Raw genomic sequence first — 56,449 nt, forward strand, 5'->3', positions numbered from 1 at the left:
TGGTGCTGGGTATGATGATCGGTATTCCCGCGGCTTACATTACCGGCAGGGTCAAAGACGGTGAACCCATGCTGGCCGAAGCCCTGGGGCTGGTGTTTATATGCGGGGGACTGGCCATCTGGTTCGAGGTCTCCCATCTTATTGCCGCCATGACCATGGGAGCGGTTATCGTCAATCTGGCCCGCCATCATGATTATCCATTTCACGCCATCGAAGGCATCGAGTCTCTGTTTATTATGCTGTTCTTTGTGCTGGCCGGCGCTTCGCTGGAATTCGACGCCCTCATGAGTATCGGCTGGCTGGGGACTTTGTACGTGCTGGGGCGTTCTGCGGGAAAGCTGCTGGGCGCGACCATGGGAGCGCGGTTGGCCGGTATGGACAGCCTCAGCCGCCGTTGGACGGGGCCGGCATTGTTACCCCAGGCCGGGGTGGCCATCGGCATGGCGCTGGTGGCGGCCAATCAGTTCCCCCAGTATCGCCAGACCATCCTGACGCTGGTCATCAGCTCCACCATATTGTTTGAAATTATCGGCCCGGTCTTTACCCGGCTGGCCATCCGTCGGGTGGAAAAGAACGAGGGCGATAACGCACCATGATAAGTGATGCCGCCGTGGTTATTCCAGGCCCAGCGCCGCCAATGTATGGCCAATGACAGGGGACAGCACGCTCAAGTCTTTGCCTGTGCGGGCCATGGCCGCCGTGCCGCTGAGCATGGTGCAAATAAACAGGGCATGCTCAGAGGCCTGCTTATCAAGGCCGTATGCATGGGCTTCCTCGTCCTGTTGAAAGAGCTGGGTGATGGTGTCCCGCATTTGTTGATGGGCGTTGTACAACCCCTCGATGGCGGACTCGGGAATATCGTCATTGGCAGACTCAGACAGACAGGCTGAAATAAAGCAGCCCCGTGGTGAGTCCTTGTCGCATTGGGCACTGAGCATCGCGGTCATGAACCGTTGCAGGCGCTCCTTGAGGGGCAAGCCGGATTCATGCAGTAAACCCAGATAAGATCCCGAGACCCGTTGGGCATATTTTTCCACTGCCTGGGAAAAAAGAGCCTCCTTGTTGCCAAAGGTGCCGTACAGGCTGGGTTTATTGATGCCCATGGCCTCTGTCAGTTCAGACAATGACGCGCCCACGTAGCCTTTGTGCCAGAACACCTCCATCGCTGCCTCCAGGGCGGCGTCCTTGTCAAAGGCCAGTTTGCGACCGACGGTCATAAGTTAGCTCCCAATCCTCTAAGAAGTTATCACAAATCACTTTGCTTTATTTTACCGATCGGTATAAATTTATCAACGCTGTACCGATCGGTACAAAACAAAATCTGAGAAAATAAGGAATCCATCATGAGTCAAGCCATAGCAAACAAAGTGGTCCTGGTGACAGGGGCCAACCGTGGAATTGGTAAACAAATAGTCGACAGCTTCCTGGCCGAAGGGGCGCGCAAGGTTTATCTGGCGGTGCGGGATCCCGCCTCAGCCGCTCCCCTTGAACAGGCTTACGGCGAACGGGTGCAAACCCTGGCAGTGGATATCAGCGACCCGGCCTCCGTAACCCGGGCTGCCCAGGTTGCCAGGGATGTGGACATTGTGATCAACAATGCCGGCGTGCTGGTGCCGAGCAATCCTTTGGATGACAACGGCGAACTGGCCCTGGATAAGGAGCTGGACGTCAACCTATATGGTTTGCTTCGGGTGGCCCGCGCCTTTGCGCCGGCGCTGGAAGCAAATGGCGGTACCCTGGTGCAGATCAATTCTGTGGTGTCCATACGTAACTTTTCAGGGTTTGGCACCTATTCCATCTCCAAGGCGGCATCCTATTCCCTGACCCAGGCCCTGCGTGAAACCCTGCAACCCAAAGGCGTAAAGGTGATCAGTGTGCACCCCGGTCCCATCGCTACCGATATGGGCGCCCAGGCCGGCTTTGACAATGCGGCCTCAACCACAGTGGTGGCTGACAGCATAGTGCAGGCCCTGGAAGGACAGGAATTCCATGTGTTTCCTGATGATATGGCCAAACAATTCTGGGCTGGTTATCAGTCTTATGCGAAGGCCTTTGTCGAGGCGGATATCCTCAAAGAAGGGTGAGCAAAGGGGAGGGGTTCGCCCCTCCTGTTGACCTCGCCTGTGGGAATCCATCCCCGGTGAAACAGACTCTTGCGGATTGATAGGGCTATTTTAGCCGGTGAGACAGCTTGTTAAACCTGAGAGTCTCAACTTGGCTGACGGAGTTCTTCTACAATCTCACCAGGCTGAAATTGCTCTCAAACTGGTTCAACAACTACGACCCCTTGATCCCCGCGACCCCTTGATCCCTCCGCAAACGCTCATATGCAGCTTCTACAATTCGCCTTCCCGGCGTCCATTGCCGAAGTGGCGACCGGAGCCTCCCCCTCCGCGGTAACTTTTATTCGCTAAGCTGTTGAATATTCAGTAAAAAATGTCGGGGTTTTTTACAATTCACTCAGACCTTAACAAGGCAATGCTCGTATGTCACTGAAATGTAAATGTTTACGTTTTAAGGCACAATTCCTGCTTTGCGCCTTTTACGCAGTATTGCGGAACACATTAAGGTGAATAAGATGTTGATGAAAAAAGTTTTTGGGGTTGTCGCAACGATTTGTTGTTTAACCACCTTCAGCGCAAATGCAAACATTATTGTGACCTGGGAAAACAGCGGTGGCGACCTGGTGATTCGATGGGACGGTTTTATCGATAACTGGACCCGAACCAACAACTTTGATGAAAACCTCGTGATCATGCAAAGCGGCAACGGAATGCATGCTTTAGGTGGCAACGTTGACCTGATTTGGACCGGTAGCAGCCATAACTGGTTCAGTGCTGGCGGTACGAGTCTGTCTGGCGGCATCCTGGCGGGCGACTCCTTCGGTACTTCGGGCAACTACAACTGGGTTTATATGCCCGGTAACTATGCCGGTGAAGTGATTTCAGGCTCTGCAACCTTCTTGGGTGCCGGCAACTATGTGGATTTAGGTTATTTCTTCGCAGGCTCTCGAGACCTGGGCTTCGGCGAGAACGACAACATTATTTTCCAGGCTTACCAACCCACATCGGTGCCTGAACCTGCAATGCTGGGATTGTTCAGTCTTGCGTTGCTCGTGTTGGGCCGCTTCAAACGACGTCAGTAAAGCACTCAAATTCATACTGCCGCTACGCTGCACAACACCGTTTCAACAAGGCCTGCTGACCAGCAGGCCTTTTGGTATTCACGGCACAACCCCTGACGATTTGCGGCGTAAGCAGCAAAACATCGGGCAAACTTGTCGCCAATCAACGACGAAAGTCACGCAACCATCTCTTTTTCGGTAATAAAAAGGGTCGCATCCAAATTAACCTTTCGGATTGCCTATATCGTCTACAATTCGCCCAAACAAAACTGTGAATCTCCCCGGTTCTGAAGATCAAGAGCCAAGTTTCAGCAGCTACCGGCCTTAGCTGGTGGCCTGCCTGCAAACCCATTACTTACAGATAGAGAAAAGGTTGAGAGGCAGTGTCGGGTTGGTCTTGGCAGACCTTCGGAGAAAGGGACTTCGACGAAGAGCGTACAGGGGTAAAAGGCGTCTCGAAACGAGCGCGAGCGCACAGCTCGTTTAGCCTTTTACGGAAGGACAGAGGAAGCCCGACCTGGACTTTTATGAAGGCAGGAAGCCTGCAATAAAAGGGTTCACAGCGTGTCTGCGAAGGCCAACCCGGCGCTGCCTTTTGGTCTCTTTATTTGGTTGAACAGGTCTCTATTGACCACGAAAAACACCAAAGGCACCAAATATCTCAAAAGCGGTTGGCTGCTCAGCAACTCTTACAAACATAGTCTCAAGCGATGGATATAAACTGTCTACTCTCGACTATGGCAATAATAATAAACCCATGTTTAATCTGCCGGCCTGATAATGCAGCCATACCAACTCTCTGCCACGCAATTGCTGGAAATGATGCGGCAGCGCGAGCTGTCTCCGGTTGAGCTGATGCAGAGCTATCAGCAGCGCATTAATCAGGTCAATGACAAGGTTAATGCCTTTGCCTTCGAGTTTCCCCAGCAGGCTTTGGCGGCAGCCAGACAAGCAGAGCAGGACTACATCAGCGGCCACGCCAGGCGTCTCAGCGGGCTGGCGGTGGCTATCAAGGATGAGACCTATATTGCCGGACAGATTACCACCAACGGCAGCTTGTGCCTGAAAGACGCAGTGGCCCAGAGCACCGATCCGGCGCCGGCCGCGCTGATGGCCGAAGGGGCCATTGTGCATGGTCGCACCACCACCCCTGAATGCTCCACCGCAGCGGTGACCTGGTCGAGAATCTGGGGCGTTAGCCGCAATCCCTGGAATCTGGCCCTGACCTGCGGGGGCTCTTCCGGCGGTTCGGCCATTGCGGTGGCCAGCGGCATGGCCAGCTTTGCCAACGGCACGGATATCGGCGGTTCCCTGCGCATTCCGGCGGCATTTTGTGGATTGTATGGTTACAAGCCCCCCCACGGGCGGGTGGCGGAGATACCGCCATTTAATATCGACCCTTACTGTCATCATGGACTGCTGACCCGCAGCCTGGACGATTTGCAGCGCATCTATCCGCTGATGACCGGACCCAACTGGATTGACTCCCATTCTTTTGTGCCAAGGGATAAAAGTCCGGCCCGATCCCTGTCCTCCTTGCGGGTGGCGGTAAGCTCCAATCTGGGGTTTTATCAGGTGGATCAGGATATCCGCGCCAATCTTGAGCAAAGTGCCCTGCATCTTCAGCAGGCCGGCGTGGCGGTGGAATTTGTGGATCTGGACTGGGATGATCAGGTCATTGAAACCGCCAAGATCCATCAACGGGCGCTGATGGGCATGCTGCTCAGGCGTAATCTGGACAAGCCAGAAAACCGGCCGCTATTTACCCCTTACCTGGCCTGGTACCTGGACAGGGTGGCTGAGCTGAGCGCCGACGATATCTTCGAGGCCAATCTGCATGTGTGCCGGATGTGGGAGGCCCTTGCCAAGGTCTTCAAGCGGTTCGATGCGCTGATTTGCCCCACCCTGGCCACCACCCGTATCGCCGCGGACTTTGACTACAGTCAGCACCAGGTCGAAATCAACGATCAGGTGGTGGATGCCAATAAGGGCTGGTTTATGACTTACCCCTTTAACACCCTGGGCCAGTGTCCCGCCCTGTCCATGCCCAACGGTTTCTGTCAGACCGGGGTGCCCAGTTCGCTGCAGATCGTGGGTCGTCCTTATCAGGAGCAGACCCTGTTTACCCTGGCCGAAGCTCTCTCCCACTATCATGACTGGGCAAGATGGCCCCCATTTAACTGATTTCCCGGAAGCTTGTTGTGAGGACCAGGAGGGTCCATTGTCCGGCGCTCAGGCGCCGGTTTTTTTACCGGCACCGCCCTGTGGTTTCTCATTGACGCGGCGGTACGAAGGCCCAAACCACTTACCCATCGGCAAAACCTATGTTTGCCAATTTCTGATCCTCTGTGCCAGCCCATAGGCTGGTCCCCGAACCAGAGGCAGACGGCTATGGTCTGCGCAGTCCTGTTCCATCAACCTATTAATCACAGGAACAGTCATATGAAAAATATTGTAAGCACCGGCCTGCTGGCCGCCTGTCTGCTCAGCGCCAAGGCTCTGGCCTTGTGCCCGGACGGCAGCAGTTTCGACAACCAACTGGGTTTTTGTGCAGACGGAACCAATGCCTACGGCCCTTTTACTCAGGCCATGACCAATCAATGCAATCAGGCCGGCGGGGGCAGTGCCTGTACCAGCACATTTGCCGTGCAGGTGCAGGGCCAGTCTGTCAGTCTGGCCCGCTGGTCGGAAGGCTTTACCGCCAGTTTACGTGGCAGTGCGGATTGCCCAAATGGTACGGTGCGTTCGCCCACTTATGGGGGCCACTGTTTCGAGCAGGCCAGCAGTGGCCCGAACAATGTGTATGGCAATTTCACCTCTGAGGAAGTGACCGCCTGTCAGCAACTCTCCGGCGGAAATGCCTGCCTGACTACCCGCTGGAGCGCCAATTTTTATCTGAGCGTGAAGGCACAATTGGAGCAGGGCAGTGAGCCGGTTAATCGTTTCGGCGCCTGGCTCTGGTATATCGATGAACCGGGCGTCAACAAGACCCATACCCAACTGGCCGATGAGCTGGCGGCCATGGGTGTGAAGCGGGTATTTATCAAGATTGCCGACGGCACCAACAACTGTGGATTGTTCAGCGACGTTTGCTCAACCCAGACCGCCAACACCTACCGCTCCCGTGGCATCGAGCCCTGGGCCTGGTCCTACAACTATCCGGGGAATGAGACAGCCCAGGCCGATGCCTTGTTTTACGCCGCCCAGTACGGTTATGTCGGCTTTGTGCTGGATGTGGAAGTGGAGTTCAACAATACCAGCACCGCCCTGCACAGTCTGTTTCAGGCCTTTCAGGTAGCGCGCAACGATGCCATTGCCGCAGGCTATGCCGATGCCGGCTTCAAGATCGGCGCCACCACCTGGAGCAATCCCATCGATCAGGGCATGAATGTGGGGATCATCGACCAGTATGTGGATTTTCATATGCCGCAGACCTACCTGGAGGTGTGGGGCGCCCCTTATATGGCCGCCGCCAAGACCTGGATCGAAGCGGGCAGTTGTGAATACCGCCAGCTTGGCGCCAACAAGCCCATCTGGCACATTGTCTCCACCGAATACGATGACATCACCTCCGCCCAACTGACTGCCTTTATGGATGCGGCCGGGCCCAATGCCAGCATCTGGCGGGTACCGGGAGGCTCGGTGCCGCAGGCCGTCTGGCAGGACTGGCAGGCATTAAACTGGCAAAAACAAAGCTTTGACCAACAAGTGGCCTGCCACGGCAGCAGCAATGACATGCTCGCCTTTATGGCCAACACGCCCACAGAGCCAGAGCCGCCAGCCCAGAGCGTCCCTTACTACAGCCAGTTGGAAAACAGCTATCAACCCCATGCCACCTGCAGTGTCACTTCACTGGCGATGATCACCGACTTTTTCGGCATTACAGACCCTTCTGTGCTGGGTAAGCGCACACCGGACTATCTGTATGAACGCTTCGGTCTGTTGCAGGACGTGCCCTCCCTGGCCGGTGGCTTTAACCAGCTTGCGCAGGAAGCCGGGTCGACGGTGCGCGATACCGGCTGGACGAATGGCACCCTGGCACAGTTGCGGGATTTAGCCGCCCAGGGCAAGCCCACCATAGTGCATGGCTGGTTCACCAATCCCGGCCATATCCTGGTGGTGACGGGGTTTGACGGCGACTATTACACCGTCCAGGACCCTTATGGAAAATGGAATCTGCAGAAGTGGGGCAGTTATGACACCTCAGTGTCAGGCAAGAACCAGAAATACCCCAAAGCGGCCTTTGAATATGCCATCAATGACAACGGCACAGGAGATGATCTGTGGCTGCATGTGTTTGAATAGCAATTGAAAAGCTAAATGGCCGGGCGCTGCTCCAGCGCTGCGGCTTTTTGTGTGATGCGTTGCAGCAGCCATTGCAGACAGCGGCCCATGGCGCCTTCGGTGGGCCATATCAGATCCACGCAATGGGGGTAGCTCACCGCCTGATGGCTGGTGGGCAATTTGACGATACTGCCGTTGATCATATGGGACTGCACCGCATGCAGGGGCATCTCGGCCCAGCCCAGACCCTGGCGAATCATCTCCAGGATGCTGGCCGGAGCATTGGTATACCAGATATTGGTGGACAGATCCGAGTCGAAGCGGCGAAATCCGGTCTGGGTATCGGTGATACGCAGGTGCCGGTACTGGGCAAGATCCTGGGGTGTTACGCTTTCCAGCCGGGCCAGCGGATGCTTGGCCCCGGCCACCGTGCAGTAATGCACATGGCAGATCCCGCGAAAGGCGAACTGTTCCGGGTAGTCGTCCTGACTGATGGCCACGGCCAGGTTGACCTTACCCTGTTCAATTAACTGATAGGCCCTTTTATGGCTGGCCTCCAGCAACATCAATGAGGTCATGGGAAAAGCCTGCTCAAACTCGGCGGCAATACCCATCATCAGCCCCTCGGGAATGGCCAGGTTGTCATAAGCTAGGCTGATCTCACTTTCCACTTTGTCCAGCAGGTTATCGATACGGGACTTGAGATTACGGTGGCTTTTCATCACCGCTTTCACATCGTTGAGCAGGGCCAGGCCTTCCGGGGTCAGGGTGGGGATCTTGGTGGAGCGATCAAACAGATCAAAGCCCGTGTCGATCTCCAGGTTGTTAATCAGTCCGCTGATGGAAGATTGGGCCTTTCCGAGTTTTCTGGCCGCCGCAGAGAAACTGCCGCATTCCACTACGGAGGTAAATGCCTGTAGTTGTTCCAGTGACAGTTCCATCCCAAATATCGCCTCAACCTATGGTAGATAACTTTTCCCTTTCATCTTAATCAATGATTCTGGGGCATAACAAGTTATTAACGAATAATTTGCCACTAAATAAATGGTTTTTGGCGAATTAAATATTATACCCACAGACTCGAGGTACTCAGGATGCAAGCACATCATAAATCCCGCCTGGCGCTGCTGATCTCAGCCGCACTGCTGTCGGCTCCGGCGTTGGCCCAGCAAGCCGCTCAGGATGAGGCCAAGGACAATAAACTCAAGGAAGAGAGTCTGGAAGTCATTGAAGTGACAGGCAGCGGCCGCCTGGCTACCGCCGCCGAGATCCCCATGAACATCAGCGCCGTGGGCGCCGCCGAATTGCGCCGCAAGAACATTACCGATATCAAGGATCTGATTGCCGATTCGGTGGAAATCAGCGCACCGGGCAACAGCAGCCGCTTTGCCGAATCCGTTACCGTACGTGGCCTGAATGTGTCACCGGTGAATGCCAACAACCTGGAACAGTTTGCCCGTACCACGGTGGCCTATTACCTGGACGATACACCGCTGCCCAATATCGGCTATCGCATTAAAGACATTAACCGGGTGGAAAAGCTGCTCGGTCCACAGGGTACCCTGTACGGTGGCGGCAGCCTGGGCGGCACCATCCGCTATATCACCAACCAGCCGGTGCTGGATGAATTCAGCTTCGATGCCAATGCCAGCCTGTTCCAGGTGAAAAACGGCGGCCTGAGTCATGACACCGACTTTGTCATTAACCTGCCCATCAGCGACACCTTGGCCGTCCGTGCCTCCGTGGCGAATCTGGATGATGCCGGTTTTACCGATCGTATCGCCAATCCGGTGTACTTCCCCGACGCGCTCAAGCGTATTCCCGATCCCAATCCCAATCAGGAGCTGTATGAAGACGATGACTGGGAAGAAACCACTGGCGGCAAGATTGCCCTGTTGTGGCAGCCCAGCGATGACTTCACGCTGACCTTGTCGCATATTCAGCAGGACCAACTGGCCCACGGCACCACGGGGGCCAGCCGCCTGACCGTGGATTACGCCTGTGAGCAGGAAGGATTGGAAGGGGAGGCCTGTGACGCCAAGTACAGCCGCTACACCACGCCCTTTCAGGTCAATGACCATACCATTGTAGCCACCTACGAAGAGTACTCGGATCGTGAACTGAGTCTGGATTCCATCGACTTTGACTGGCAATTGGATTTTGCCCGTTTGCATTCCAGTACCTCTTACTTTGAGGACAGTCGCAAAGGCCAGGCCGATTACCTGGGTTATGGGCTGGTGTATTACGGCTGGATCCCGGATCTGGCCCTGGATGCCACTAACGAGTCGGCCTACATCACCTTTGACAATACCTATAAGGGCTTTAACCATGAGACCCGCCTGACTTCCAACGACGACGGGCCGCTCACCTGGATTGCCGGCATTTTCCATACCGATACCGAAAAGCGCCTGATCTTCTCCGAGTTTTATCCGGGCTTTGATGAGGCCACCAATAACTTCTACGGCTTTGACCGCCAGGCCTGGTACGGCGATACCCGTCCGGGCAGCGTGGATGAGGGCTACCATGAGAATTTCCATAATCAGTATCAGGAAACCGCCCTGTTTGGTGAGCTGACCTGGGCGGCCACCGACAAGCTGGATCTGACCCTGGGAGCGCGGATCTTCCGTTATGAAGACGAGAATGAGCCGTTGATCGTGGATTACACCGGGGTCACCAACAGCCGCTCCAGCTCTGAAACCAGCGGTACTGAGTCCTTCTTTAAATTCAACGCCGCCTACCAGATGACCGATACCCTGTTGGCCTATGCCACCTTCTCACAGGGCTTCCGCCGTGGCGGCACCAACGGTTTTAAAGATGACACCACCACGGATCAGGACGGCAATACCGTGCCCCTGACAGTGTCCGAGGGGGCGCAGAACTATGATCCTGACTCCACCAATAATTACGAGTTGGGCATCAAGGGCTTTATGCTGGACCGGGATCTGTATATGCAGGCCAACGTCTATCGCATTGAGTGGGATGACGTGCAGACCTATTTCTCACAGACCCTGGACGGCATATTTCCGTTAAACGGCACAACCAACGGACCTTCGGCAAAAACTGAGGGTTTCGAGTTCAGCTCCCGCTACCAGCTCTCCGATGAAATCACCCTGCGTTATGCCGCAGCCCGCACCGAAGGCGAGTGGACAGAAACGGCCGAGCGCTGCGTGTTTGATCCGGTGCCCAATGCCCCGGAAGCGGATCTGCAGTGCCGTACCTGGGAAAAAGGCGGTAATCTGGGCGGCACGCCAAAATGGCGGCATAACTTCGGCGTCAGTTACGACACCAATTTCGAAGTGGGCTATCTGTCGGTCAATCTGGACGGTCGTTACGTGGGGGAAACCCCCAGTGACAGAAAGGACAGCATCGACAGCGAAGTCTACACCCGCGACAGTTATACCCTGTATAACGCCAGCGTCAGTTACGGCCGGGATGACTGGAAAGTCTCCCTGTGGGTGGATAACCTCACCGACGAGCTGGCGGAAACCTCGGGTCAGACTGACCTGGGCCAGGGCTGGCGGACCATCTTTGTGCGTCCCCGGACTGTGGGTGTGAACCTTTCCTACACCTACTACTAGGCCGTATCGGCTAGACAGCCCGTGACGGCGGCGATGGCCGCCGTCGTTACAGGAGCAGGGCAATGACAGAAATGGCTGAGCAACACAAGATTACCTGGCAGGGCACTGTCGGCTACTCGGCAGTATTGCTGGTGGCCATGATGGGGGCGGCGGTGACCACCCTGATGCCGCTGATTGTCGGTGCTTTTTCCGATACCGGACTGTACAGCGATCAGCAGGTGGGATTTCTGGCCGCCGCCGATGTGGCCGGCATACTGGTGGCCAGCGCTTCGGCCTTTTTCTGGGTCAGGCATTGCCCCTGGCGGGGAACCACCCTGGTGAGCCTGCTGCTGTTTATTCTTGCCAACGGTTTGACCGCCTATGTGACCGACACCGCCGTATTGTTATTGGTGCGCTTTCTGGCCGGGGTCGCCTGCGGTGTTGGCTATGCCATTGCCCTGGCCGCCCTGGGGGACCGGCCTCTGCCGGACAAGGCTTTCGGTGTGATGGTAACCCTGCAGGTAATATTCGGCACTTTAGGCTTTGCCTTACTGCCCCAGGTGATTGCTGACTATGGGGTCAGCGGTATCTTCCTGTTTTTCAATTTGTCTCTGTTGCTGGCCTTGTTGCTGGCCATGGTCCAGTTCCCGGCCAACCAGAAAAATGACCTTCCCGCCTTACTGAGGGTGTCCGGCTCCAACTCAGCCGCCTGGCTGGTGTTTGCCGGCGTGGTGGCGTATTACTTTGCCCAGGGTACCGTCTGGGCCTACCTGGAGCGGATCGGCCAGGACGCCGGCTTGAGTATGGCCGATATCGGCTGGATCCTGGGAGTCGGCTTTGCCGTCAGCGCCGCCGGATCCGCCCTGTCCGGCTGGTACGTCAAACATCGGGGGCGGCTCAGTGCCATCTGGCTGACCTGGCTGGTGCAGATCCCCTGCCTGGCGGCCTTGTATTGGATGGGTGGTGAACATCTTTGGTGGATCTATGCCCTGACCACAGTGATCTACCAGATCTTCTGGAGCTTTGTAGTACCGGTGATGATGGGCATCTTTAATGATGCGGATCGAAGCGGACGGCTGATCGTCTTTTGTGTGACCGCCTTCAAGGTGGGTCTGGTGCTGGGACCGCCGGTGGCCGGTTTTATTCTGACCTGGCTGGGGGTGCGGGACGTGTTGTGGGCCGGGGCCCTGGCCATCAGCCTTAGCTGTCTGTGCCTGCACCTGGCACAAAAGCGCGTGGCACCCAGGTTAAGTAAACAAGAGGGAAATCGATGAAGGGGAGAGTCTTTGCATTCCTTGGCGCTGTCTGTCTGCTGGGTTGCGCCACCAACAGCCCACCGGTTTTTACCCTGGACAAGGCGGGCCGGGACTATCAGTTCCGTGCCGGAGAGGGGGACTACCGGGTCGCCTTTAATTACACGGGTAAAAACTGGACTCATGCCGATGTGGCCGCCATTTCTATTGATATCGACAAGCCCATTGCCATCCTGCCGCAGCAGTATACCCAACCGGGTAAGATGATGCCCGGTGCCGCCGTCAACGGCGAAAATATCGGCAAACAGTGGAACCGGATCACCCAGCAGGAACTGGCCCGGCGACTAACGGAAAAGGGCTTTTTCGTGCTGACTCCCAGCATTCAGATGTATGGGGAGGATCTGAACGGCTACCAGGGTTTTGAACACTTTATTGCCGGTGTGCATAAAGGCAATGCCCATGTGCAGACGGTGCTGCTGACCGCCGACGCCCACATTGCCAACCAGCAGAACCCCCTGCCCGGGGCGCAGATGCTGGTCACCGGCACACAGCCCCGTAACCCCGATTGGGAAGCCCTGATGCAAGCGCAGATCGCGCCCTTTTATAAGTCCGTGGGGCTGGGAAACCGGGGCGCCAGGGTTCGGGGCGGACATTCGGATGTGGAAGGCAGTTCGGCCGCCTGGCATCCGCTGATTGAACGGGCCGCCGAATACGGTAATACGGTGACCATAATGGAAGTCGGCCGGGCCATCGACATAGTGGAACAGGCCGGTTCCATCGAGGCGGGCCGGCAGTGGGCCGCCCCGTTGTTTGATGCGGTGGCGGCGGCCATGACCCTGTGGGCGTGCCAAAAGGGTTATGTACTTGAAGATTGTCAGTAAGTTATTCCTCCTTTCGTTAGTCTTTTCAAGCGGATTTTCTTTTGCCGATCCTTTCGCCCCGTTATCGCTGCCAGCTACGCAAGGCACAGAACAAGGGTTGCCCAGGGCAGATTACTGGCAACAGCAGGTTGACTATGTCATAGAAGTTACCCTCAGTACCCGGGACAACGCTCTGACGGCCAGCGCGACACTCACCTACCAGAACCGTTCACCTGATACCCTCAAGGTACTGTGGTTTGAACTGCCACAGCAACGTTTTGCCAAAGGCAGTCTGGCCCGTCAGACGCTGGCGCAACAGGCCTCGGAAAACGGCGGTACCAGCAAGCTAAAGATTGTGGATGCGCAGGGCCAGCCGCTTAAAATTGACTGGCAGGACACCCTGATCAGTGTCCTGTTGTCAAAGCCCCTTGAGCCAGGCGGGAGTATTCAACTGACCCTCAACTGGGATCTGCAACTGGTCTCCCGGGCGCATCCTTTATCCCCCCGGGGCGGCTATGAAGCCAGTCATGGCATAACCCGGGTACTGGCAGTGACCCAGTGGTATCCGCGCCTGCTTTATTACGGCGTAGATGGCTGGCAGTTGGCCCCCTATATCAAAAATGCCGAATTCAGCCTGGAGCGGGCAGATTTTAAGGTGACCATCCATGCACCGGCCGATTATCTGGTGGTGGCGGGGGCCCGGTGGCTCTCCGCAAGGCAAAACCTGCCAGACGCTGTGTTTCATAAATGGCAGACTGCCGGTCATCAACCCCTGACCCTGTTTGGACCAGACCAGCCCTGGCAGTTCAGCAGCCCTGCCCCCTGGCATTTTCGATCAGATAACCAGCGGGACTTTGCCTTTGTGCTGGCCAGGGATATGGTCTGGCAGGTACAGCGACTGGACACTCAACCGGACGGTCTGCGCCTCAGTGTGCTCTACCCGGATTCGGGGCGCTGGCTGTGGCACCAATACGCCCTGGCCGCTGCTGGTCATGGTTTTAAGACGCTGTCTGCGTGGCTGGGACCGCCTGATCTTTCCACTCAGCATATAGTGAATATCGCCGGTCTGGGCATGGAATATCCGGGCCTGAAACTGGTGGGCTTTCGCGGCCCGGATGCGCCGGTACCGGGGCCGTCCCCGGAGTACAGCCGCACCCAAAAATACGACGTGATTGGCGGTATACTCCATGAAGTGGCCCATGAATGGCTGCCCATGCAGGTCAATCTGGATGAGCGTCGTGAAGGTTTCTTCGACGAGGGGATGGCCAGCTATCTGGCATTCAGGCTGGAGCAGCAGTGGAGTGCCAACTTTCAGAGTTTCTACGGCCAGCCCTATAAAGCAGGCTCTCTGATGCGCTCTGCAACCCATCAGGCGCCTGTCACTGATGCTGAACAGCTGACCAGCAAACTGGACAGCCATTACCATATCCCGGCGGTGGCCCTGGTGGTGCTCAGGCAGTTAGTGGTGGGGGCTGAAGATTTTGATGCCATGCTGGCCGACTTTGTCCGCGTCTGGCGTGGCAAAACCGCCACCTTTACCGATTTTATCCGCTTTATCGGCCATCGCAGCGACCTGCAACTGGACTGGTTCTGGCGGGGGTGGTTCTTCGAGCCCGCCTTTGTGGATTTGACCCTGCTTGACGCCAGCGTGCAGCTTTCGGATCAGCAGGCAACCGATCCCGCTTGGCTGATGGAGTATGACTGGCCGCAGGTGTCGTTAAGCTCGGGAAGGGCTTTGGAAGACAGGCAACCGGAACTGCAGGATCCCCACAGCCGCTTCAGTGACCGCCAGCAGGACCGGCTGGATAAAGCCCAAGCCGGGGGATCCCAACTTAGCCTGACCCTGGCCAATCTGGGCAGTTTGCCGTCACCGGTGCCGGTAAGACTGATGTTTACTGATGGCAGTTGGCAGGACAGCGTGTTGCGGGCGGATATCTGGCGGTCTGATCCTAAACGGGCTGAGGTATCGATAAGCCTGCCAGCGGATAAAATTCTGCAACAGGTATGGCTGGATCCCCTGTCCCTGACCGGCGATGCCAACCCCCATAATCAGCTTACCCGACTGTTTTAATTGCCCGGGCAGAGTTCGGCTTTTAACCGGATGGCGCCGTTAAAGGATTGCCCGGGGATAGGTTGAATCTTCACCAGCCCCTGATTGGAGGTCATACGATGGATATACTGACCCTCTCCTACCGCAATGCCCACATGGGTGATCACCCCTTCGGCCCAGTTGCCGTAAGTATTGTGCAGAAATACCAGATCGCCGGGCTGCAGGTCTTCGATGCGGGACAACCGGATACCAAATTCCTCACTGGCCAGTGAGTCGGCGTGCTCGGGCAGCAACTGGTCATCCTCCCCCAGCAGATGTTTGTCCCAGGGGGTTTGCGTTTCCAGGCTTGCAAACTGCTCACCGCAGGCGGCTTTCAGCACTTTCCGGGTCCAGTTCATGCACTGCTCGGCTTCTCCCACCCGGTAAGGCTTGTTCAGCCACTGAAGACTTTGCTGATGGATCGGCTCGTTTGCTTGGGCGATGCACCATGGGGTGCAAAACAGGGCTGCGGATAACAGGGGAAGAGTTAAGGGTTTCAAGGTCTGGCTCCCGGGCATATGCAAGGCTTCACAGTATGGAAGCCAGCGCCCGGCAGGCCAGTTGGTTTTAATCGGCTCAGGCGATGGGCTTGCTGACCGAGGAAACGGTTTGTCTCAGATTTTGATGGCTGGCCAGAACCGCGTTGACATCGTTGATCAGTGCCATGCCGGCTTCGGTAAGCCTCGGGGAGCGCTTGCTGCGGTCAAACAATGGGATACCCATGCTGTTTTCCATGCTGATAATCAGCCCACTGACTGAGGACTGCGCCTTGCCCAGTTTGCGGGCGGCACCGGAAAAACTGCCCGCTTCCACAGCTGCAGCAAAGGCTCTGAGTTGTTCCAGTGACAATGACATGCTGAATACTCCTGACCGTTATTGGGAACCACATAGTACAGAATAAATCTGTACATTAATGTTACAGTTTTGAATATTTTATTTGTCTATTGATTGGCGGGAAAGTTCAATTCGACCAATGAACAAAAATGCGCCCCGAAAGGCTTTGGAAATAAAAAAGGCGGGGAACCCGCCCGGCAGGTTAACCTTGGATGGCTGGGGATGTGAAGGAGGGCTTTGCCGGAGGATTGGCAGCGGCACGGCTGCCCTTCCAGCGCCATAAAACCAGCAGCATTAGGCTATCCACCAGCAGTGCAAACACGCTGGCTTCGGGACCAAACTGTCCACCGGTCAGCCATTCGGCCTTATCGGCAAACTCGGGCGTAAACCAACCCTGCTGACCGTAGCCGCTGACACCGAAGCCCAGCACATGACCCTGGGCCCAGTTCCAGCCCAGATGGATACCCACCGGCAGAGCCAGACTACCGGTACGGACGTAGGCCAGACCCAGCAGCATGGCGCCGATGGCCAGATCCAGTGAGGCAATCATCAGAGTCGTGCCCTGCATATCCGGATTGTCCCAGTGTCCGGCGGCAAACAGCATGGCCAGGGCAAGTTGTGCCGGCCAGAGGCCGATACCCTCAATCAGACGCTGAAACACAAAGCCGCGAAACAGGGTTTCTTCGAACAGGGCCACGCACAAGAACATAAACAGGCCATAGCACAAAGCATCCAGACTGCGCTGGGGATCCAGAGCCAGGCTGACCCCGCCGGTGGCCCAGATGATTGCGACTATCAGCGCCATCAGCGTCGCGCCGAGCAGGGTGCCTGCCCCAAACTCCCTTATCCAGCGACGGTCCAGGACAAAGCCGACGCTTTTAAGCGGCTCCCCCCGCAACCGGGTGCAGGCCCAGGTCACCAGCAGGATCAGTATGAAGGGCAGGGGCTCCAGCCATTTGTCCGCCAGACCGGTTTCCAGCAGACCGCTTTTAACCGGGCCATAGGCGAAGCGACTGGCTGCCAGTATGGCCACGAAAATAGCAATCCACCAGCCGCTGCGCAGTTGGTCGTGTTGATTGCGAAACAGAGTCTTTAGCATAGGGTTTCCTTATTGTTATCAGTGCTGTTTGGCCAATCGGTGATTCCGATGGTTTATCTGCATGGCAATCCTCGGGCCAGGAATTAAATTTAGAAAAAACAACGATTTAGAGTTTTGATGCGTTGCGGGAGTGGTCAACCAGATAACTATCTGGCGGATTTAGCGCATTGAGTGGCGAAACTTGTCAGAGTCTGACAGTCAGGGTTGAACATTGACCCCATTGCTGATGGCGCGGATCTGCTCAAGCAGGGCCTGGCCGGCGCTGAAGCACAGGCTGTCTTCCGTCAGGGTGTTTTCCCGGGTCACTCCATCCACGCTGCCCAGAGCCGACAGGTACTCCAGGATGGCCAGGGGCTGTATGTCAGCCAGCAGATCCTCACCACGCAACTTGCCGAGCATGGCCAGGATGCCGTAAGCCGCCCAGTTGGACACATCGGCCACCACCAACTCGTCGCAGGCGGTGCGTGAAGGGATGATCGACAACGCCTGCAGGGCATTAAACACCTTGCCCATGCCGATTTCATTGCCGCCATCGCCTATGCCGATGCTGGGCAGGTCCGAGTCGGTGACAAAATAATCAAAACAGGCGCAGCGCTCGGTAATGTCCTCGCCACGCATATTGAAATAGCGGCCCTGGGCCGACAGGCCAGGCCGCTCGATGGATATAATCAGGCTGGGCCGGTATTCGTCCAGCAACTCGCGGGTTTGCCGTGGAGCCTGCTCCAGTTCATTATCACGGATACGCAAACAGTCATACTGCCCTACCAGCGCGCTGTATAAGGGCTCTCCGCACACCAGCACGGGTTTGCAACCGATAGCGGACAGGCCCTGATACAGGGCAATGGCCCCTACCGGGCCGTCAGTTTCAAACGTATGGGTCACCGGAAAGCCGGTGCCGATGAGCACAGTGCCAGGATTATCCTGAATCAGGCGTGCGCTGCGCAGCAGATAGCCGGGCTTCAGGGCAAGTTGCAGCTGCCGCATGCCGCGCAGGTTACGGGCCACCAGCAGATCTTCCAGCTCGCGGCTGAGCTTTTGCAGGGACTCAGGCATCTACCGGCTCCAGTTGTTCCAACAGGCGCTGTTTAAACGCCCGGTGCAGGTGCAGCAGGTTGTGGGCCTGCTCCATGCTGATGGCCTCAAAACTGACTTTGGTTCCGGGTCGGCATTGGGCCAGACTGGTGCAATCCAGGGACAGCACATTGCCGAGCTTGGGGTAGCCGCCGATGGTCTGACGGTCATTGAGCAAAACTATAGGCTGGCCGTCGGCCGGTACCTGCACCGCTCCCAGGCTGATGCCCTCAGAGAGCATGCCCTGAATATCCGCCGCCACTCCCTGACCCTTCAGACGATAGCCCATGCGATCGGCCTGGCCGGTGATCTCGTATTCACTGGCAAAAAACAGCGCGCGGTTAACGGCTGAGAACTGCTTAAACTGGTAGCCTGGGATCAGTCGCAGCACCGGATTGGCGGAGTAAGCAGGAATATCCGGCTCCGCTAATGCCAGGCTGTGCAAGCGCTGTGGCTTACCCAAAGGGAGCAAGTCCCCCGTCTGCAGCTTATTGCCATTCAGTCCGCCAATGCCTTCACGCATAACCGTACTGGTGCTGCCGAATTGCGGTGTGACGGCAAAACCGCCCTGTACCGCCACGTAAGACCGCAGGGCCGACTCCGGCTGGCCCAGTTCCAGGCTTTCACCGGCTCTGACGACAAAGGCGCGCCACATGGGGCTGTCCCGGCCATTGAGTTTGACCGGCAACCCGGCGCCGGTGACGGAAACCACGCAGTCTGTCTGGGCCTGCAGGCTCAGCCCCCCCAGTGTCACTTCGATGGCCGTGGTATTGGACTCATTGCCCACAAGATGGTTGGCCAGCTCGAAGGCAAAGGGATCCACCGGCCCACCCTGAGTCAGGCCCAGGGAAGCCTTACCGAAGCGACCTGCATCCATCAGCAGACTCATTAGTCCCGCAGCGGTGACCTTCAGGCTCATTCGAACGTCTCCAGTTTGCCGCCGAGTTCAATAAAGCTTTGCTCGTCAATGGCCCTGAACCTGACCCTGTCGCCCACCTGGACCGGCATTGGGGGGCTGGCGTTGGGGTCGAACATAGGGGTCGGGCAAAGGCCAATCAGGTTCCAGCCGCCGGGGGAGGGGGCTGGATAGACTGCGGTCTGCCGGTCGGCAATGGCCACCGCCCCCTTGGGCACTTTTTTACGTGGCGTGGCCAGGCGCGGGGCGGCAATGCGCTTATCCACTTCGCCCAGGTAGGCAAAACCGGGTGCAAAACCTATGGCAAAGACCCGGTACTCCCCCTGCTGGTGCAGGGTGATAACCTCTTCAATGGCAAGGCCGGCTTGCCTGGCCAGTCGTGATAAATCCGGGCCGCTCTGTTCGCTGTAATAGACGGGTAACTCCACAAGCTTGCCCTGTTTATTGTCTTCCTTCGCCGGTGTATCCAGCGCCTCCTGCAGCCAGGCACTTACCTGGAAGTGATCGCTTACCAATGGTTGATACTGGACCAGAACAGAGTTGTAGGAGGGGACAAGATCCACCAGGGCCGATCCCAGTTTCCGGCCGATGATGGGTAACAGGGCGGCAATCCGGTTAGCCACCTGCTCGTTGGCCTGCTCGCCCAGATACAGGATCAGGGCCCCTTCACCGGCAGGTTCAATATGGGGATAACGGCTCATCTTGGCAACAGATCGCGAATCTGTCTGACCATGGCCACGGCATGGGGATTGTCACCGTGCACGCACAGGGTATCGGGATTCAGGGCCAGACGCTTACCGCTGCGGGTGATCACCACCCCTTCCCTGGCCAGCAGTTTGACCTGGGCCAGCACCTGCTCTGAGTCCAATACCGCATCCGGTTCGCTGCGCGGGGTCAGGTGGCCGTTGTCCAGATAGCGGCGATCGGCAAAGGCTTCGAATAGCAATTCGACGCCGGCTTCTTTGGCTGTGGCCCGGTAACTGTCGGCATCGCCACTGGCCAGCAGCATCAGTTTAAGTGTTTCCGGGAAACTGGCCAGGGCATCCAGCACCGCCTGAAAGATTTTGTCGCTGGCCATCATATCGTTGTACAGGGCCCCATGGGGTTTGACATAGGTCAGTTGCATCCCCTGAGCCCTGGCCATGGCGGACAGGGCGCCCATTTGATAATGCAGCATATTCACCAGTTCCTGGTGAGTATGGGGCATGCTGCGCCGGCCGAACCCCTGCAGATCAGGGTAGGCAGGATGGGCGCCAATTTGCACCCCATGTTGTTTGGCCAGCTTCAGTGTTCTGGCCATCACCTGGGGGTCCCCCGCATGAAAGCCACAGGCGATATTGGCCTGATCGATAAAGGGCATGACCTGGTCATCCAGGCCCATGGTCCAGTTGCCGTAGCTTTCGCCCAAATCGCAATTCAGTAACATAGTGCAGATCCTAAAATACCGACAATTTGCTGTTCAGCAGGTCAGTTACCAGCATACAGCCTGGGCTGTGAGTGATGCAAAAAGGTGGTTTGGCCTCGCGGATGGCCAGTTGCGGGGTAACCCCGCAGGCCCAGAATACCGGTACCTCGCCCTCGTGAATGCTGACCGCATCGCCAAAATCCGGTTGGTTGATATCACTGATGCCAATCTGCGCCGGATCACCAAAGTGCACCGGGGCCCCATGCACCGCCGGGAAACGGCTGCAAATCTGAATGGCGCGGATGGCGTCGGCGGGTTTCATGGGACGCATGCTGACCACCATATTGCCGGAAAAGCGCCCGGCCTGCTTACAGGGCAGGCTGGTGCGGTACATGGGTACATTGACCTTTTCGCTGATATTGCGAATTTCCAGGCCGTCGGCCAGCAGGGCTTCTTCGAAGGAGAAGGAACAGCCCAGCATAAAGGTCACCAGATCGTCGCGCCAATGACTGCTCAAATCCTGTACCTGCCTGGTGGGCTCGCCCTTCTCAAACAGCTGATAGGCCGGTACATCGGTACGGATATCCACATCCTCGCCCACCTCGGGCAGCATAAACTCCCCGGGTTTGGACGACACCGCAATCAGCGGACAGGGCCGGGGATTGAGCTGGCAGAAGCGCAGGAACTCATCGGCATAATCGACCGGCAGGATAGCCAGGTTGCACTGCACAAAACCGGCGGCCAGGCCCGATGTATTGCCCTGGTGCTGTCCCCGGCGAATGCGTTGTCTGAGCTGGTAGGGAGATTCGGCTGGTGCTGACATCATGGCTCCTGTACGGGCGTTCAATTGGAATAAATTATCTTACGGCAATGGCGTCAATAGCAACAGGCTAAGGATCAGTTTTGTCCTTTTTCCCGGCTGGCAAGCCGTTTAATGAAACGGACCTGGGTTCACTATCCCGCTTCAATCTCGTCTGACTGCCAAAGAAAGAGGAATAAAATATTCCTTCCCTGTACTTGCCGACCCCATCCCCATCTGGGTTATGGCTTAAAATGCAACTTTTGTCCCCATATATAGTCCATCTACTGGCTTATCAGCGAGTCAGTCACGCCTTCGGGAGAGAACATGAACAGATCCATCAGTATTCTGGCCGCCATGATGCTGGCCACCACCGCTCAGGCCTGGGCAGGTGAAGATAAAAATTCCAATATCGAAGAGATCCAGCGTGAGTCACGGGAATTGCTGGAGCAAATCAAGGATTACTCCGCCGAACAGAAAGACAAGGCCGTGAAGGAAACCGCCGAAGCGCTGGCCAAACTGGACGAGCGCATCGACAAGCTCGAAGACCAGCTTGAAGATCAGTGGGATGAGCTGGATGAGGAAACCCGGGATGAGCGCAGCGCAATGCTCGACAAACTGCGTGAACAAAGGGTCAAGCTGGCAGAATGGTATGGCAGCATGAAAACCAGCTCAGAACCGGCCTGGGATGAAATCAAGGAAGGCTTTTCTGACGCTTACGAGCGACTGGCCGATGCCTGGGAAAAGGCCAAGGAAAAGTTCTAGAACACCGCTGTTATCCCAAGGTCAGAGGATATCTGTGGAAAAGAAAAAGGGTGCGCAAGGCACCCTTTTTGGTTTTACCTGGTACCAGGCATGGAAGAGTTCAAAGGATTATGATGGTTGTGGCGAACGTTACCCAGCATTACTGCATCAGGACTGACGTCCCGACCGTAAAAGGCATTGTTCTCCTCCTCGTCCCAACTAATTCCTTCAATGCTGACCGACAGGCCTGCATAAGCTCCTTCAGTGTCGGACCAGATGACGATGTCGCCTTTACCTGCGGTGGCCTGGGCACGTTCTGAATAATCAATAATGGTCAGTCCGGCATCTGCATTCAAAGAGAAATTGTTCTCCTGGGTAAAGGTCTCCAGAGCTTCATCGGTCATCAACAGCATGGCAATCTGGCCGGCTTCCACACCGATTTCCGCGCCTGCGTTAATGGCGCCCATATCGTAGAACATGGGTTGGCTCCAGCCGTTCATATCGGCTTTGCCCTGGCTTTTGGCGTTCCGGTCCGCGTACAAGGTTTCCTTGTCAGTGGAGCGATTGGCGTATTGGGAGTTGTTCCCGGTTTGCCTGTCGCTGTAAGTAGCCTGACTGTCCGGATTCTGGTCGGAATAGCCGGAAGACTTCTTGTCATCCTGTTTGACCAGCAGTACGCCTTCACCTCCGGCGCCGCCAACAAGCAGGGCGGCCCGACCATAGTTGGGTACCAGAAATACCGCCTTGGCACTTTGCATGGCTTGCTGAACGTCTGAGTCAGCCTTCATTGCCTGCACCATGGTTTTGGCCTCTCTGAGCGTATCTTTGGCTTCCTGGAGTTCTTCCTTGCTGTCTTCATTGGCCATGGCCTGGGGCGCAAAGCCTGCGGTAATCAGTGCGATACCGCCAGCTACCGAGAGTAACTTCAAGTTTTGATTGTTCATTGTTCAGTCTCCTTTCTACTGATTGAATTGAACCAAGCCAGCCCGGAATAACACTGCCCCTGTGGGGCGTCGTTCATCAACCTCTTCAGTGCAGCTTCAAGTTCAAACCTACTCCGGCTGGCTGTTTGCGGGCGTTTTCACGCTTCTCCTTGAGTTAACTGAGGCAAATGGCATGCCAGTGTCGGTTCAAATGAAGACAGCGGCCCCACAGGCTGTTGTCCCCATATACACAGGGGCCACACAGACCAACGACAGCAAAAATTACCCGATTATGTAAAAACTTCAGTGATTAGCCCCGATTCTCAGGGGCCGGTGCAAAGCTGTACCAGGGAGGTGATCTGCCGACAGGACGCCGGTAGCTTCGCCTGTTGCCCATCAGGGTTAAACCAGATGGCCTGCAGGCCGGCTTCAAGGGCGGGCAGAATATCCTTTTCCAGGGAATCACCCACCATAGTGACCTGTTGGGGGGGCACCTGCAGCCGGTGCACAATTTCCAGGTAAAAATCGGCGCTGCCCTTGCCAATGCCCAGGTTGGCCTGGCAAAAGTACCCCGACAGGCAGGCGTCCAGTCCCACCCGGAACAACGCACGGCGGATCTGCGCCTCGGTCGAATCCCTGGCGCCGGTGGCCAGATACAGCCGGGCGCGGGCGGCAAGGCACTGCAACGCCTCTCTTGCGCCCGGTACCGTCTCAACCCTTGGCCAGTCACACATTGGGCCTGCCAGACCGGGTATATCCATCATCAGGGTATCGCCCCAGTCAAACAGGTATACAGCGTTCACTCCATCTCCAATACAGGGCTTCAGCTTGCCTGTATCACATCACAAACAGGGTGCGCCAGGCTCTGGCGGGACGAACTTCCTCTACCACTTCCCGGCTCTGTTGCTGGCTGGTACCGGCATACTCGTAGTGCAGTCGCCACCATTGGTACGGCGCGCTTTGCGGGGTGCCCGGTGGCGACGCTTCCCAGTATTCCTGGCGCCCCAATGGGGTCAGGTCCAGCAAAGCCCAGGGGGTACCCAGCATTTCCACTCCTCTGCCTGAGGTATAGTAGGTGCGATAGACCTGTTTCCCCGCCCGGTAGAACACATTCAGGCCAAAGCCGTTGGTGACATCCATATCGGCATTGAAGCTGTCATCCGTGCTGAACCAGGGAAACTGCCAGCCCATCTTCTGCCTGAATGCGCCTATCTCGTCGATTGGCGCCCTGGAAACGAAGACCAGGGAAGTGTCCCGGGCATGCAGATGCGCCAGGTGGGGCATCTGATCGCCCACCATGCTGCATCCGCTACAAGGAGAGGGATCGCCGGGTCTGAGCATATGGTGATAGACGATAAGTTGCCGGCGGCCGGCAAATAAGTCGCTCAGCACCATGGGGCCGTTTTCGCCCTCAAACCGGTAGTGGGGGCTGACTTCCAGCCAGGGCAACCGTCGCCGCTCGGCGGCCAGTATGTCGCCTGCCCTGGTATGGGCTTTCTCCATGGCCAGTTGCCTGCTGTGGGCCTGCCGCCAGTCGTCAAGGGAGCTTATCTGGCGCTCAATGCCCTGCACCTGGCGTTTTTCCATACTCATGATGCATACCTCCGGTTCAGTTAGGCTCCGGCAGCGGAAACAGGGGTCTTATCTCCACCGTGCCCTTTTTGGCCGGTGGCAGGCGGCTGGCAATGGCCAGCGCCTCATCCAGATCGGCCACATCGATCAGGTAGTAACCGCCCAGTTGTTCGGTAGTTTCGGCAAAGGGGCCATCGGTAATCTGCCGCTTACCGTCCCTGACCCGCAAGCTGGTGGCCATGCTGACCGGGTGCAGCGGCGACGCGGCAATGTACTTGCCCTGGGCCGCCAGCTCGTCGGTGATCTTCATCGACTCCAGCATGCACTCCTCGCGCTCCTGCTCGGTCCAGCTATTTTCATCGCCATAAATCAACAACATATATTGCATTGCTTGTCTCCTTGTTGGTCTTTTTCAACTGGCCTGTGAATAGTCCGGCATATCATTGAGATTATCCGGATCTTTAATCTGCCACACCTGGTTGTTCATGGGATTAAAAGGCATGGACACATGCTCGTGCGCCACCATCCACTGCCCGTTCACCCGCCGGTAACCCAGAGTGACCCGCATCCATGACTGTCCGGCGGGGTGATCTGCAGGTTCGGTCACAAAGCGGTGCAGGCAACTGGCAAAGGCGGTGTCGCCCCCCACCTGAATGTCGACGTCCCGGTGCTCGGAGCGAAATTGCTCGGGAAAACAGGGCAAACAATGCTCCCAGGCCTGCCGAATCGCCTCCACTCCCTGTGTCTTATAGGGCGGAATGGCGTCAAACAGCAGGGCGTCGGGCAGATAGTTCCGGGTCAGGCCCTGCACATCTTTGGCTTCCAGGGCGTTGGACCAGTCCTGCATCAGCTGGCGGATGATCTGTTTATCATCAGTGGGCTTTGCTGTGCTGTTCATCCTATTGCTCCTCTGCAGGGGGAACCATGATCATCCAGCCCAGGTTGAACTTGTCGGTGACCATGCCGAAACAAGGCGACCAGAAGGTGGGTCCCAGGGGCATATCCACTTTGCCGCCTTCGGCCAGGGCGGTAAACAGGCGATCCGCGTCGGCCTGGTTGTTCAGGGTCAGATTCAAACGAAAGCCGCTCATCTGTTCGTCCGGACCACAACCATCGGAGACATAAATCAGGTTATCGCCAATCCTGAACTCTCCATGCATGATCTTATTCTCGTAGCCGGGCGGCAGCATTCCCTCCGGCATGGGATCGGGACTGTCGCTGAACCTCAGCATTTCCTTTACTTCTGCCCCCACGGTCTGCTGGTAAAAACTGAGCGCTTCTTCACTCTGGCCGTTAAAGAACAAATAAGGGGTGATGCTGGCGCCCTTGCCGGCCAGTTTGTTGCGCATGACTTCCTCGCGCTGGGCGACTTGCCCATCCGGATCGGCCTCGGCAAAATCGGCCATCTCATAATGGGGACGGATTTCAATCTCCGAGTCCTCAGGCATGGGATTAGGGCAACGTTTGACCCATTCCAGCGCCTGCTCCATGGACTTGACGTTCCATATCCAGTAACCGGCAATCAGCTCCTTGGTCTCGGCAAAGGGGCCGTCAATGACCTCCCTGCTGCTGCCGGAAAAACGCACTCTCTTGCCTATTGAACTGGGTTTGAGACCGTCTCCTGATTCCATGATCCCCGCCTTGACCAGCTCCTCGTTGAAGCGGGTCATGGCGTCCATCAGTTCCTGGGAAGGCATTTGCCCGGCTTCTGAGCTGGGGGTGGCTTTGACGATAACCATAACTTTCATATTGATTCTCCTGTCCTTTTTAATTTGGGTAACGTGCGGCCCGGTGAGGACCGGTCAGATTCAGGCCTGGGCCGTATTCAGCCTGGCGCCACGCTCGGCAATCAGGCGGTTTATCTGTTCATCCGCCGGGCGGATCTCAAACGGGCCGACCTTCACCCCCGGATGAGCCGACATCAGGCTGATGGCATGGTTGATATCGCGCGCCTCCAGCAGCAGGATGCCGCCGAGGATCTCTTTGGTCTCGGCGTAGGGACCGTCGGTGACTTCCACCTGACCGTTTTTCGTTCTCAGGGTTACCGCTTTACGTGACCAGTCCAGGGCCTCGCCGCCCAGAAAATGGCCCTTACGGCGCAGCTCGTCATCGTAGTCGAAGCAGGCGTTCATCATCTTCTGGCCTTCTTCTTCGCTGAGGTTGGCAAACTTGTTTTCGTCCAGGTAACCCAGGCAGACAAATTTCATTTTCATTCTCCTGTTTGTTCGATTTGGTTGATTTCACAGACTAGTCGAACGGTGCATCGACAAATCGACAACCCGGAGAAGAAATTTTTAACTTTCTGTTCGGCCGAAGGGCAAAGCGGGTCGCTAAGCGTCCAGTTCAGCCAGCCTGGCCTGCAAAAAGCGCCTCTCCGGTGCCTGTTTTGCCAGGCTTAGGGCCTGGGCATAAGCCTGCCTGGCCAGTTGCGGTTGTCCCGAACGCCTTAGCAATTCACCTCTGGCAGAATAAGCCAGGTGGTATTGGGCCAGTTCCTTATGCCTGAGCAACTGGTCGATAATTTCCAGTCCTGCCCCGGGTCCGTCGCGCATGGCCACGGCCACTGCCCGGTTCAGGGCAATAATGGGGGAGTCCTCTACCTGCAGCAGCAGGGAATAAAGGGCCACGATCTGATGCCAGTCCGTCTCTTGGGGGCTGGCCGCATCCGCATGCACAGCGGAAATGGCGGCCTGCAGGGTATAGAAGCCGAAGCGACGGGTCGCCAGGGCCCGCCGGACCAGTTGCTTGCCTTCCTCGATCATTTGCCTGTCCCATACGCTGCGATCCTGATCCTCCAGCAGCACCAGATCGCCGTTTTCGTCCGTGCGGGCGGCCCGGCGACTCTCATGCAAGAGCATCAGCGCCAACAGACCCATGACTTCCGGGTCGGGCAACAACTCCAGCACCAGGCGGGTCAGACGAATTGCCTCATCTGACAAGTCCCGGCGAATGGCGGCATCGCCGGCTGAGGCTGAGTAACCTTCGTTGAAAATCAGGTAGATGACCGACAACACGGCGTCCAGCCGGGCCGGCAGTTCGGCAAGCTCCGGGATTTTAAAGGGAATACGGGCGTCGCGGATCTTGGCCTTGCCGCGCACAATGCGCTGGGCCAGTGTGGCGGGCTGGGTCAAAAAGGCGCTGGCGATCTCTTCGGTAGTCAGGCCGCACACCTCCCGCAGGGTCAGGGGCACCTGGATCCTGGCGTCGATAGCCGGGTGGCAGCAGGTAAAGATCAGTCGCAGCCGTTCGTCTTCTATTTCCTGTTCGGCCATGTACTCCTGGTGCTCGCCAAGTTCCTCGGCCAGGCGTTGCAAATCCGGCTGCAACTGGCCGAACTTCTGCTTGCGGCGAATACCGTCCAGGGCCTTGAACTTGCCAGCGGACACCAGCCAGGCCAGCGGGTTGTGAGGCAACCCCTGCTCAGGCCACTGCTGCAGGGCCGCGGCAAAGGCTTCGTGCATGGCTTCCTCGGCCAGTTCAAAATCGCCGAGCAGCCGCACCAGGGTGGCAAATACCTTCCGTGAGTCGCGCTGGTAAAGGTCTTCAACTTTGGCGATGCAGGCTGACTTATCCATGAGGCGGTTTCTGCTGTTTGATCCTGCCGGTTACTCTAGCCGTTGGACGGTAAGGCAGACAAGGGCAAAATAGCCGGGACGCAGACTCAATTTGCAGTATGGAAGATCAGAGCAGATTCCAGCGGCACACCCCCTTGGGTTCCACTTCTGCCCCCAGGCGACGGTAAAATTTAATCGCCTGATGATTATCCTGCTGCACTTCCCACTTGATGCGCTGGATATCCCTGGTCCGGCAGATATTGCTCAGTTCCTGCATCAGGGCTTCACCTATTTTCCGGCCCCGGAATCGATCCCAGACAAACAGATCGTCCAGTGTCATCAATTCACTGCCCAGCCAGATGGAATAGTTCCAGGTAAAGGAAGCGTAGCCGGCAATTTCGCCGTCGATTTCTGCTAACAGGGCGCCGAATCTGGGATGGGGCCCAAAGCCGGCCCTCTGCAGTTGGGCTTTGCTGGTGACTACAAATTGTTCCTGCCCATGATGCCGGGCAATGGCCAGGATGAGTTCATAAAGGATATCGATATCTGCTTGGGTGGCTTGTCTTATTGAGATCACTTGTTTCTCCGGCTGGGACCCGGTTATTTAACCCCAGATCTTCCCTGGATAGGAAAAGTTGACTGTAACAAATTGATCACCGGGTTTTCCGGTTCGGGAAGCCTGTCTGGCGCAGGCGGCTTCTGCTTGACTATGCTAGCCTCAATGGCAAGTGGATGGGCAGCAGGACAGGGATATTGAACAGCACTACGTCAGCCGGCGACAGTCTCAGCACCAGGGCCCGGCCCCAGCGTCATTTGTTCGGCACCTTTGCCGGGGTATTTACTCCCAGTATCCTGACCATACTCGGCATTATCCTGTTTTTGCGCACCGGTTTTGTGGTGGGGCAGGTAGGGCTGGCCGATACCCTGCTTATTGTGGCGGCGGCGTTTGCCATCTGTCAGTTGACCGGCCTGTCACTGGCCGTTATCTCTACCGACATGCGGGTCAAGGAAGGGGGCTTTTACTACGTGATCTCCCGCACTATTGGTCCGGCGTTTGGTGGCGCACTGGGACTGACGCTGTTTTTGTCCATTTCCATCTCTGTGGCCTTTTATGTGATGGGGCTGGCGGAAGTAGTGGCCCATCTGGTTGCGCTACCTGACTGGCTGAGCCTGCGACTGCTCGCTTCGCTGGTGATCATCCTGTTATTCGGCTTCGCCTGGCTGGGCGCCGACTGGACGACAAAACTGCAGTTTCTGGTGATGGCCGTGGTGGCAGCGGGCTTGTTGTCGTTTTTTGTCGGTGGAATAGCCTCCTTCAGCCAGCAAACACTGGCAGGCAACTGGAACATGGCAGAGTCAGACAACCAGTTCTGGATGGCTTTTGCGCTGTTTTTCCCGGCCATTACCGGCTTTACCCAGGGACTGAATATGTCCGGGGATCTCAAAGACCCCAACCACGCAATCCCCAGGGGCACTTTTGCTGCAATTGGAACATCGGCCCTTATCTACCTGTTGGTGGCGCTGATACTGGCCGGCAGCGCCTCGTCTGATCAGCTGAGGCAGGATTACTACATCATGGCGGAGGTGGCGCTTTGGCCCTATCTTGTTGCAGCAGCGGTTATCGCTGCTACTTTGTCTTCTGCCATGGCTTCCATGCTGGGCGCGCCACGTGTCTTGCAGGCGATGAGCGACGACAGGCTGATCCCTTTTCTGGCTCCTTTTGCTGAAGGACAGGGTCAGGACAATAATCCCCGCCGTGCGGTCATTGCCTCGGCGGTCATCGCGCTGCTTTGCGTGCTCATCGGCGAGCTTAATCTGCTGGCGCCCATCATCAGTATGTTTTTTCTCGCCTCTTACGCCCTGCTCAACTATGCCACCTTCTTTGCTTTGCACTCGGACAGCCCCTTTTTCCGGCCACGTTTTAAATGGTCACATAAAAGCATCAGCCTGGCTGGGGGAATAGGCTGTGTGGCCGCCATGCTGGCGATTGACTGGGTGGCGTCCCTGATTGCCGTAGCCGTGCTGTTTGGCCTGCATCAGTATCTGGCGCGCAGCCATCAGCAGCGCAGCTTTACCGATCATCAGCGCGGCGCCCTGTTCAAGCGAATTCGCGAGCTCCTGTTTGAGATGAACCAGATGCAGCCCTATCCGGGCGACTGGCGGCCCCATATCCTGGTGTTTGCCAAGGATCCTCAACACCATGGGCAGCTACTGGCATTCTCTGCGGTATTGGAGGGACAAAGCGGCCTGACTACCCTCACCCGGATTCTCAATCCCGACAACAAGCAGGAGCCGGACCGGCAGGAAGTGTTGGCGCAATTCGATAATGCCATTGAGGAGGCCGGGGTGCGGGCTTTTACGCTGGTGACCCAGGCTACAAACTTTCGCAGCGGACTGCGCCATATACTCCATGCCTACGGTATCGGCCCGATCCGGGCCAATACGGTGGTGATTCACTGGACGTCTGTCTCAGCCGATCCTCATTATGACAATCGGCCCCCTGATTATGCCGCCAATTGTCACGAGGTAATAAAGGCCAATATGAACCTGGTGGCCCTGGCTTCTGAACAGTCTCACTTGTTTGCACCAGATGCCCCCTCCAAAGCCAGGCAGATTGATATCTGGTGGCGGGGCGGCCCGACCGCCAGATTGATGTTGATGTTCGCCTTCCTTTGCACCCGCTCCAGGGGCTGGCAGCATGCCGAGCTTCGTATTCTGACCGAGGCGGAAAAACATACGCCGGATCAGGTGCTGAAGATCTTCAGCACCTATCTCGACAAAGTGCGCATCGAGGCGAAGGTGGAAGCTCTGGATCGGGTCGATCTGCAGACGGTGGAAGACTGTTCGGCCCAGTCCGATCTGGTATTTTTTCCTGTCAGGGCCAGCGAAGACAATGTGACCGATGAGTTCAGCCTGGGCCTGGAATCACTGGTCAGCAAAGTGACAAACCTGGTGCTGGTGCAGGCCTGTGAGTCAATGCAACTGGACCCTGATCCCGACAGTGGCAATGGCACCCGGGAGCAGTAGGCCGAAATGCGGTTGACCTCCTCCCCAGATTTAACACCATGAGTTTGATGAGATTTCCAATAAATTGACCAGCCCCAGATCACGCCGGGTAACGACCTCGACTATCTCCTGCCGTGGAGTTTCACGAAAGGCTGGACGGTGGTCGCCGGGTGGTTACATATCAAAGGTCTATACTGGTGAACAAAAATCACTGTTGTAATTCAAGGATGTGCAGCAATGGGTTCCTCAAAATCATCAGAACAAATTGGTCCTGTCAAGGTATGGACATTAGCAGCAGGAGGTATGGTCGGTGGGGGCATCTATATCGCCTTGGGTGTGGTGGTATCCCTGTCTGGAAAATGGGCATCGCTATCTTTTCTGATTGCAGGAATTGCCGCCGCCATCACTGCCTATAGCTACGCCAAGTTATCCAACAAATATCAAAGCTCGGGTGGGGCATTTAAGTTCCTGGAGGAAATGCAGCATGAGTCTCTGGCAGGTTCCCTGTCATGGCTGCTGATTATTGGATATACCCTGACCATCGCCCTATACATATTTGCATTCGGACACTATGTGGCGTTTGCTTTTGATGGTGGTGACATGCTGACCCGGATACTGGCCATTGGCGTGGGTATCGGCCTCACCGGTCTCAACCTGCTCGGCTTAGGCAAGATGACCGCGGTCGAAGTCGTCATCGTTAGTGCTAATCTGACCATCTTGCTTATTCTGGGAGTATTTGGTCTTACCCGGTGGGATAGCTTGGAATTATCCACAGGACTGGAACCTAAGACACCGGCTTATGCCCTTATCGGTGCCGCTGTGATTTTTGTTTCCTATGAGGGCTTTCAGTTACTCACTTACGAGTACGAAAAAATAAAAAATGCCAGTAAAAGCTTTGTCCCTATACTGGTATCTGCAGCTATTTTCGTTGTTACGACCTATATCGTTGTGGCTTTGGGGGCAACCATGTTGGCCGGTGCCTTGAAAGCAGTCGAACAGAAACAGGTCGCACTGACTATCGCCGCCCAAAATGCCTGGGGGATCACCGGACTGGTGATATTAACTATAGCCGCAGGGTTTGCTACTGCGGCGGCTATCAACTCCACGTTGTTCTCCACCGGTGAATTGACCTTCAAGATTGCCAGGGACAAGGAGTTACCCGGTTGGTTTGAACATCGAAACGCCAAAGATGTTCCGTCACGTGGCATCGTCTTAATCGGTCTTCTTGCCACTCTGTTGGCCGTGACAGGCGGCCTGAGTTCAATCGTCGAAGCAGCAAGCCTGATATTTCTGATTACCTTTGGCGTAGTGAACTGGCTCGCATTAAAAAATACCCACACGATAAAATGGCTTCAGTGGGTGGCATTGGTCATTATCGGTATTATCGGCATCGTATTAGTGGTGCGCCTGGCCTTAGTTAACCCTATACCTCTGCTGGTTTTGCTGATTATGTCCATCCTGGTTTTATTAGCCAGACCCTTCTTGCTTGATAGGTACCGTTAAATTGAGAGTCTTAACACTGTTATTATTCCTTTTTGCCTTGCCTGCATGGTGTCAGGCTGACAGCCAATTGCATTGGGTCAATGTGACTGAGAATCCAAACCCCCTTAAGGTGACTTACTGCAAGAAACAACAATGTGACCATGTGCAGATGCAGCCACAGACGGTGCATAAACCTGTTTTACTGGATGCGGGTCGGTACAAATTCACTGTGGAAAGCCAGGGGCAAGAACTGGATTCTTTCGAATATATCGTCGGCAGAGACAAATATTACGCATTGTTGTTTTTTGGCTTGGCCGCGCAATCGGTGAAAAAGTCATTTCTGTCCCAAGTGATGGATGCGTTGGGGGGTAATGAAATGATCAGTAAAGCGCGATTCCAGATGAGACATAGGATGATTGACCTGGAGCCTCACAGCCCGGACCAACCCGCTTCCATACGATTCGCGAACCTGGCTGCAGGGAGCTCTGCTATTCAGATGGATATTGATAACGGTATGAAGTATAAAAAATTTTCAGCGCTGCCCTATATGAAAATAAGTGATAGCAAAAAAATGCAACCCTTCACCGGCAGCTACAAAATCCGTTTTGATAATGCGGTCACCGAGTGCGCGGCTGGCAAGATACAGGTGAAGGGTGGAGAAAACATTCTATTTATCGCCAGTTCAATTTCTATAAATACCTGTGGTGTTCTAACTGTCCGAAACTCCAGGTGAGCCCATTCCAGGCTTCTGGATGAGATGCTGCTCGTTCAAAATCTTCCATTTGCCCTGGGTTCGCCAGGTCCTTCGGGCCTGTCAACTTCACAGTTTCGCTATTGACTGTAGTAAGAATGGACACTGAATCAGCAAATTCCTATCAGCCTCAAGCTGTTGGAGGGAAGCTATGGTTACCATAACTGATGATTATGATCACCATAGGTTCCAATTTTCTAACAATGTTCCAGATAATGCCCGCCCGTTGCGCTCACCGCCAGAGACAGGTAACGGACCGGCGACTGCAAAAAAACAACCCGCCCCATGATGCGGACCTTGCCGTTGGATAATATACTGGCCCGCCTTTCCAATTGATCTGTAAGGAATCTGCATGTCACTGATTGCCCAAACCCCCAGAGCCCCCTATTACGCCGTCATCTTCACCTCCCTTCGTACTGAAGGAGACAAGGGGTACGGTGAGATGGCAGACAAGATGGTCGAGCTGGCCGCGCAGCAACCCGGTTTTCTGGGCATAGAGTCTGCCAGGGAGGAGGTGGGCATTACTGTTTCCTACTGGGCGGATCTGGATTCTATCAGGAACTGGAAAGCCAATCTTGAGCACCAGGAAGCGCAAAAGCTGGGTCGGGAAAAATGGTATGCATCCTTTAAGACCCGCATCTGCAAGGTGGAGCGGGACTACGGGATCTGACCGCCACGTCAGACGTTTGCTGAAAAGTAACGGGCCTGCCCTGGCCTGGCTTCGTCTCTGCACATCCAAACTGCTACCCCGATGCATCTAAGTGTTAAATCACAAGATGGGAATAGCAGATGAAGTATTTGGTTATGGTATTGGGTGTAATGGTCGGCACCACGGTGCTTGCAGAGGTGACAGAGGAGGCCTTGAGCGACCAGTTGGCCGAGCTGGACAAGACTTTCTTCCAGCGTGGCTTTAATCAATGCGATCTGGATTATCTCAAATCCCATGTCAGTGAAGAGCTGAGGTTTTACCACGATCAGAGCGGTGTGCAGGATACCGCTAAGTTTCTGCATAACACCAAAAAGTACATCTGCCGCGAGGGCGATACCAAGCCGGTCAGATTTCTGGTGCCTGGCTCATTACAAACCTTCCCCCTTTATAACGATGGCCGGTTATATGGCGCGATTCAGCAGGGAAAGCATGTGTTTTACCTCAGGCAGGCGGGCCAGCCGGACAAGCAGACCAGCAGCGCCGATTTTGCCAGCACCTGGACTCGTAATGGGGACGACTGGCAACTGGAGAATGTCCTTAGTTATAACCACACCAGCCCAGGCGCAGAAGAAGAAGCGCTTCTGGAGACGTTAAATAGCGCAGGCGTGCCAGCGTTGGCGATAGGTATTCTCATGGAAGGGAGAATCCAGTCCACCCGGGTTTACGGTAAATTGGATGACAATAGGCCTGCCCCTCAAAACGCCTTGTTCAAGGTCGCGTCGCTGACCAAACCCATAGTCACGCTGCTCACCCTTAAGCTGGCCCATGCCGGGCGGCTTGATTTGGATGAGCCCTTGTCAAAGTACTGGGTTGATCCGGATCTGGTCTCTGATAACAGAGTCCATCTTCTTACTCCTCGCATCGTTCTGACACATCAAACCGGCTTCCCCAACTGGCGCTGGATGTCTGACGATAAAAAACTGTCTTTTAACTTTGCTCCTGGTCAGGGCCATGGTTACTCTGGTGAAGGTTTTGAGTACCTCAGACAGGCGCTGGAGAACAAGTTTGATATTCCCCTGGAAAAGCTGGCCGAGGAGTATGTTTTTATTCCCGCCGGTATGGAGGACACACACTTCTGGTGGGATGAGGCAGTGGACGAGGGACGTTATGCACAGCACTATGATGCGCAAGGGAAACAGTTGCCCCTGCATAAGTACTATAAGGCCAATGGGGCGGCCAACCTTATCACCACCATTGGCGATTATTCATCCTTTATGCAGTATGTCATCAACCAGCGCCATCTGATGCCGGTGTTGTACGGGGAAATGACCGGTAAGCAACTGCAACTGGGAGAACACCATTACTTTGGTCTGGGATGGGAAATTTTTGACAACTTCTCAACCCAGGACAGGGCTGTTATGCATACCGGCCGGGATCCGGGGGTGAATACGCTGGCGGTGTTTTTTCCTGAATCGGAAAATGCCTATGTGATCTTTATGAACGGTGATAACTCCATCCCGGTTCTGGAGCATATTCTGCCCCGGCTTTATTTGGGTTCGCAGCTATGGAGTAGAAGGTAACAGTCAATGATCAATGCAAATGAGGGGATCCTGGTCCCGCTGATTGTGTTTAGTTCTTTTGTCATCGCTCTGGGCATGCTGCTGTTTTACCAGTATGCCAAAAAGCGCGCCTTTTTAGGGCTGATTGAAAAAGCGATAAAAACGCGGGAGGACCTGACCCCTGATGTCATCAAAGCCATTGCCGGGCAGCTGTATGCCTCAAACCGGGATCTGAGAAGAGGGCTGTTCGCGCTTTTGCTGGGGCTGGCTATCTGTGGATTCTCAGTGGCAGTGGATTTTCCGCACCGGGGCAATATCGACCTGAATGATGCCCTGTATGGTATCGCCTTGTTTCCACTGCTCAGCGGTATAGGTTACCTGCTGCTTCATCTGTTCGAGAAGCAATGACAACAGCCGGATGAAACACTTTTCCGATGAGCAACTGGTCGCCATCGCACAGGGTGCACAGGAACTGGGAGCATTTGATGAGCTGTTTAAACGCTCGGATGGCAGACTCCGGGCGTTTCTGCGTAGCAGGGTGAATGAGAACCTGGTTGATGATGTGGTTCAGGAGACTTATATCAGTGCCTTTACCAGGATCGGCAACTTCCAGGGCGGGGCCTCTTTTTCCACCTGGCTGTTCTCCATTGCCATCAATGAGTACAAGCAGTTGCTCAGAAAGGCCAGCAGCTTTGAACGCCTCAGGGGATTGCTGTTCAGGCAGCCGCCCCGGTTGGCGGCGCCCCATCTAAACGATGTGTTTATCGACTTCAGCCGGCTGGCCGCAGCGCTGAGTGATAAACAATACGATGTCTATGTTCTTCATACGGTATATGGATATTCTCATGCGGAGGTGGCGGCCAGACTCGACTTTCCGCTTGGCAGCGTTAAAACCTGCCTTTCCCAGGCTGAAAAACTGATGAGGAGACAAGCCAATGACTGAATTTCTGACCTTAAGACGAAAAATCAGACTCTTTATCTGGAAATGCCGCAGGGCCATCCTGCTAACGGGGATGGTTTGTCTGGCCACCACGGTCAGCCTGCTGCTACTGGCCGACGAAGTGACAGCCCCGGGGCTGTCCGACAGCGACTTTTGGCTGGTGATGCTGTCCGTTATTTCGGCAGGACTGATGCTGCTCCTGTTGATTAGCGTACTTAACGAATAGCCGGGGTTCACGCCGGCATTTTTGTGTTATTTTCGGGCCCTTTTTGCAGGCATTTAGCTGCTGAACCGGCAGTATTTTATGCCCCCGACCTTCGAGCAGGAAATCCTTAATGAATCTGATCGCCCTGTGCCTGCTGGCACTTGCCATGTCCACCGACGCCTTTGCCGCCGCTATTGGCAAAGGGGCCGGCCTGCGCAACCCGCCCTTGACTGAGGCCCTGAAAATCGGCCTGATCTTCGGCACCATTGAGGCCATTACCCCGCTGATTGGCTGGTCAGTGGGCCATCTGGCCGCCGGTTATGTACAGGCCTGGGATCATTGGATTGCCTTTGTGCTACTGGCGGGACTGGGCCTGCATATGATTCACCAGAGCCTGGGCGGGGAAGAACACGAGCCGGACCGCCCGCCCCGCCGGGGCATTTTACGGGTCGCCGTGACGGCGGTGGGCACCAGTATCGACGCCATGGCGGTGGGGGTGGGTCTGGCCTTTGTCGAGGTGAATATCCTGTTAGCTGCGGGCCTGATCGGCCTGGCCACTTTTATCATGGTGACCCTGGGCATTATGCTGGGCCGGGTGTTGGGTGGGTTGATCGGCAAACGGGCCGAAACGGCTGGCGGGGCAGTGCTTATCCTGGTGGGCTGCTGGATCCTGGCCAGTCATTTACAGGGATAAATTGACCAGAGCGACCGGACTTTAGTCAAGCCGGATAACTTCCGGATGGGCGGCAGAGGCCTGTTCGTGGTACATATCATCGAGAAAGGATCTCAGCTCCTGCGGTGACAGCTCTGCGGGTATGGCGATATCCCCGACCCGGGAAAGCAGCCCCTTGCCAGAGACCGTAAAAAGAACCCAATTACCCTCGAGCCTCTTTATCAACATCTCGCGGCCGAATACCTCAAATCTGTAATTCACCTGCAGTTCCCCATGTCAGAACAGCTTGCATGATATCAGTCATCACACCTTCCAGAACCAGCCCTTTTTATACATCCAGTGCATCAAAAGGTAAGAAAAAGCGAGGAAGCACAGGGCGAAAGCCAAAGAGCCGTTGAGGCTGCCAAAAACAGGCTGGAACAGTTCGGCGAACAGCCAACCTTTGAGGGTGGTCTGTCCCACCGGGATCATAATCAGAATCCGCCCCGCAATGCCGGCGAACATAAAAAAGGCAATGGCGTTGGCACCGAATACCACCAGGGGCGCACACCAGCGCTTAATGCCTTTCAGATCAATCAGCCACAGGAACAGCCCCAGCACCAGGGCGGCATAGCCGCTGGACAACAGCACATAGCTGGAGGTCCACAGGGCCTTGTTGAGGGGCAGCCAGTACTGCCAGATCTCCGCGGCCAGTATCCCCGCCAGGCCCGCCATCAACAACAATCTGGTGCGCTCAGCCAGACTGAGCGCCTGACGGCAAAGCAGCTGGCCGGCCAGTACGCCGCTCAGGCAACTGGCGATGGCCGGCAGGGTGCTGAGCAGGCCTTCAGGATCCTGGGCAAAGGGCTGGGTCTGCTGGTAAAGATGCGCCGGGCCAAACAACTGATGATCCAGCCAGGCAACCAGATTGTTGCCGGGCAGCAGCAGGCCGGTAAAGCTGTTGCCGGCTTCATCCGTGTACGGCATAAAAATCAGCAGGGCCCAGTAACCCAGCAACAGCAGCAGGGCCAAGATAATCCGGCCCAGCGTCTGCCAGTACAGGACAAGCAGCAGGGTAGCGAAATACACCAGCCCCAGGCGTTGCAGCACGCCGGGGATCCGCATGCTTAAAAGCCGGTCCTCAACCCAGGAAAAGTTAGGGTCACGGAAATTCACATAAAACAGCGCCAGCAGCCAGCCCAGCAGAATCAGCTTGGTGGCCCGGATCAGGCCCTGTCGAATCAATTCTCCATGGGATTTGCCGGCCTGCAGTTGGCGGGGCACGGCGATACTGATGGACAGGCCGACGATAAATACAAAAAACGGAAAGATCAGGTCGGTGGGCGTCCAGCCGTGCCACTTTGCATGCAGCAGCGGCGGATACACGTGGGACCAGCTACCCGGATTATTGACCAGTATCATGGCCACAATGGCCAGGCCGCGGAAGGCATCCACCGCCAGCAGCCGGTTGGCCGGCAGAGCCTGCAGTATGCTGTCGGCGTAGCGTCTGAACATGGTTCCCGGCTCCTGCTGTCGGCTTAGTCCCAGGCGACGCTGACCGGCAACTGGCCGCTGGCGTCAATCTTACCGGCCAGGAAGCGGGCCAGGGACTCAAAAGCCGGCCCATAAATGGGTGGGGCCGGGCTGTCTTCTTCACTCAGCAGATGGGTGTTGTAGGCGTAGGTCGCCAGCACCATGTCTGCCCGGGTAGCCAGTTCGCTGATTTCATAGGGGGCGCGCAGACTGACAAATACCACGGGTTTGCCCAGGGCTTTTGCCCCTTCTATCAGTTCCGGCAACAGGGCCTGTTGGGCCTGCTGGTCCAGCGCTTCGGCACTGACCAGGCTCATATCCTCCATGCCGCCGCGCTCCACCGCGCTTTGTGCCGGTGTGATGCTGGCCACCAGTAAGACGTCGGCGGCCTGCAGTTGCACCATATTCAGGTCCGCATCGAAGCCCTGCAGGCTGCTGCAGGTGGTGATCAGCGGCTTGAGATTGCGGGCCAGAGCCTGCTGCATGGCCAGGCATTTGCCCCTGTCCGGCATTACCAGGTGCAGTTGCTTGACGTTCTGGGGCAGGGGGGCAAGACCTTCAGCGCCCCTGACCAGGGTCAGGGACGCATCGGAAAGCTGCTGCTCCAGTTCACGGTGGCGGACGTTGCCCACTATGGCTTGTGCCCGGGAGACGGCGTCGGCTTCGCTGATCTGTTCCGGTGCGATATATTTGGCTTTCATGGCGCGGATCCGGCCGGCAGATGCCTGTACTTCCTCCAGGCTCAACTGCCCGTTTTTAACCGCAGCCACCAGATCCTCGAGCAGCCCGGGTAGGGATTTCAGCTCATCCGGGGTATGCAGGCGCACCGGCATCAGCACCATATCGGTGCCGGCTTTGAAGGTTTCTATGACCGCCTGGGTGGGGGCGAAGAAATGGGCGATGCCGGCCATATCCATGGCATCGGTAATAATCAGGCCCTTAAAACCCATTTCCTTGCGCAGCAAGTCGGTCAGAATGGCCCGTGACAGAGTGGCCGGACGCAGCATCTGTTCGCCGCTGCTGCTGGTGACAAGACTGTCGTCCAGAGCCGGATACTGGATATGGGCGGTCATAATGGTTTCCACCTGGCCGGTTTCGATGGCCCGGCGAAACGGCAGCAGATCCACCTGTTCTATGGTTTGCCGGTCGTGGTCCACCCTGGGCAGGCCGGTATGGCTGTCCACGGCGGTGTCTCCGTGGCCGGGGAAATGCTTCAGGGTGGCCAGTACCCCTTCGGACTGCAGGGCCTGCATCTGGGCGATGCCCAGCTCGGCGACTTTTTCCGCGTCTTCGCCAAAAGAACGTACATTGATCACCGGGTTGTCGGGGTTGACGTTCACATCCACTGTTGGGGCATGGTTGACGTTAAAACCCAGCGCTTTAAGCTCTTTGCCCAGGACGGTGCCGGTGAGCCTGGCAAAGGCAGTGCCGCGCTCGGCGTAGGTGGCGCCAATGGCCATGTTGCCGGAAAACGCGGTGCCCAGGTGCCGGGGAATGCGCGCTACCCGGCCGCCTTCCTGATCCAGGCTGATAAACAAGGGCTCCCCTGTTTTCGAACTGGTGGCGGCCTGTTGCAACTCGCGGGTCAGCCTCACCATCTGGGGGACATCCACCAGATTGTCGGCAAACAGAATCACCCCGCCCACCCCGTTGTCCCTGATCAGCGCCGCAAGTTCAGGGGGCAGCTTGGTCATGGGGGTCTTGCAGGGGCCCTCTGCCGGGGGCTCGTTACAATAATAGCGCAGGTCGATAAACAGCTTTTGGGCGAGATCTGCCCGTAACTGCTGTTCGTCCAGATCCTCTTTGCTGGCCTGGTTGCAGGCGGTCAGGCTCATACATAACCCCAGCAGGGCCAGTGGGCGGATGAAATAAGGATAAAACATGAAAACTCCTGCATGGAAACGTCTGTGCCCCAATAAAAAAACCGGCAGTTAAAGCAATATCTCCGGGTAAGGGAATATTTTTCTGGCAATTGGAATTAATTATTCATTAGAATGGATAATAATCAATATAAATAATTACAGCAACCCGGTTCCGGGCTCAGTCAGGAACCGACTCAGGGGTGAGGATGGAAAGTCAATTCGCCTGGCAGGACTGGTTGGTATTCACGGCGTACTTTGCCGTGATGGCAGTTACCGGCTGGCTGTTCAGCCGCCAGAAGGCGGCCACCACCCAGGATTATTTTCTCGGTGGCAACAAGATGCCAATCTGGATGGTGGCCATTTCCGTGCTGGCCACTTCCCAGTCGGCGGCGACCTTTCTGGGAGGCCCGGACCAGGGTTACCGCAATGACTTCAGTTACCTGGCCACCAATATCGGCGCTTTCATTGCCGCCTTCGGGGTGGCCATCTTTCTGATGCCGAAATTTTACCAGCAGCGGGTCACCACGGTTTATGAACTGCTGGAGCAGCGGTTTGGTGCGGCGGCCAAGCGCCAGGCCGGCATCATGTATCTGTTTGGCCGGGTGTTTGCCAGCGGCGCCAGGTTGTATATGGCGGCCCTGGCCGTGTCCATGATCCTGTTTGCCGATATTCAGGCGGCCAGTGTCATCAGCTCGGTGTTGATTCTGACCCTGGTCGGGCTGGCCTATTCCTTCGTGGGCGGCATTCGTTCGGTTATTATCAGCGACGTGATCCAGTGTACCGTGTATGTGGGCGCCGCCCTGTTCGTCATCTATTTCCTCTACATCAGTATTCCTGCCGATTTCGGCCAGATTGTCGAGGCGCTGCGCCACCCCGTTGATAGGGAATTATCCAAACTGACCCTGCTGGATTTTCGTCCCGACTTCGGACCCGGCGGCGTGTTCAGTTTCTGGTCGGCTATTACCGGCTTTGTGCTGCTGAATATCGCCGCCTTCGGCCTGGATCAGGACATGACCCAGCGTATGCTCAGTTGTAAGGACGCCAAACAGGGCGCCAAGGCACTGATCTGGTCGGTGGTGATGGTGATCCCGGTCATGTTCCTGTTTATCGTCATTGGCCTTTTACTCTATGTCTATTACCAGCGTCCCGATCTGATGATGAGTCCCCAGGGGGAGCCGCTGGTGCAAAGCTTCGAGGGCGAGGATGTCACCATCTTCATGTACTACGTACTCAACGAAATTCCGGTGGGGGTCCGTGGGCTGGTGACAGTGGGCGTGATCGCTGCGGCACTTTCCACCCTCAATTCCGGTCTCAATGCCATGTCTTCGGTGCTGGTGCAGGATCTGTACAGGCCGTTGATGGCACGCATTCGTCCCGGCAAAGACGAAAGGCACTTTGTCTGGGCCGGGCAGATGGGCATGGTCGTGGCGGCCGTCGCCCTGGCCGGTATGGCCATCTTGTGTTTTTACTGGCAACAGTATTCGAATATGCCGCTGCTGGCCTTTGCCCTGAGCGTGATGGTGTTTTCCTACAGTGGACTGCTGGGGGTCTATTTCACCACCCTGTTCAGCCAGCGCGGCAACCCTACTTCCGTGCTGATGGCGCTGGTGACCGGATTCCTGGTGACCCTGGGCTTTCAGCCTTATGTGATGGACCAGCTGTTGCCGGTTCAATGGCAAGTTAATCTCGGCTTCACCTGGCAGCTGTGTATAGGCACCCTGGTGGCCACCCTGGTTTGTCTGGCGGGCTCCCCGTCAGGCCAGCCCCTAGAATCTGGAGTCAGGCAATGAGCTTCGAATACCTGCTGGGCATTGATGGCGGGGGCAGCAAGACCAGCGCCCGTCTGATCCACCTGTCCAGCGAAAAACAATGGGAATCGCGGGGTTCGGCCTCTTCCCTGTCTTTGGGGGTGTCCCTGTCCCTGAATGTGATCCTGACCCTGGCCAATGAACTGGCCGAAAAGGCCGGTTGTGATCTGAAACAGGTTTTCTGCGTCTGCGGCCTGGCGGGCGCCGGAGAGAAGGCCCTGAAAAACGCCGCTTACGATGGCCTGGATGATGTGTTTGGCCAGGTGGAAATCATGACCGATGCCCGTACCTCGGCCTATGGCGCTAATCAGGGGGAGCCGGTGGCGGTGGTGGCGCTGGGCACAGGGTCGGTGGCCATGGTGCTGGACAGCGATGGCAGTGAACGCATGCTGGGGGGCTGGGGAATGCTGGTGGGCGATGAGGGCGGCGGCGCGCGACTGGGCGTCAATGCCATTCAGGCCATGCTGTGGGAGATGGATCTGTATGGCAAGGCAAAGTCCGCTACCTCAAGCTGGTTATGCCAGGAACTGGGCGGCAACCGTTCGGATATTCTCGGCTGGCTGCGCCACGCCACCCCCACCCAGTTTGCCGGCCTGGCGCCGGGTATACTGGAGCGTCGCCATGAGTGCCCGCTGGCCGGTCAGTTGTTTGCCAGGCACCTGCGTGCGGTGGAAAAACTGATCCACGCCTGCGGCGACGATTTACCCCTGGTGCTGACAGGCGGCCTGGCCGAGATCAGCGCCGACCATCTGGACCGGGGCACCCATTCCAGGTTGCAGCAGGCTAAAGGCACATCTTTGGATGGCGCCTGCCTGCTGGCCAGGAAAATGCTGACGGGGCAATGGAAGATGCGACACAAACCGGAGGAAGCCTGAACCATGGCGGATAAGCAACAGCATACGGACAGACTGCAGGAAGAATCACAACTGCTGGCGCAACTGGAACAGATGGTTTCCGAGGGGCGCAATCCGGACACTCTGGATATCGACCTGCTGCCCACGGAGCAGATTCTGGAAAAAATTAACCGCGAAGATCAGAAAGTGGCCCTGGCGGTCAGGGACGCCATCCCGCAAATCGCCCTGGCGGTGGACAAGATCGTCACAGCCTTTGCCGCCGGCGGCAGATTGATTTATCTGGGGGCCGGCACCAGCGGACGGCTGGGCATACTGGATGCGGTGGAATGTCCGCCTACCTTTAGTGTCTCCGATCAGCAGGTGCTGGGTATTATTGCCGGCGGCGAAGGCGCCATCTACAAGGCGGTGGAAGGGGCAGAGGACGATCCGAAACTGGCTATCAGCGATCTGCAGAATGTCGGCCTGAGCAAAGACGACGTGCTGGTGGGTCTTGCCGCCAGCGGCCGCACCCCCTATGTGATTTCGGCCCTGGAGTATGCCAGGCAGGTTGGCGCGCCGGCGGTCAGTATCACCTGCAACCCGGATTCCGCCGTGACCCGGGCGGCAGATATCGGCATCGTCGCGCTGGTCGGTCCGGAAGCGCTGACCGGTTCCACCCGCATGAAATCCGGCAGTGCGCAGAAGATGATACTGAATATGCTGACCACGGCTGCCATGATCCGCAGCGGCAAGAGCTACGAGAACCTGATGGTGGACGTCAACGCCAGCAATCAGAAGCTTTACGCACGCGCCATTCGTATCTGCATGCAGGCTACCGGCTGTGACCATGAAACGGCCCGTGAGGCCTTGATCCATACAGGTTACAAGGCCAAGCTGGCGATCCTGCATATTCTTACCGGTCTGGACAAGCAGGCGGGTCAGGCGCTGCTGGACAAACAGCAGGGCTTTTTACGCCGGGCGGTGGAACAGGCCAACAGCGGAGGATAAGTGAATGTGGTTGCGATTGCTCATTTTACTGGTAAGCGCCCTGCTGGCGGGCTGTTCGCCGCAGGTGGAAACCCGTGCCGACGGCGGGCAGCCCAGTGAGGAGGCCATGCAGGTCGGCGCCGAGCGACCTCAGCTCTACCTGTCCCGGCTGAAGGACAAGCGTGTCGGCCTGGTGGTTAACCAGACGTCCCGGGCGGGAGATCAGCATCTTGTCGACCACTTGCTGGCAGAGGGCGTAGAGGTCAGGCGTATCTTTGCCCCGGAGCACGGCTTTCGCGGCGATCATGATGCCGGCGCCAAGGTGGCCTCGACGGTGGACGAGAAAACCGGACTGCCCCTTTATTCCATCTATGGCAAAACCCGCAAGCCGGAACCAGAGGCTTTGGCGGATTTGGATCTGATCCTGTTCGATATCCAGGATGTCGGCGTGCGTTTCTACACCTATATCAGTTCCATGCATTATATGATGGAGGCCGCGGCTGAGAACGGCCTGGAATTTATGGTGCTGGACCGGCCCAACCCCAACGGGGACTACGTGGACGGCCCACTGCTGGAGCCAAAGTTTCGCTCCTTTGTCGGCATGCACCCCATTCCCCTGGTGCATGGTATGACGGTGGGTGAACTGGCGCAGATGATCGTGGGTGAGGGGTGGCTGGAGACGGAGCAGCCCCTGTCGCTGACGGTGATCCCTGTGGCCAACTACAACCGTGAGATGCGATATGAGCTGCCCGTCAGACCCAGTCCCAATCTGCCCAATTACGCCGCAGTCCGTCACTATCCCTCCCTGGGCTTTTTCGAACCGACGCCGGTCAGCATCGGCAGGGGAACGGATTTTCCGTTCCAGGTCATCGGCCACGACAGTATTTACGTGACCGGCGTGGAGCCTTTTCATTTTACCCCGCGTTCCATTCCCGGCGCAGCGACTCATCCCAAGTTTGAAGGGGGGCAGGTCACCGGGCTGGATCTGCGTCATATTGAGGCAGACGGGCTAAACCTGGCCTATCTGATCGCCTGGCACCAGCAGTTTGCCAGCCAGCAGGCAGCGTTTTTTACCAGCCCCGATTTTATGGATAAGCTGGCCGGCACCGACAAGCTGAGAAAAGCCATTGAGGCGGGCAAAACCGAGCGGGAAATCCGCCAGGGCTGGCAGCAGGATCTGGATGCGTTCCTGCAGCGCCGCCAGCCTTATCTGCTGTATCCCTGATCGCCTGCCCGAAAGGTCGGCTGCAGCCGACCCGACAGGCCATTACCAGCATAGGATGGATAGCACCATCAATTGCGGCTGCGGTACTGGCGAACCGCCTGGTTGGAGGCTTCCAGCAGTTTGCGGCCCTTGCTGGAGGCCTGGGTCAGCAGGATAAACAGGGTGTCGATGACAAATTCCTGGGCGGTGCGGGCGAGGATGGATGACAGGCGGGCGGAATTTTCATCCGACACCGTATATAACTTGACGCTGGCCAGACGCGAAATACTGTTCTGTCCGTAGCCGGTGAGGCTGATGATCATCACCCCGTGCTGGTGGGCCAGCTCGGTCACCTGCACCTCTTCGCGGGTCTCGCCCGATTCGCTGATTACAAACAACAGATCTTTGCTGCCGAAATTGGCCACATTGGCCAACTGGATATGATTGTCGTTTTCCGCATAGGCGGCCATGCCCAGTTTCTGCAGTTTGAAGGAGAAGTCGCGGGCCACCAGCGCCGAGCCGCCCACCCCGCAAATCAGTATGCGGCGGGCCTTTTGCAACATGGCCTCGGCCTGTTCATAGGCTTGCTGGTTGTTGACCGAGCGGGTGTTGGTCAGCACGCTGACCTTGCTGGACAAAAGCTTCTCCGTGACCGTATCGAACGGATCCTCGAGGGAAATCCTGCCATGCAGCTTGGGCTGATCCGACTCCTGCTCGTGGCGCAGACTGTCATTGATGGCGAACTTGAAGTCTGGATAACCCTTATAGCCCAGCTTCTGGGTGAATTTGACCACGCTGGACTGACTGATACCGGCCATTTCGGCCAGCCTCTGGGAGGACAGTTCGCGGATGGTGCCGGGGTGATTGAGTATATAGTCGGCCAGGGCCAGTTCACTGGTAGAGAGGCTGTCCCGCATTGCTTTGATTTTAACGAAGGTGGACATGGTCGCTGGTATCAAAAATAAACTATTCCTGTCATATTAAGTTATTAAGAATATTTTTCCTAATTTATGATTTTCGCATGCTAAAACCCGACCAAGTACAAACGGTGCCAGTCGATTTGCACAACCACAACGCCTTTAAGGAGTTCGTGGCAAAACTGGGTGCGCTGCTGGCCCCCGGGCAATTGATGGATGATCTGGCCAGCCGCCTGGCCTTTGCCGGCGATGCCAGTTTCTATCATCTGGTGCCGGCGCTGGTGGTACGCATAGAGAATTTGCCGCAGATGCAGTCCCTGCTCAGGCTGGCCTCAGCCTTTGGGGTGTCACTGACCTTCCGCGCCGCCGGCACCAGCCTGTCGGGCCAGGCGGTAACCGACTCGGTGCTGGTGCTTTTGGGTGACGAATGGCGGAACAGCGAAATACGCGAGCAGGGCCATAAGATCTGGCTGCAGCCCGGCGTGATTGGCGCCCAGGCCAACCGCCTGCTTAAACCTTATGGCCGCAAGCTGGGTCCGGATCCGGCTTCTATCGACAGTTGCAAAATAGGGGGTATAGCCGCCAACAATGCCTCGGGCATGTGCTGTGGCGTTCGGCACAACAGCTACCATACAGTGGCGGAAATGCAGATCCTGCTGGCCGACGGCGCCCGCCTGGATACGGCCGATGAAACAAGCGTGGCGCGTTTCAGGCAGGACAAGGCCGAACTGCTGAATGGTCTGGCCGGTCTGGCCGGCAAAATCCGCAATAATCCGGTTCTGGCCGAACGCATCCGGCATAAGTACCGCCTGAAGAACACCACGGGCTACGGCATCAATGCCCTGCTGGATTTTGACGATCCCGTCGAGATCCTCAAGCATCTGATGATTGGTTCGGAGGGCACCCTGGGCTTTATTGCCGATATCACCTACCGGACGGTGGCCGATCCTGCCTGCAAGGCCAGTGGCCTGTTTATCTTCGATGATATCCACCCCTGTGCCGAAGCGGTCAGCCGGCTGGCCAGCCTGCCGGTCAATGCGGTGGAACTGATGGATGCCAGGGCCCTGGGCAGTGTGGCAGACAAGCCGGCCATGCCGGTGGACGTCCGCCGTTTGTCCCCGTTGGCGGCCGGCCTGTTGATTGAGGTGAGTGGCGAGACCCCCCAGGCCCTGGAAGACAATATTGCCAGGGTGCGGGAAGGACTGCATCTGTCGGCGGGGCATCTGTTGGCCAGCGCCGATTTCAATACGGACCTGGCGCGTAACCAGGCCCTGTGGGGGCTGAGAAAGGGCATGTTCCCGGCCGTCGGGGCGGTCAGGGCGGCCGGTACCACGGTGATCATTGAGGATGTGGCCTTTCCCGTGGCTCAACTGGCCGACGGGGTAGCGGGGTTGCAAACACTGTTCGGTCAGTATGGCTACGACGAGGCAATTATTTTCGGTCACGCCCTGGAGGGTAATCTGCACTTTGTCTTTACCCAGGCTTTTGATACACCGTCAGAGGTAAGCCGTTACGGGGACTTTATGCAGGCGGTGGCAGAGCTGGTCAGCGGCGGGTTCGGGGGCTCCCTGAAAGCCGAACACGGCACCGGGCGCAATATGGCGCCTTTTGTGGCCATGGAGTGGGGGAGTGAGGCTTACGAGGTGATGCAACGCATCAAGGATCTGTTTGACCCGGACAATATTCTCAATCCAGGGGTGATTATTAACCGCGATCCGCAGGTGCACCTTAAGCACCTGAAGACCATTCCTTCCCTGGACGACGAAATCGACAAATGCATCGAATGTGGCTTTTGCGAGCCGGTCTGTCCTTCCAGGGAGCTGACCCTGACTCCCAGGCAACGCATCGCCCTGTGGCGGCAAATACAGTCGGGACAGTTTGACGCACAGCGGCAGCAGCTACTGGACGCATATCAGTATCAGGGCGTGGATACCTGTGCCGCTACCGGCCTGTGCGCCGAGCGTTGTCCGGTGGATATCAATACGGGGGATTTTATCCGCCAACTGCGCAGCCAGAATGCCAAGGGCCAGTGGCTGGCCGGCCTGAGCGCCAGGCACTATGCCGCCACCGGCATACTGGCCCGTTTTGCATTGGATTCGGTGCGCGTGAGTCGCAATCTGCTGGGGGAGGGGCGTACTGAAAAAGTCTTTGACGGCCTGCATCGACTGTCAGGGAAACGGCTGCCCCGCTGGTTTCCGGCCTGGCCGGGCGGGGCCAGAACCGCCAAGGCCGCCAAAGATCTTGGCCAGCCGGTGATCTATTTTCCGGCCTGTCCCAACCGCATCTTCGGCGCCGACCCGCAGGCAGAGGATCAACGACCCTTGTCTGAGGTGCTGGCTTCGGTGCTGGCCAAAGCGGGCTACCGACTGCTCAGCCCGCACAACAGTGAAGCGCTTTGCTGTGGTCAGCCGTGGCAAAGCAAAGGGCATCCGGCGCTGGCGGCGAAAAAGCGACAAGAGGCGCTGGACGCCTTGCTGGCACTGGCCCATGAGCAGAAACTGCCGGTGCTGGTGGATGCCTCGCCCTGTGCGCTGCAACTATCTGACAGTGACCACTCACTTAAGCTGTTTGAAACGGCCGAGTTCCTGCACCAGTTTGTGCTGCCCAGACTGACTGTTCTCCCCCAGTCCGAACCCGTGATGCTGCACATCAGTTGCAGCAGCCAGCGGCGGCACAGCGAGAATGCTCTGTTGGGGCTGGCCAGGGCCTGCAGTGAGCAGGTGGTGGTGCCCAATGATATCCAGTGCTGCGGCTTTGCCGGGGACAAGGGCTTTCTCACTCCTGAGCTCAACGCCAGCGCCCTGAAAACCCTTAAACGGCAAATTCCGGATGATTGTCATCTGGGTGTGTCCAACAGCCGTACCTGCGAAATAGGCCTGTCCCGTCACGGCGGTATCCCCTATCAGTCTATTGTTTACCTGCTGGATAGGGTCAGTAGTGCTAAATTGGCGTGATCCAACCGTCTTGCCATAGACTAAGGACAAAGTTTGATGAGGGAGACAGACCAATGCTGCACTGGAACAACATTCTCAGCTTTGCCGAGAAAGGCAATCCCACTCCACCGGACAGCGTGGTCAGGTCAGACCGGGAGTGGCGTGAGCAACTGAGCGAAGAAGAATACCGGGTGACCCGCCAGCATGGCACTGAGCGGCCGCACAGTTCGGATATGTGTGTGAGTTTCGAGCCGGGCCGCTATGCCTGTGTCTGTTGTGACAACCTGTTGTTTGACGCCGGTGAGAAGTTCGACAGCGGTACGGGCTGGCCGTCTTTTACCCAGCCGGCGACCGTGGAAGCCATTTCCTACCACCTGGACAACACTTACGGCATGCAGCGGGTGGAAACCCGGTGTAATGTCTGTGACGCCCATCTGGGTCATGTGTTTCCCGACGGCCCGCCACCCGGCGGACTGCGCTACTGCATCAATGCGGTGGCACTGAAAAAGATTTGACGGTAAAGGTTCTCAGTCGGTAATCATACCCCGATACGTGCACCCCCGGCGAGGCCGGGCCAAGCTGTGCCTCGAACGCGTCCCTGGCGGCCTGGAGTTTGTTGATGGCTGCAGTGATCTGGCCCAGTTGCAGTTCGATGACGCCCTGGTTTCCCAGACTCATCATGCACATCAAATGCCTGGCCCCATGCCCGCACCCGGGACCAGCGCGAGCTCATAACACTCGGGAACAAATCACAACAAACTGATAAGGTTTTCATACGGGGCGACTCCTACCATTGAAGCAATTTAACTCAATGTAGGAGTCGTTAGATGAATATTTCCTGGCCAGGGATCCGCCCTTCCGCTCTGATACTGGCAGCAGTATTGGGCCTGTCAGCTGCCCATATCGCCCAGGCCACTGTCGTGGAAGTCAGAACCGTGATGGGCAATTTTCAGGTCAACCTGTTTGACACCAGAACCCCAAAGACGGTGGAAAACTTTCTCGGCTATGTGAATTCCGGCGCCTATTTCAACAATGTGGTCCATCGCCTGTCACCAAACTTCGTGGTCCAGGCCGGTGGCTACCAATACAACGGTGAACTGCCTTTGGATACCCTTAACAAAGGACCGGTGGTGGAAAACGAGCCGGAACTATCCAATGTGCGGGGTACCATCGCCATGGCCAAGGTTGGCGGAAAACCTGACAGTGCCACCTCCGAATGGTTTATCAATCTGGCTGACAACAGTGCCAATCTGGATTTACAGAACGGCGGTTTTACCGTATTTGGCCAGGTGCTTGGAGACGGTATGGACGTGGTGGATTCCATTGCCGCCCTGAGCCGGTTCAACAAAGGGGCGCCATTCAACGAAATTCCATTGCGTAACTACAGCGCCACCGATCACCAGAACGATGTGGAGGTCACCGGACAGCACCTGGTCCTGATCCAGGACATAGTGGTGATTGACGCGACACCCAACACCCACCCCGAGTTGCAGCCCAAACCCAATACCCTGATCGACGAGGATCCCGCCTCTGAGAGCGGCGGTTCCGGCGGCGGTTCATTGGCCGGCATATGGCTTGCCGGTATCCTGCTGGCAGGGCTTCGGAGGCGTTTCAGCCCGTCCTGACGGGTTATTTCATACTCAGGTGGCCATGTGATTGGCGGCTGCCCAGTACCTTTTGCCGGTATTGCGGCCAGAAGTGCTCTTCGCCCTCACCAAACCAGAGTTGCAGATTGGTCAGGTAGTCGGTCGATGTCAGCACATCGGGGAGTGCCTGATTAATCTGCTGTACCGCCTGCTCCCCCCAGTCTGTACGGCTGCATCCTACTGCGCCGATGATGTGGCTTTGCCGGTTCTCGGCGATCTGCAGATAAGCAAGCTGGGTCTGCTGGGACAATTCTGAGTAACGGCCGACCACCTGATAATCCAGGGTGTAGTCCAACCTGCCCAGACCCACCATGCGCTGAACGGCCAGAGTCGGGGCTTTCCCTGAAAGCTGCCTGTGCGATTCATGTCGATCTGCATACTGGTCTATCAACGGTTGCAGGTGCTCACCGTATCGGCGGCCCAGGGGGCGGCCAAAGGCCAGACTCTGGTCCTGCAGCAATTCGGCGAAGCGCACAGGATTGCCGTACCTGGTTTCAATGATTTTGGCCGACTGAGGATTGGCGATCAGCACGTGGGGGCGATAGTAGAGGGTCGCGTCGGTGTACAGGGTGGTGTCGGTATCGTTGCGTTTGATCATGCAGGGAAAGCACACCGGCGCCTGAGCTTTTCGGAGCTGGGCGATACGCGCCGCGGGAATCACCAGCACCTCATGCCGCACTTCGCTCATTTCATCTATCAGGCCCTGCATCAGGGCGTCGCAGAAACCCTTTCGCTTGTAGGGACCGTCGATGATATGAAAGGGGGGCGCATCGTTAATCGCCCAGTTGATTTGCCGTGCGGGGTCCTCCGAACCGCCATTTGCCAAAAACGGCAATGTCAGCAGTAACATCACAGGCCATGCAAGTCTGTTCATCCGTCATCATCCCTGCCATCTGCTTTCAGATCACAAGCATAGACCAGGAGCTACCCTGGGATCAGTTACTGAAGGGGATTTTTCTGTGCATCCACCTCAAAATCCCGCTTGCCTAGAAATATGGGCAGTTCACCGATGGTTGGGGGGTCCTGGCTTAAACTGCCGGAAAAAATCAGGTAGGCTGCCTTGTTTATTTTTGCCACGCCTTAGTAGTGGTCGTATCTAACCATAAGGATTCCGCATGATTGTGCGCCTGTTTGCCCTGAGTCTGTCGGTTCTGGCCCTGTCGGTGTCGGCCGATGCCATTCGTCAGACCAAAGGGGATTTTGAAGACAAATTCCGCCAGTTGGATGAAGTGCTGCCTACCCCCAATGTATATCGCAATGCCGCCGGTGAGCCTGGCCACCAGTACTGGCAGCAGGAAGTGGATTACCAGATCAGGGCTCGCCTGCTGGAAGACGCCCGTCGCCTGGAAGCCACCCAGCAGGTCAGCTATCAGAACAACTCCCCCGATACCCTTCGCTATCTGTGGTTGCAACTGGAACAGAATAAATTCAAGCCGGATTCCATGGCCGAGCTGACCACCGCTTTCGCAGGCATTGGCCGTCGTGGTCCGGCTACCCAGGCAGGGGATGGCGACAAGCCTGCCCGTCTGAGTCTGGATGAACTGCGCCGACAGCAGTTTATGACCGATCACGAGCTGGGTTATGAAATCAGCAACGTTAAAGATGGCAACGGCAAACCCCTGAAGGTGACCCTGGTGGGCACCAATATGCGCATCGATCTGCATCAGCCCCTCAAGCCGGGTCAGACAGTGACGTTTTCGCTGGATTATGCCTTTAACCTGGTTGAAGAAAACGCCGTGTCCGCCCGTGGCGGTTATGAGCATTTCCCGGATGATGCCCGTGAAGGGGGCAACGATATCTTCCAGTTAGCCCAGTGGTTCCCGCGCCTGCACGCCTATACCGATTATGAAGCCTGGACTAACAAGGAATTCCTCGGCCGTGGTGAGTTCACCCTGGAATTTGGCGACTATGAAGTGGATATTACCGTGCCGGCCGACCATATTGTTGCCGCCACCGGCAGCCTGCAAAACGCCGCAGATGTGCTGAGCCGCGAACAGCGCCAGCGCCTCAAGGAGGCCGAAAAAGCTGAGCGTCCGGTATTTGTGGTAACCGCAGAGGAGGCCCTGGAGAACGAGAAGGAGGGTACCGACAAGACCAAGACCTGGCGCTTCAGGGCCGACAACGTGCGGGATTTTGCCTGGGCCTCTTCGCGTAAGTTTATGTGGGATGCCAAGGGCTACCATCAGGGCGGTGAGGTACAGCCGTTGGTGATGGCCATGTCCTTCTACCCCAAGGAAGGGGGCGATCTGTGGAAGAAATATTCCACCGAAGCCGTGGTACACACCATGGAAGTCTATTCCCGCTTCTCCTTCGACTACCCCTATCCGGTGGCCCAGTCGGTGAACGGCCCCGTAGGTGGCATGGAGTATCCCATGATCACCTTCAACGGTCCGCGTACCACCTTGCAGGATGACGGCAGCCGTACTTATTCCCAGGCTGAGAAGCGCTTCCTGATAGGGGTGGTGATCCACGAAGTCGGCCATATTTACTTCCCGATGATCGTCAATTCGGATGAGCGCCAGTGGACCTGGATGGACGAGGGACTGAACAGCTTCCTGGATGGTGTGGCCGGTCGTGAGTGGGACTCGGAAATGCCCTGGGGTATAGAGCCCTCTGAGATTGTCGATTATATGAAATCCACCACCCAGGTGCCGATCATGACCCAGTCAGACTCGGTGCTGAAGCTCGGTCCCAATGCCTACACCAAGCCTGCAGCGGCCCTGACCATTTTGCGTGAAACCATTCTGGGGCGTGAGCTGTTCGACTTTGCCTTTAAGGAATATGCCCGCCGCTGGCAATACAAGCGTCCTACTCCGGCCGATTTCTTCCGCACCATGGAGGAAGCCAGCGGCGTGGATCTGGACTGGTTCTGGCGTGGTTGGTTCTACAGCACCGACCATGTGGATATCGCCCTGGACAAGATCTACAAGCTGAGAATGGACACCCGGAATCCCGACATCGATTTTGCCCGTGAGCGCGAGCTGGAAAAAGAGAAACCCATGTCCATGAGCCTGGAAAACAACCGCAAGGAAGGCACAAAGGAGTGGGTGGAGCTGAATCCGGATCTGGCCGACTTCTACGACGAGCATGATCGCTGGACGGTCACCAATAAAGAGCGCAACGCCTACAACAAATTCCTCAAGGGGCTGGAGGACTGGGAGCGCAAGGCTCTGGATAGGGCCGTGCAGGAAGACAAGAACTACTATGTGCTGGAGTTCTCCAACCTGGGGGGCCTGGTCATGCCCATTATCCTGAAGCTTGACTTTGCGGACGGTAGCAGCGAGATGATGCGAATACCGGCCGAGATTTGGCGCCGTACGCCCAAAGAAGTGAAGAAACTGATTGTCACCGACAAGGAACTGACCCAGGTAGAGGTGGATCCGCGTTGGGAGACCGCCGATGTGGATGTGGAGAACAACTATTATCCCCGGCGTATCGTGCCTTCCCGTGTCGAGGCCTACAAGTCTGAAAAATCCAAGGCCAAAGTCAGCCGTGATATCATGCAGGATATCAAAACTGAACTGAAAACCGACGACGAAGAAGACAAGAAGGACGGTCAGTAAGGCATGTTAAAACAACATCTGAAGTTGTTGGTGGCCGTCAGCCTGCTGCTGGCGGCCTTTGCCAGTCTGGCTCATCAGCAAAAAGCGGCGGTCACCAAGGTACTGTTCAATCCCAGAACCCAGCATATCGAGGTGATGCACCGCTTCTACCTGCACGATGCCGAACATGCGGTAAAGGAAATCTTCGGCGGCGGGGCGGATATTATCGCCTCCAAAGACACCCAGAAACAGTTCGCTCAATATGTAGCCGAACGCTTTGCACTGCTGCGCGACGGCCAGCCCCTGACACTGGATGCGGTGGGTTTTGAAACCGAAGGTAAGTTCTTTTGGGTCTACCAGGAAACGCCGATCCCGGTGGCCCTGGAAAAGCTGTCGGTCAGGCATAATGCCCTGCGCGACATCTGGCCCGAACAGGAAAACCTGGTCAATATCGAAGGCCGGGACGACCTGAAAAGCCTGAACTTCAATGGCAATACCGAGCTTCTGGAGGTCAGCTTTGCTGAACAGGGCCACCATCACCACTAATTGATGATTTGAAGAGTGAAACCCCGGTATGCCGGGGTTTTTCAGTATTGGGGCTCGTTAAAAAATGCCAGATCGTAGCGGCGGGCCAACCCCTCGATGGCCGGCCTGGGTCCAGTAATCTGTCCCTGATCCTCATTGCGCTCAAACTCCAGGGTGCTGGTGCCTTTACGCAGGCTGAGGCGTCCATCCTTTCGCCAACTGTCGGTGCCTTCATACAGCCGGCCTTTTTCCCAGCCTTCCTGCAGGCAGGTTTCTATAACACTGTCGAATTGGATACGAGGAATAGCCTGGATGATGGCCAGCCCCCGTGATCTGAATTTTCGCCTGAGCAGCGCCCGGTAAAGGGCTCTAAAGGGATTCACAGCGGTTAATCTCCTGTTTCCATTACTTGTCCTTTTCTTCCCTGCCGGCCTGAATATACAGGACTTTCATCATTACCAGACTGATCAGCACCAGAATGGAGCTGATACCCAGTACGGGCCCTGCCACGGCGCCAGGCGCATGCCCTCCGTACATCAGGAACAAACCGATAAACAGGCCCAGGGAGCCTGACTGGTGAAGATAGTATTGCCAGTTGGCCAGTCTGGCCGACGGCTGATGAAGCCAGATCTTGTGCATCACCGCATAGACAAAGCTCACGACAAAGCCCAGCAGCATGACATGGGCATGGGTTACCATCTGGCCATGGTTCTTGGTAGAGGCCATATAAATTCCCAGCAGCAGCCCTACCAGGGCCCAGCCCAGGGCGGTAAGGAGAAACTTGCGATCCATTGGGATTCCTTTTTGTTGCTATTGCGCACATTGTCCGGGATGGCCGGGCAACGGAAGGCAATCCAATCCTAGCCGCTTATCTGACGGGTGCCAAGACGCAATCGACCGGGCCGCTCAATGAACTTTTACCCGGCCTGGATCTCTATGCAACAGATCCAATGGAATACGAAACTACTGTTTGGCCTCTGACACTCCTCCTTTGCAAAGGGCGCTGGCTCCCTGGATTCTGGCCTCAGTACTGGCCCACCTGCTGGTATTCTGGTGGCTGGCCAGTCAACGGGTAACGCCTGTTCTTCCTCAGCCCGAACAGCAGCCAGCTATTAAGGCCAGCTTGTGGTTTCAACCGGTAGTGTCAGCACCCGAGCCGGTGATAGAACCCGTTGCAACCCTGCCCGAACCAGATGTGGTGGAGGAGGCTGAACCGACTGAAGTGCAAAGCCCGGTGCCGGAAGCTTTGGAGGAGCGGCCTGTTGAGCAAATAGAGAAGCAGATGAAAGAAGCCGAGACGCACGTTGTCTCTGAGGCGCCGCAAATCAGTG

56 protein-coding genes (2 of these 56 cut by a window edge) are annotated in these 56,449 nt (G+C 56.6%); 29 read left to right on the forward strand and 27 right to left on the reverse strand.

What is annotated here, in order from left to right:
* Positions 1-596: the final stretch of a cation:proton antiporter gene (locus J0A66_RS08605; protein ID WP_241264105.1), read on the forward strand. Its footprint begins 622 nt before the window's first position; the window shows 596 of its 1,218 coding nt (coding positions 623-1,218); its start codon lies beyond the left edge, outside the window; its stop codon occupies positions 594-596.
* Between the two features lie 18 nt (positions 597-614).
* Here the strand turns inward: J0A66_RS08605 and J0A66_RS08610 are convergent, their stop codons facing one another.
* Positions 615-1,217 carry a TetR/AcrR family transcriptional regulator gene (locus J0A66_RS08610; RefSeq protein WP_206573394.1) on the reverse strand — a complete coding sequence of 201 codons (603 nt, stop codon included), beginning with the start codon at positions 1,215-1,217 and terminating at the stop codon, positions 615-617.
* 126 nt (positions 1,218-1,343) lie between these two features.
* Between J0A66_RS08610 and J0A66_RS08615 the strand changes: the two genes are divergently transcribed.
* The 4 genes from J0A66_RS08615 (at position 1,344) to J0A66_RS08630 (ending at position 7,429) form a co-directional block, all read left to right on the forward strand.
* Positions 1,344-2,084: an SDR family oxidoreductase gene (locus tag J0A66_RS08615; RefSeq protein ID WP_206573395.1), complete on the forward strand. Its 741-nt coding sequence runs from the start codon at positions 1,344-1,346 to the stop codon at positions 2,082-2,084.
* 494 nt (positions 2,085-2,578) lie between these two features.
* Positions 2,579-3,145, forward strand: a complete 567-nt coding sequence (locus J0A66_RS08620; protein ID WP_206573396.1) for a PEP-CTERM sorting domain-containing protein — start codon at positions 2,579-2,581, stop codon at positions 3,143-3,145.
* A gap of 759 nt (positions 3,146-3,904) precedes the next feature.
* Positions 3,905-5,308, forward strand: a complete 1,404-nt coding sequence (locus tag J0A66_RS08625; RefSeq protein WP_206573397.1) for an amidase — start codon at positions 3,905-3,907, stop codon at positions 5,306-5,308.
* 258 nt (positions 5,309-5,566) lie between these two features.
* Positions 5,567-7,429 (forward strand): C39 family peptidase, encoded by a 1,863-nt coding sequence (locus tag J0A66_RS08630; RefSeq protein WP_206573398.1) that lies wholly within the window; start codon positions 5,567-5,569, stop codon positions 7,427-7,429.
* Between the two features lie 11 nt (positions 7,430-7,440).
* On the opposite strand, the gene J0A66_RS08635 is transcribed toward J0A66_RS08630, so the two are convergent.
* A complete protein-coding gene (locus tag J0A66_RS08635) occupies positions 7,441-8,349 on the reverse strand; it encodes a LysR family transcriptional regulator (protein ID WP_206573399.1) in 909 nt (302 codons plus the stop codon).
* A 153-nt stretch (positions 8,350-8,502) separates the two neighbouring features.
* On the opposite strand from J0A66_RS08635, the gene J0A66_RS08640 reads away from it, so the two are divergent.
* The 4 genes from J0A66_RS08640 to J0A66_RS08655 all read left to right on the forward strand — a co-directional run bounded on the left by J0A66_RS08640 (position 8,503) and on the right by J0A66_RS08655 (position 15,149).
* Complete coding sequence (locus J0A66_RS08640; protein ID WP_206573400.1) at positions 8,503-10,986, forward strand: TonB-dependent receptor; 2,484 nt, start codon at positions 8,503-8,505, stop codon at positions 10,984-10,986.
* Positions 10,987-11,048: 62 nt separating this feature from the next.
* Positions 11,049-12,239 carry an MFS transporter gene (locus J0A66_RS08645; protein WP_206573401.1) on the forward strand — a complete coding sequence of 397 codons (1,191 nt, stop codon included), beginning with the start codon at positions 11,049-11,051 and terminating at the stop codon, positions 12,237-12,239.
* Entirely contained in the window at positions 12,236-13,099 is an 864-nt protein-coding gene (locus tag J0A66_RS08650; RefSeq protein ID WP_206573402.1) for a hypothetical protein, read from the forward strand. The genes J0A66_RS08645 and J0A66_RS08650 overlap by 4 nt, the downstream gene beginning before the upstream one ends.
* Before the next feature lie 97 nt (positions 13,100-13,196).
* Positions 13,197-15,149: a M1 family aminopeptidase gene (locus J0A66_RS08655; RefSeq protein ID WP_206573403.1), complete on the forward strand. Its 1,953-nt coding sequence runs from the start codon at positions 13,197-13,199 to the stop codon at positions 15,147-15,149.
* On the opposite strand, the gene J0A66_RS08660 is transcribed toward J0A66_RS08655, so the two are convergent.
* The 8 genes from J0A66_RS08660 to J0A66_RS08695 all read right to left on the reverse strand — a co-directional run bounded on the left by J0A66_RS08660 (position 15,146) and on the right by J0A66_RS08695 (position 21,315).
* On the reverse strand, positions 15,146-15,667 hold the full coding sequence (locus tag J0A66_RS08660) for a C40 family peptidase (RefSeq protein WP_206573404.1): 522 nt from the start codon (positions 15,665-15,667) through the stop codon (positions 15,146-15,148). The genes J0A66_RS08655 and J0A66_RS08660 overlap by 4 nt on opposite strands.
* Before the next feature lie 76 nt (positions 15,668-15,743).
* Positions 15,744-16,022: a LysR family transcriptional regulator gene (locus tag J0A66_RS08665; protein ID WP_206573405.1), complete on the reverse strand. Its 279-nt coding sequence runs from the start codon at positions 16,020-16,022 to the stop codon at positions 15,744-15,746.
* Positions 16,023-16,203: 181 nt separating this feature from the next.
* Entirely contained in the window at positions 16,204-17,100 is an 897-nt protein-coding gene (locus J0A66_RS08670; RefSeq protein ID WP_206573406.1) for a CPBP family intramembrane glutamic endopeptidase, read from the reverse strand.
* A 198-nt stretch (positions 17,101-17,298) separates the two neighbouring features.
* Positions 17,299-18,153: a DUF4392 domain-containing protein gene (locus J0A66_RS08675; protein ID WP_206573407.1), complete on the reverse strand. Its 855-nt coding sequence runs from the start codon at positions 18,151-18,153 to the stop codon at positions 17,299-17,301.
* Entirely contained in the window at positions 18,146-19,090 is a 945-nt protein-coding gene (locus J0A66_RS08680; RefSeq protein WP_206573408.1) for a 5-oxoprolinase subunit C family protein, read from the reverse strand. The genes J0A66_RS08675 and J0A66_RS08680 overlap by 8 nt, the downstream gene beginning before the upstream one ends.
* Complete coding sequence (gene pxpB, locus J0A66_RS08685) at positions 19,087-19,788, reverse strand: 5-oxoprolinase subunit PxpB (protein WP_206573409.1); 702 nt, start codon at positions 19,786-19,788, stop codon at positions 19,087-19,089. The genes J0A66_RS08680 and pxpB overlap by 4 nt, the downstream gene beginning before the upstream one ends.
* The gene (locus J0A66_RS08690) at positions 19,785-20,513 is read right to left on the reverse strand and encodes a 5-oxoprolinase subunit PxpA (RefSeq protein WP_206573410.1); all 729 of its coding nucleotides are present in this window, start codon (positions 20,511-20,513) and stop codon (positions 19,785-19,787) included. Before J0A66_RS08690 ends, pxpB begins: the two co-directional genes overlap by 4 nt.
* Before the next feature lie 10 nt (positions 20,514-20,523).
* Positions 20,524-21,315, reverse strand: coding sequence for a putative hydro-lyase (locus tag J0A66_RS08695; protein WP_241264106.1), 792 nt, complete (start codon positions 21,313-21,315; stop codon positions 20,524-20,526).
* Between the two features lie 303 nt (positions 21,316-21,618).
* Here J0A66_RS08695 and J0A66_RS08700 point away from each other — a divergent pair, with 303 nt between their 5' ends.
* A complete protein-coding gene (locus tag J0A66_RS08700) occupies positions 21,619-22,056 on the forward strand; it encodes a sll1863 family stress response protein (protein WP_206573412.1) in 438 nt (145 codons plus the stop codon).
* Positions 22,057-22,130: 74 nt separating this feature from the next.
* On the opposite strand, the gene J0A66_RS08705 is transcribed toward J0A66_RS08700, so the two are convergent.
* The 9 genes from J0A66_RS08705 to J0A66_RS08745 form a co-directional block, all read right to left on the reverse strand.
* Positions 22,131-22,979, reverse strand: a complete 849-nt coding sequence (locus tag J0A66_RS08705) for a lipid-binding SYLF domain-containing protein (protein WP_206573413.1) — start codon at positions 22,977-22,979, stop codon at positions 22,131-22,133.
* A gap of 302 nt (positions 22,980-23,281) precedes the next feature.
* Positions 23,282-23,761, reverse strand: coding sequence for an HAD family hydrolase (locus J0A66_RS08710; RefSeq protein ID WP_338143876.1), 480 nt, complete (start codon positions 23,759-23,761; stop codon positions 23,282-23,284).
* Between the two features lie 34 nt (positions 23,762-23,795).
* Complete coding sequence (locus J0A66_RS08715) at positions 23,796-24,551, reverse strand: DUF899 domain-containing protein (protein ID WP_206573414.1); 756 nt, start codon at positions 24,549-24,551, stop codon at positions 23,796-23,798.
* 16 nt (positions 24,552-24,567) lie between these two features.
* Positions 24,568-24,918 carry a YciI family protein gene (locus J0A66_RS08720; RefSeq protein ID WP_206573415.1) on the reverse strand — a complete coding sequence of 117 codons (351 nt, stop codon included), beginning with the start codon at positions 24,916-24,918 and terminating at the stop codon, positions 24,568-24,570.
* Between the two features lie 24 nt (positions 24,919-24,942).
* The gene (locus J0A66_RS08725; RefSeq protein WP_206573416.1) at positions 24,943-25,428 is read right to left on the reverse strand and encodes a YybH family protein; all 486 of its coding nucleotides are present in this window, start codon (positions 25,426-25,428) and stop codon (positions 24,943-24,945) included.
* 1 nt (position 25,429) lies between these two features.
* A complete protein-coding gene (locus J0A66_RS08730) occupies positions 25,430-26,278 on the reverse strand; it encodes a YciI family protein (RefSeq protein WP_206573417.1) in 849 nt (282 codons plus the stop codon).
* A 60-nt stretch (positions 26,279-26,338) separates the two neighbouring features.
* Positions 26,339-26,737 (reverse strand): YciI family protein, encoded by a 399-nt coding sequence (locus tag J0A66_RS08735; RefSeq protein WP_206573418.1) that lies wholly within the window; start codon positions 26,735-26,737, stop codon positions 26,339-26,341.
* A gap of 123 nt (positions 26,738-26,860) precedes the next feature.
* Positions 26,861-28,105: an RNA polymerase sigma factor gene (locus J0A66_RS08740; RefSeq protein WP_206573419.1), complete on the reverse strand. Its 1,245-nt coding sequence runs from the start codon at positions 28,103-28,105 to the stop codon at positions 26,861-26,863.
* 106 nt (positions 28,106-28,211) lie between these two features.
* Positions 28,212-28,661 carry a GNAT family N-acetyltransferase gene (locus J0A66_RS08745; RefSeq protein WP_206573420.1) on the reverse strand — a complete coding sequence of 150 codons (450 nt, stop codon included), beginning with the start codon at positions 28,659-28,661 and terminating at the stop codon, positions 28,212-28,214.
* A gap of 176 nt (positions 28,662-28,837) precedes the next feature.
* Here J0A66_RS08745 and J0A66_RS08750 point away from each other — a divergent pair, with 176 nt between their 5' ends.
* From J0A66_RS08750 to J0A66_RS08790, 9 genes are all read left to right on the forward strand, one after another.
* Complete coding sequence (locus tag J0A66_RS08750) at positions 28,838-31,111, forward strand: amino acid permease (protein WP_206573421.1); 2,274 nt, start codon at positions 28,838-28,840, stop codon at positions 31,109-31,111.
* Positions 31,112-31,327: 216 nt separating this feature from the next.
* On the forward strand, positions 31,328-32,593 hold the full coding sequence (locus J0A66_RS08755) for an APC family permease (RefSeq protein ID WP_206573422.1): 1,266 nt from the start codon (positions 31,328-31,330) through the stop codon (positions 32,591-32,593).
* 1 nt (position 32,594) lies between these two features.
* Positions 32,595-33,305, forward strand: coding sequence for a hypothetical protein (locus J0A66_RS08760; protein WP_206573423.1), 711 nt, complete (start codon positions 32,595-32,597; stop codon positions 33,303-33,305).
* A 370-nt stretch (positions 33,306-33,675) separates the two neighbouring features.
* Entirely contained in the window at positions 33,676-33,993 is a 318-nt protein-coding gene (locus J0A66_RS08765; RefSeq protein WP_206573424.1) for an antibiotic biosynthesis monooxygenase family protein, read from the forward strand.
* A gap of 119 nt (positions 33,994-34,112) precedes the next feature.
* A complete protein-coding gene (locus J0A66_RS08770; protein ID WP_206573425.1) occupies positions 34,113-35,552 on the forward strand; it encodes a serine hydrolase domain-containing protein in 1,440 nt (479 codons plus the stop codon).
* A gap of 6 nt (positions 35,553-35,558) precedes the next feature.
* Complete coding sequence (locus tag J0A66_RS08775) at positions 35,559-35,939, forward strand: DUF6249 domain-containing protein (RefSeq protein ID WP_206573426.1); 381 nt, start codon at positions 35,559-35,561, stop codon at positions 35,937-35,939.
* Positions 35,940-35,949: 10 nt separating this feature from the next.
* Positions 35,950-36,474: an RNA polymerase sigma factor gene (locus J0A66_RS08780; RefSeq protein ID WP_206573427.1), complete on the forward strand. Its 525-nt coding sequence runs from the start codon at positions 35,950-35,952 to the stop codon at positions 36,472-36,474.
* On the forward strand, positions 36,467-36,697 hold the full coding sequence (locus J0A66_RS08785) for a hypothetical protein (protein WP_206573428.1): 231 nt from the start codon (positions 36,467-36,469) through the stop codon (positions 36,695-36,697). Before J0A66_RS08780 ends, J0A66_RS08785 begins: the two co-directional genes overlap by 8 nt.
* Before the next feature lie 109 nt (positions 36,698-36,806).
* Positions 36,807-37,370: a manganese efflux pump MntP gene (locus J0A66_RS08790; RefSeq protein ID WP_206573429.1), complete on the forward strand. Its 564-nt coding sequence runs from the start codon at positions 36,807-36,809 to the stop codon at positions 37,368-37,370.
* 21 nt (positions 37,371-37,391) lie between these two features.
* Here J0A66_RS08790 and J0A66_RS08795 read toward each other — a convergent pair whose 3' ends face one another.
* The 3 genes from J0A66_RS08795 to J0A66_RS08805 are packed head-to-tail and all read right to left on the reverse strand — an operon-like array spanning position 37,392 to position 40,744.
* The gene (locus tag J0A66_RS08795; protein ID WP_338143877.1) at positions 37,392-37,610 is read right to left on the reverse strand and encodes a DUF7661 family protein; all 219 of its coding nucleotides are present in this window, start codon (positions 37,608-37,610) and stop codon (positions 37,392-37,394) included.
* Between the two features lie 42 nt (positions 37,611-37,652).
* Complete coding sequence (locus J0A66_RS08800; protein ID WP_206573430.1) at positions 37,653-38,843, reverse strand: acyltransferase family protein; 1,191 nt, start codon at positions 38,841-38,843, stop codon at positions 37,653-37,655.
* Between the two features lie 23 nt (positions 38,844-38,866).
* Positions 38,867-40,744, reverse strand: coding sequence for a glycoside hydrolase family 3 protein (locus tag J0A66_RS08805; RefSeq protein WP_241264107.1), 1,878 nt, complete (start codon positions 40,742-40,744; stop codon positions 38,867-38,869).
* A gap of 185 nt (positions 40,745-40,929) precedes the next feature.
* On the opposite strand from J0A66_RS08805, the gene J0A66_RS08810 reads away from it, so the two are divergent.
* Genes J0A66_RS08810 through J0A66_RS08825 form a run of 4 tightly spaced genes read left to right on the forward strand, consistent with a single transcriptional unit; the run spans position 40,930 to position 45,576 of the window.
* Complete coding sequence (locus J0A66_RS08810) at positions 40,930-42,513, forward strand: sodium:solute symporter (RefSeq protein WP_206573431.1); 1,584 nt, start codon at positions 40,930-40,932, stop codon at positions 42,511-42,513.
* On the forward strand, positions 42,510-43,406 hold the full coding sequence (locus J0A66_RS08815) for a glucosamine kinase nucleotide-binding domain-containing protein (protein ID WP_206573432.1): 897 nt from the start codon (positions 42,510-42,512) through the stop codon (positions 43,404-43,406). Before J0A66_RS08810 ends, J0A66_RS08815 begins: the two co-directional genes overlap by 4 nt.
* A 3-nt stretch (positions 43,407-43,409) precedes the next feature.
* Positions 43,410-44,372: an N-acetylmuramic acid 6-phosphate etherase gene (gene murQ / locus J0A66_RS08820; RefSeq protein WP_206573433.1), complete on the forward strand. Its 963-nt coding sequence runs from the start codon at positions 43,410-43,412 to the stop codon at positions 44,370-44,372.
* Between the two features lie 4 nt (positions 44,373-44,376).
* Entirely contained in the window at positions 44,377-45,576 is a 1,200-nt protein-coding gene (locus tag J0A66_RS08825; RefSeq protein ID WP_206573434.1) for an exo-beta-N-acetylmuramidase NamZ family protein, read from the forward strand.
* 68 nt (positions 45,577-45,644) lie between these two features.
* Here the strand turns inward: J0A66_RS08825 and J0A66_RS08830 are convergent, their stop codons facing one another.
* Positions 45,645-46,499: a MurR/RpiR family transcriptional regulator gene (locus J0A66_RS08830; RefSeq protein ID WP_206573709.1), complete on the reverse strand. Its 855-nt coding sequence runs from the start codon at positions 46,497-46,499 to the stop codon at positions 45,645-45,647.
* Between the two features lie 77 nt (positions 46,500-46,576).
* Between J0A66_RS08830 and J0A66_RS08835 the strand changes: the two genes are divergently transcribed.
* Together J0A66_RS08835 and msrB are read left to right on the forward strand one after the other, a co-directional pair.
* Positions 46,577-49,426 (forward strand): FAD-binding and (Fe-S)-binding domain-containing protein, encoded by a 2,850-nt coding sequence (locus tag J0A66_RS08835; RefSeq protein WP_206573435.1) that lies wholly within the window; start codon positions 46,577-46,579, stop codon positions 49,424-49,426.
* Between the two features lie 53 nt (positions 49,427-49,479).
* Positions 49,480-49,920 (forward strand): peptide-methionine (R)-S-oxide reductase MsrB, encoded by a 441-nt coding sequence (gene msrB / locus J0A66_RS08840; protein ID WP_206573436.1) that lies wholly within the window; start codon positions 49,480-49,482, stop codon positions 49,918-49,920.
* On the opposite strand, the gene J0A66_RS08845 is transcribed toward msrB, so the two are convergent.
* Positions 49,892-50,086 (reverse strand): hypothetical protein, encoded by a 195-nt coding sequence (locus tag J0A66_RS08845; protein ID WP_206573437.1) that lies wholly within the window; start codon positions 50,084-50,086, stop codon positions 49,892-49,894. The genes msrB and J0A66_RS08845 overlap by 29 nt on opposite strands.
* 146 nt (positions 50,087-50,232) lie before the next feature.
* Between J0A66_RS08845 and J0A66_RS08850 the strand changes: the two genes are divergently transcribed.
* A complete protein-coding gene (locus tag J0A66_RS08850; protein WP_206573438.1) occupies positions 50,233-51,030 on the forward strand; it encodes a peptidylprolyl isomerase in 798 nt (265 codons plus the stop codon).
* A 4-nt stretch (positions 51,031-51,034) separates the two neighbouring features.
* Here the strand turns inward: J0A66_RS08850 and J0A66_RS08855 are convergent, their stop codons facing one another.
* Positions 51,035-51,925 (reverse strand): ABC transporter substrate-binding protein, encoded by an 891-nt coding sequence (locus tag J0A66_RS08855; RefSeq protein ID WP_206573439.1) that lies wholly within the window; start codon positions 51,923-51,925, stop codon positions 51,035-51,037.
* A gap of 241 nt (positions 51,926-52,166) precedes the next feature.
* On the opposite strand from J0A66_RS08855, the gene J0A66_RS08860 reads away from it, so the two are divergent.
* Together J0A66_RS08860 and J0A66_RS08865 are read left to right on the forward strand one after the other, a co-directional pair.
* Complete coding sequence (locus J0A66_RS08860) at positions 52,167-54,614, forward strand: M1 family metallopeptidase (protein ID WP_206573440.1); 2,448 nt, start codon at positions 52,167-52,169, stop codon at positions 54,612-54,614.
* Positions 54,615-54,617: 3 nt separating this feature from the next.
* The gene (locus J0A66_RS08865; protein WP_206573441.1) at positions 54,618-55,139 is read left to right on the forward strand and encodes a DUF6702 family protein; all 522 of its coding nucleotides are present in this window, start codon (positions 54,618-54,620) and stop codon (positions 55,137-55,139) included.
* 41 nt (positions 55,140-55,180) lie between these two features.
* On the opposite strand, the gene J0A66_RS08870 is transcribed toward J0A66_RS08865, so the two are convergent.
* Both J0A66_RS08870 and J0A66_RS08875 read right to left on the reverse strand, forming a co-directional pair.
* Entirely contained in the window at positions 55,181-55,501 is a 321-nt protein-coding gene (locus tag J0A66_RS08870; RefSeq protein ID WP_206573442.1) for a hypothetical protein, read from the reverse strand.
* Between the two features lie 22 nt (positions 55,502-55,523).
* Positions 55,524-55,910 (reverse strand): TonB-dependent receptor, encoded by a 387-nt coding sequence (locus J0A66_RS08875; RefSeq protein ID WP_206573443.1) that lies wholly within the window; start codon positions 55,908-55,910, stop codon positions 55,524-55,526.
* A 178-nt stretch (positions 55,911-56,088) separates the two neighbouring features.
* Between J0A66_RS08875 and J0A66_RS08880 the strand changes: the two genes are divergently transcribed.
* Positions 56,089-56,449 carry the 5' portion of a hypothetical protein gene (locus J0A66_RS08880; RefSeq protein WP_206573444.1) on the forward strand. Its footprint extends 353 nt past the window's final position, so 361 of the gene's 714 nt are visible here — the first part of the coding sequence; it begins with the start codon at positions 56,089-56,091; its stop codon lies beyond the right edge, outside the window.

It is taken from the genome of Bowmanella dokdonensis (assembly GCF_017254865.1).
Lineage (GTDB): Bacteria > Pseudomonadota > Gammaproteobacteria > Enterobacterales > Alteromonadaceae > Bowmanella > Bowmanella dokdonensis.

Bases quoted from the DNA above. Each gene is read 5' to 3' on its own strand.
- J0A66_RS08610 (WP_206573394.1), bottom strand. From the start codon at position 1,217: ATGACCGTCGGTCGCAAACTGGCCTTTGACAAGGACGCCGCCCTGGAG.
- J0A66_RS08615 (WP_206573395.1), top strand. From the start codon at position 1,344: ATGAGTCAAGCCATAGCAAACAAAGTGGTCCTGGTGACAGGGGCCAAC.
- J0A66_RS08620 (WP_206573396.1), top strand. From the start codon at position 2,579: ATGTTGATGAAAAAAGTTTTTGGGGTTGTCGCAACGATTTGTTGTTTA.
- J0A66_RS08625 (WP_206573397.1), top strand. From the start codon at position 3,905: ATGCAGCCATACCAACTCTCTGCCACGCAATTGCTGGAAATGATGCGG.
- J0A66_RS08630 (WP_206573398.1), top strand. From the start codon at position 5,567: ATGAAAAATATTGTAAGCACCGGCCTGCTGGCCGCCTGTCTGCTCAGC.
- J0A66_RS08635 (WP_206573399.1), bottom strand. From the start codon at position 8,349: ATGGAACTGTCACTGGAACAACTACAGGCATTTACCTCCGTAGTGGAA.
- J0A66_RS08640 (WP_206573400.1), top strand. From the start codon at position 8,503: ATGCAAGCACATCATAAATCCCGCCTGGCGCTGCTGATCTCAGCCGCA.
- J0A66_RS08645 (WP_206573401.1), top strand. From the start codon at position 11,049: ATGACAGAAATGGCTGAGCAACACAAGATTACCTGGCAGGGCACTGTC.
- J0A66_RS08650 (WP_206573402.1), top strand. From the start codon at position 12,236: ATGAAGGGGAGAGTCTTTGCATTCCTTGGCGCTGTCTGTCTGCTGGGT.
- J0A66_RS08665 (WP_206573405.1), bottom strand. From the start codon at position 16,022: ATGTCATTGTCACTGGAACAACTCAGAGCCTTTGCTGCAGCTGTGGAA.
- J0A66_RS08670 (WP_206573406.1), bottom strand. From the start codon at position 17,100: ATGCTAAAGACTCTGTTTCGCAATCAACACGACCAACTGCGCAGCGGC.
- J0A66_RS08675 (WP_206573407.1), bottom strand. From the start codon at position 18,153: ATGCCTGAGTCCCTGCAAAAGCTCAGCCGCGAGCTGGAAGATCTGCTG.
- J0A66_RS08680 (WP_206573408.1), bottom strand. From the start codon at position 19,090: ATGAGCCTGAAGGTCACCGCTGCGGGACTAATGAGTCTGCTGATGGAT.
- pxpB (WP_206573409.1), bottom strand. From the start codon at position 19,788: ATGAGCCGTTATCCCCATATTGAACCTGCCGGTGAAGGGGCCCTGATC.
- J0A66_RS08690 (WP_206573410.1), bottom strand. From the start codon at position 20,513: ATGTTACTGAATTGCGATTTGGGCGAAAGCTACGGCAACTGGACCATG.
- J0A66_RS08695 (WP_241264106.1), bottom strand. From the start codon at position 21,315: ATGTCAGCACCAGCCGAATCTCCCTACCAGCTCAGACAACGCATTCGC.
- J0A66_RS08700 (WP_206573412.1), top strand. From the start codon at position 21,619: ATGAACAGATCCATCAGTATTCTGGCCGCCATGATGCTGGCCACCACC.
- J0A66_RS08705 (WP_206573413.1), bottom strand. From the start codon at position 22,979: ATGAACAATCAAAACTTGAAGTTACTCTCGGTAGCTGGCGGTATCGCA.
- J0A66_RS08715 (WP_206573414.1), bottom strand. From the start codon at position 24,551: ATGAGTATGGAAAAACGCCAGGTGCAGGGCATTGAGCGCCAGATAAGC.
- J0A66_RS08720 (WP_206573415.1), bottom strand. From the start codon at position 24,918: ATGCAATATATGTTGTTGATTTATGGCGATGAAAATAGCTGGACCGAG.
- J0A66_RS08725 (WP_206573416.1), bottom strand. From the start codon at position 25,428: ATGAACAGCACAGCAAAGCCCACTGATGATAAACAGATCATCCGCCAG.
- J0A66_RS08730 (WP_206573417.1), bottom strand. From the start codon at position 26,278: ATGAAAGTTATGGTTATCGTCAAAGCCACCCCCAGCTCAGAAGCCGGG.
- J0A66_RS08735 (WP_206573418.1), bottom strand. From the start codon at position 26,737: ATGAAATTTGTCTGCCTGGGTTACCTGGACGAAAACAAGTTTGCCAAC.
- J0A66_RS08740 (WP_206573419.1), bottom strand. From the start codon at position 28,105: ATGGATAAGTCAGCCTGCATCGCCAAAGTTGAAGACCTTTACCAGCGC.
- J0A66_RS08755 (WP_206573422.1), top strand. From the start codon at position 31,328: ATGGGTTCCTCAAAATCATCAGAACAAATTGGTCCTGTCAAGGTATGG.
- J0A66_RS08765 (WP_206573424.1), top strand. From the start codon at position 33,676: ATGTCACTGATTGCCCAAACCCCCAGAGCCCCCTATTACGCCGTCATC.
- J0A66_RS08770 (WP_206573425.1), top strand. From the start codon at position 34,113: ATGAAGTATTTGGTTATGGTATTGGGTGTAATGGTCGGCACCACGGTG.
- J0A66_RS08775 (WP_206573426.1), top strand. From the start codon at position 35,559: ATGATCAATGCAAATGAGGGGATCCTGGTCCCGCTGATTGTGTTTAGT.
- J0A66_RS08780 (WP_206573427.1), top strand. From the start codon at position 35,950: ATGAAACACTTTTCCGATGAGCAACTGGTCGCCATCGCACAGGGTGCA.
- J0A66_RS08785 (WP_206573428.1), top strand. From the start codon at position 36,467: ATGACTGAATTTCTGACCTTAAGACGAAAAATCAGACTCTTTATCTGG.
- J0A66_RS08790 (WP_206573429.1), top strand. From the start codon at position 36,807: ATGAATCTGATCGCCCTGTGCCTGCTGGCACTTGCCATGTCCACCGAC.
- J0A66_RS08800 (WP_206573430.1), bottom strand. From the start codon at position 38,843: ATGTTCAGACGCTACGCCGACAGCATACTGCAGGCTCTGCCGGCCAAC.
- J0A66_RS08805 (WP_241264107.1), bottom strand. From the start codon at position 40,744: ATGTTTTATCCTTATTTCATCCGCCCACTGGCCCTGCTGGGGTTATGT.
- J0A66_RS08810 (WP_206573431.1), top strand. From the start codon at position 40,930: ATGGAAAGTCAATTCGCCTGGCAGGACTGGTTGGTATTCACGGCGTAC.
- J0A66_RS08815 (WP_206573432.1), top strand. From the start codon at position 42,510: ATGAGCTTCGAATACCTGCTGGGCATTGATGGCGGGGGCAGCAAGACC.
- murQ (WP_206573433.1), top strand. From the start codon at position 43,410: ATGGCGGATAAGCAACAGCATACGGACAGACTGCAGGAAGAATCACAA.
- J0A66_RS08825 (WP_206573434.1), top strand. From the start codon at position 44,377: ATGTGGTTGCGATTGCTCATTTTACTGGTAAGCGCCCTGCTGGCGGGC.
- J0A66_RS08830 (WP_206573709.1), bottom strand. From the start codon at position 46,499: ATGTCCACCTTCGTTAAAATCAAAGCAATGCGGGACAGCCTCTCTACC.
- J0A66_RS08835 (WP_206573435.1), top strand. From the start codon at position 46,577: ATGCTAAAACCCGACCAAGTACAAACGGTGCCAGTCGATTTGCACAAC.
- msrB (WP_206573436.1), top strand. From the start codon at position 49,480: ATGCTGCACTGGAACAACATTCTCAGCTTTGCCGAGAAAGGCAATCCC.
- J0A66_RS08845 (WP_206573437.1), bottom strand. From the start codon at position 50,086: ATGATGAGTCTGGGAAACCAGGGCGTCATCGAACTGCAACTGGGCCAG.
- J0A66_RS08850 (WP_206573438.1), top strand. From the start codon at position 50,233: ATGAATATTTCCTGGCCAGGGATCCGCCCTTCCGCTCTGATACTGGCA.
- J0A66_RS08855 (WP_206573439.1), bottom strand. From the start codon at position 51,925: ATGAACAGACTTGCATGGCCTGTGATGTTACTGCTGACATTGCCGTTT.
- J0A66_RS08860 (WP_206573440.1), top strand. From the start codon at position 52,167: ATGATTGTGCGCCTGTTTGCCCTGAGTCTGTCGGTTCTGGCCCTGTCG.
- J0A66_RS08865 (WP_206573441.1), top strand. From the start codon at position 54,618: ATGTTAAAACAACATCTGAAGTTGTTGGTGGCCGTCAGCCTGCTGCTG.
- J0A66_RS08875 (WP_206573443.1), bottom strand. From the start codon at position 55,910: ATGGATCGCAAGTTTCTCCTTACCGCCCTGGGCTGGGCCCTGGTAGGG.